The sequence below is a fragment of the Klebsiella sp. WOUb02 genome (assembly GCF_050058015.1).
In the GTDB taxonomy this organism is placed as follows: Bacteria; Pseudomonadota; Gammaproteobacteria; order Enterobacterales; family Enterobacteriaceae; genus Klebsiella.
Genome location: NZ_CP170110.1, coordinates 1,441,790 through 1,498,918 on the forward strand (window position 1 = coordinate 1,441,790; position 57,129 = coordinate 1,498,918).

Here is a 57,129-nt window from a genome sequence, read left to right on the forward strand (position 1 = left end):
ACCACCTTCGATCCCGGCGCCAGCGACGCCTTGACCCACGGCTTCGGCTGCAGGCCGAGCTCGACCGCTCTTTTCGCCAACAGGCCGGCGGCCATCAGTACGCTGGGGTTGGAGGTATTGGTACAGGAGGTAATCGCGGCGATGGCCACCGCGCCGTCCGGCAGCGAATATTGCTGTCCGTTCAGCGTATAGTCGACCGGGCGTTTGTCTTTCTGCGCGTGATTGACCTCCAGCTCGGTGCTTGCCGCAAACGCTTTCGGCACGTCACCAAGCGCTACGCGGTCCTGCGGGCGCTTCGGCCCGGCGAGGCTGGCTTCTACCGAGCCCATATCCAGCGCCAGGGTGCTGGTAAATACCGGCTCATCGCCGGTCATGCGCCACATTCCCTGCGCTTTGGCATAGGTTTCCACTAACGCCACCTGCTCTTCACTGCGGCCGCTCAGGCGCATATAGCTGAGGGTCACCGCATCGATCGGGAAGAAACCGCAGGTTGCACCGTACTCCGGCGCCATATTGGCGATGGTTGCCCTGTCCGCCAGCGGCAGGGAATCCAGGCCATCGCCGTAAAATTCGACAAACTTACCCACCACGCCGTGCTGGCGCAGCATCTGGGTGACGGTCAGCACCAGGTCCGTCGCGGTGATGCCTTCGCTAAGTTTACCGGTCAGCTTAAAGCCGACAACGTCGGGGATCAGCATCGATACCGGCTGGCCTAACATCGCCGCCTCGGCCTCAATGCCGCCGACGCCCCAGCCGAGCACGCCGAGGCCGTTAATCATCGTGGTATGCGAGTCGGTGCCGACCAGGGTGTCGGGCCAGGCAAACCATTCACCATTATGCTCTTCGCTCCACACGGCTTTGCCGAGATACTCCAGGTTGACCTGGTGACAAATGCCGGTACCCGGCGGCACCACGCTAAAGCGACTGAACGCCTGCTGCCCCCAGCGCAGGAACGCGTAGCGTTCGTGGTTACGCTCCATTTCCAGACGAACGTTCTCTTCAAACGCATTATCGTTACCAAAGCGATCTACCGTTACCGAGTGGTCAATCACCAGATCGACGGGGGAAAGCGGGTTAACCTTAGCGGTATCGCCGCCCAGGCGCTTCACCGCTTCGCGCATGGCGGCCAGGTCCACCACCGCCGGCACGCCGGTGAAGTCCTGCATCAGTACGCGCGCCGGGCGATAGGCAATCTCCCGATCCGCATGGGCCTGCTTGAGCCAGCCGGCCAGCGCGTGGATATCCTCCGCGGTGACCGAGTCACCGTCCTGCCAGCGCAGCAGGTTTTCCAGTAGTACTTTGAGCGATTTCGGTAACCGGGTCAGATCGCCCAGTTCTTTAGCGGCCAGCGCGAGGCTGTAATAGTGGTAGGTTTTATCATTGACCTGTAGCGCGTCCTTACTGGCTGCTCGTAGGGTTGACGACATAGCTCCTCCTTTATCTCAGGGATGGCATACCCTGATGCTCCTCAGGGTTAATATTAAAGATAACACATCCCAGGCATAACACTTTGATAACAACCCGAATTGCTAAAATCGGCAAAACCGCATCAAAGATATTGCACCAAAATAGACAGCAGATTTTTTGTGGTTATAAAGAGATGAGATCGCGAGGGATATTATTATTAGCTGAAGGAGTACTAAGTAGCAAAACGCGAAAAAGAACTAATCGCCGGTTCACTGACGATTAGTTCAAAGGAATGGATTGTTGATTAAAAACCATCGTGGCGAAATATATCCTCCTTAATGCCGTTAGCTTATTAAACTGGAATAAACACCGAGGTTCTTACTGTCATAAAAGTGACATTTTCAGCGAGACGAAAAAGCGCCGCTTAGCTCACGATCCAGACGTTACAGATGACTAGTGCAACGATACTCCAGAACATTGCCAGCCCGATGAACACAGCGCCCCAGGCCCGACTTCTCAACACAGGATCCACTTCCGTCTTGTCACCGGCCTGTGACATCGCCAACTTCATATAATCGATATCACTTATCATATCTTCACCACCAATCGTTAAATTTATCAGGTACAGTTAAATCTTAATTATGGACCTGGTATTAATCCAGTGAATTTTGCTCAGAAGTATTATCTTTAACCGTTAATTTGATCGGGGTGGGTATAATTGCAACCGTGTTAAAAAGAATAATGAAATTTGTGAGTTATACGAGGTTTACAATGTTAAATACGGGCCATTATAAGTATTGGCATCCCGGGGATGGGATGCCGAATATTTCGCCGAATCATTTCTCAGGCAGTTTAATATCCTTAAACATCGCCTCAATATCTTCATTCGAACGCAGCGCCACCGCAGTATCCACCACGTCACGCGTCAGGTGCGGCGCAAAACGCTGAATAAAATCATACATATAGCTACGCAGGAAGGTACTACGACGGAAGCCTATTTTCGTCGTGCTGTGGCTGAAAATGCCGTTGGCGTCGAGTTTGACGAGGTCCGGATCGGAGACGGGATCGACCGCCATGCTCGCAATAACCCCCACCCCCAGCCCCAGGCGAACGTAGGTTTTGATAACGTCAGCATCGGTCGCGGTGAAAACGATGCGCGGCGTGAGGCCGGCGCGGTTGAACGCGGTATCGAGTTCGGAGCGCCCGGTAAAGCCAAAGGTGTAGGTCACCAGAGGATACTGGGCCAGCTCTTCAATCGTCACCGAGCCTCTGGAGGCAAGCGGATGTTCAGGGGTCACGACAATCGAACGATTCCAGTGGTAGCAAGGGAGCATCACCAGGTCGTCATAGAGATGCAGCGCCTCGGTAGCGATGGCAAAATCGGCATTCCCCTTCGATACCGCCTCGGCAATCTGCGTTGGCGAGCCCTGATGCATATGCAGCGAGACGCGCGGATAGCGTTCAATAAAGCCCTTAATCACGCCAGGCAACGCATAGCGAGCCTGGGTATGAGTGGTCGCCACGTACAGCGACCCCTTATCCGGCCACGTGTGCTCGCCCGCCACTGATTTGATGGCGTCAACTTTCGACAGCACTTCGCGGGCAATACGGATAATCTCCTGACCGGCAGGCGTCACCTGAGTTAAATGCTTGCCGCTGCGGGCAAAAATCTGAATACCCAGCTCATCTTCCAGCATGCGCACCTGCTTGCTGATGCCGGGCTGCGAGGTATACAGACCTTCGGCGGTAGAGGAGACATTCAGATTATGGTTAACAACCTCAACGATGTAGCGGAGTTGCTGTAGTTTCATGGCTGATATCCGTTAACGCGTAAAAATGAATTCGCTTGATACAGTTGACGTTCAGGCCGCCTGCGGCAAACAGGCTGCGCGCCGCGGCGTTTCGCCGCACTGGCGTCCTGAAACGAAAATGTAGTAAGACGATTTAATAATAAAAAAGGGATTAACTATAACCACTATATCATTTATATCTACAGTGTATAGACGCTAACGGAAAATAATAAGGCGGTTATAAGACCGGAGAAACGCAGCAAAACTTCAAGGATTTCAGCAGAGAACGGAAAAGAAAAGGGCCGCAGTGCGGCCCTTTTTAGGGGGAAGGCGCTTACTTTTTCGCTTCAGTCCATTTGCCGTCGATGTAGAAGGCTGACCAGCCGGTGGCTTTGCCCTCTTTTTCAGACGCAACGTACTGCTGCTTGGTTTTACGGCTAAAACGCACCAGCGTTTTGTTGCCTTCCGGATCCTGCTGCGGCGCATCGGCAAGATAACGCAGCTTCTCGGCGAGGCGGTCGCGGAAGCGGAACAGCTCCTCAACCAGCGGCGCGCGAGTTTCGCGGGATTTCGGGAAGGTGTTTGCCGCGAGGAAAACACCTGCCGCACCATCACGCAGGACGAAATAGGCGTCCGATTTCTCACACGGCAGCTCCGGCAGCGGAACCGGATCTTCCTTCGGCGGAGCCACTTCGCCGTTACGCAGAATTTTGCGCGTATTCTTACATTCGTCGTTGGTGCAGGCCATGTACTTACCGAAGCGCCCCATTCTCAGGTGCATCTCGGAGCCACATTTTTCACACTCAACTATCGGGCCATCGTAACCCTTAATGCGGAACTCGCCCTCTTCAATCTCATAGCCGTCGCAGGTCGGGTTGTTACCGCAGACATGCAGCTTACGCTTAGGATCGATAAGGTAGCTGTCCATCGCCGTGCCGCACTTCTGACAGCGGCGCTTCGCGCGCAGCGCGTTGGTTTCGGCGTCGTCGCCTTCCAGCACGTTGAGCACTTCGTTTTCCGGCACCAAGTTAATGGTGGTTTTACAGCGCTCCTTCGGCGACAGCGCGTAGCCGGAGCAGCCGAGGAATACGCCGGTGCTGGCGGTACGAATGCCCATCTTGCGGCCGCAGGTCGGACAGTCGATGCTGGTCAGCACCATCGGGTTAGGCTGCATGCCGCCCTCTTCCGGATCCTTCTCCGCCGTTTCGAGCTGCCCGGTAAAGTCGCCGAAGAAGCTATCCAGCACCTGCCGCCACTCGGCCTGATGATTTGCCACCTGGTCGAGGCGGTCCTCCATTTGCGCGGTAAAGTCGTAGTTCATCAGATCGCGGAAGTTCTCTTCCAGACGATCGGTGACGATCTCACCCATTTTTTCCGCATAGAAGCGACGGTTCTCTACCCGAACGTAGCCGCGATCCTGAATGGTCGAAATGATCGACGCATAGGTTGACGGCCGGCCAATACCGCGTTTTTCCAGCTCTTTAACCAGCGATGCTTCGCTAAAGCGCGCAGGCGGTTTGGTAAAGTGCTGCGCCGGGCTAAGTTCGATCAGGCTTAAGCTGTCGCCCTGATTGACCACCGGCAGGACGCGATCTTCATCGCCCTTACGCAGCGCAGGCATAACTTTCGTCCAGCCGTCAAAACGCAGGGTACGGCCACGCGCCTTGAGCTTGAAGTCGCCGGCTTTCACCGTCAGTGTGGTGGAGTCGTACTGCGCTGGCGTCATCTGACAGGCAACAAACTGGCGCCAGATCAGCTGATAGAGCTTCAGCGCGTCAGACTCCATGCCTTTTAAATCTTCCGCCATCACGTTCACATCAGAAGGACGAATCGCTTCGTGCGCTTCCTGCGAGTTTTCTTTGCTGGCGTACTGGTTGGCGCTCTCCGGCAGATACTTTTTACCAAAGTTATCGCCGATGTAGCCGCGCACCATGCTCAGCGCATCCTGGCTCAGGTTCGTGGAGTCGGTACGCATATAGGTGATGTAGCCAGCCTCATACAGACGCTGCGCCATCATCATGGTTTTCTTCACCCCGAAGCCCAGGCGCGTACTGGCCGCCTGCTGCAGAGTCGAGGTGATGAACGGCGCGCCCGGTTTACTGCTGGTCGGCTTATCTTCGCGTTCCAGCACGCTGTAGCCGGCTTTCTCCAGCAGCGCGACGGCAGCCATGGTCTCATCGCGGTTAACCGGACGGAACGGCTTGTCGTTCTTGTGGGTGACCTGCAGCGCTAAAGCGTCTCCGCCTGGCGTCGTGGTGCTGGCGTCAATTTCCCAGAACTCTTCCGGTACGAAGGCTTTAATTTCGCGTTCACGTTCGACCACAAGGCGCACGGCAACGGACTGAACGCGGCCTGCGGAGAGGCCGCGGGCGATTTTTTTCCACAGCAGCGGAGAGACCATATAGCCCACGACGCGGTCCATAAAGCGGCGCGCCTGCTGGGCATTAACGCGATCGATATTCAGCTCGCCCGGCTTGTCAAACGCCTGACGGATCGCGTTTTTGGTGATTTCGTTAAATACAACGCGGCTATAGCGTTTTTCATCACCACCGATAACTTCCCGCAGGTGCCATGCGATGGCTTCCCCTTCGCGGTCAAGGTCGGTTGCGAGATAGATGTGGTCGGCTTTTTCCGCCAGCTGCTTGAGTTCTGAAACTACCTTTTCTTTACCCGGGAGTACTTCATACTGCGCATCCCAGTCATGCCACGGGTCAACGCCCATGCGATTGACCAGAGCGCTACGTTCGTCCTTTTTAGGCTTTTTGGCCCCTTTGGTGGCGGTAGAGTCGGCGCTCTTTTTGGAAGCTGAGCCACTGGTCGGCAAATCGCGGATATGACCGACGCTGGACTTAACCACGTAGTCATTACCCAGATACTTATTGATCGTTTTGGCTTTTGCCGGGGACTCAACGATAACGAGAGCTTTACCCATATTCACCTTTACCTAATTTGATTCATCCAGGAATACATCGCACATTGATTCACCATCCGCTGGCGACGTCCGTCATATGTTGCGTCGTCGTTGAAGGATATCAACCCTCTGCACGTCCGGTCTCACGTCCATAAAACCAGATAGCCGGGCTTACTGACTTGTCTGGTCAGGTGACATAGCACGAATAATTTTTGGCCGAATGTCAAGCAAATCTGCTGCCAGATCGCCGAAAGCGTCACACTGTACCTGATAAAATTCGTTACGCAACTTTATTAGCATGCAAAAGCGAATCCTGCCAGTAAAGTCATGTTTCTCATGCCGTTGTCAGTATCCCTACAGAGTAAGTGGAAAATTTGCCCCTGCCCGCCGTGCGGCGTAGACTATTGCGCAAAGTATCACAGGAGGCCGTTATGCAAGGTACAACCCAACCAATCGATCGCCAGACTCTGCTTGAAAAAGCCAATAAACTTATTCGCGAACATGAAGATACGCTAGCCGGGATCGAAGCCACCGACGTCGTTCAGCGTAACGGTATTCTGGTATTTAGCGGCGAGTTTTATCTTGATGAGCAGGGTCTGCCTACGGCGAAGAGCACGGCGGTATTTAACATGTTTAAATACCTGGCGCATGCGCTGTCTGAAAAATATCACCTGGTCGATTAAGCCCATGCGTTTAGCGCCCGACTAAACGATAACGCGAGGCCTGAGCCTCGCGTTATTTTGTCTACATCAGCGGTTTTTGTCCCCGCTGCCACCAGCGCAGCAGCAGGCGGTCGGCGCTCTCTGCGGCGCTGCCGGTGAAGCGATCAAGCATCTTTTTCTTCCGCTGGTAACGCACGCTAATCACGTCGTGGCTATCGATCAGCCCCAGCAGCAGCTCATCGCTGGTTTCTACGGCATCGACCAGCCCTTTCTCCAGCGCCTGCACGCCGTACCAGTGCTCGCCGGTTGCCACCTGTTCAATATCCAGCGTCGGCCGCATTTTGTGGACGAAATCTTTAAACAGCTGATGGGTATCGTTCAGGTCCTCCCGGAACTTGCGCCGCCCCTCGTCGGTGTTTTCACCGAGCATCGTCAGGGTGCGCTTGTACTGTCCGGCGGTATGCAGCTCGATATCGATATCCTTGTTTTTAAGGAAACGATTAATGTTAGGGATCTGCGCAACCACGCCGATGGAGCCGAGAATGGCAAACGGCGCCGAGACGATTTTATTGGCGACGCAGGCCATCATGTAGCCGCCGCTGGCGGCGACTTTATCTACCGCCACCGTCAGCGGAATTTGCTTGTCGCGAAGGCGCTGCAGCTGCGAGGCGGCAAGGCCGTAGCCGTGCACCACGCCGCCGGGGCTCTCCAGGCGGATAATGACCTGATCGCGCGCTTTCGCCGTTGCCAGCACGGCGGTGATCTCTTCGCGCAGGCTGCTCACCTCGTGGGCGTCCATGCTGCCTTTAAAGTCGAGCACCCAGGCGCGCGGCTTGCCGTTTGGCTCCGTAGCGCCGAGCTTCGCCCGCGCTTTCGCGGCTTTGGCCTCCTGCTTGAGCTTTTTCTTTTGCGCTTTATGCCAAAGCTTCTGCTGCGGGCCGTCGAGCAACGCTACCGCCAGCTCCTCCCGCATCTCTTTATACTGTTCGCTAAGGTTGGTGACCCGCAACTCCCCGCGCTGTTTCTTGCGCTGGGCGAGGTTAACGATAATTGCGGCGATAACCGCAATAGCGACGACAACGGTCGCTATTTTGGCCAAAAACAAGCCATATTGAGCAAGTAATTCCACGTTTTCACCTTGTGTAAGCCACTGACGTTGAAGCACAGTGTACATCAGCCTTTGCCGGGAAGTCTCTGCGCTTTGTGTCGTGTGCGTGGCGCCTTCCCGTTTTTTTCAGCGACGATGAAATCGTTGCAAGATATTAATTCCGCAAAGAGTTTCCGCTTCGCCGATTGCATTACCCGGCCGTTTCAGGCATAAAACGCAAAAGTGAACGACCGCAGAGAAAGCGTGACCCGTCAGCAGGTCACCCAAGGAGTCACCGTGCACTATCAGCCGCAGAATCATTTATTGAAAGATCGCATCATCCTGGTAACCGGCGCCAGCGACGGGATCGGGCGCGAAGCCGCGCTGACCTACTCCCGCTACAGCGCCAGCGTCATCCTGATTGGCCGTAACGAAGAGAAGCTGCGCCGCGTGGCGCAGGAAATTGAGCAGGACGGCGGCATCCCGGCGCCCTGGTTTACCCTCGATCTGCTCACCTGCACCCCGCAGGAGTGCCAGCAGCTGGCACAGCAGATAAGCGTCCACTACCCGCGCCTCGACGGCGTATTACACAACGCCGGTCTGCTCGGCGACGTCTGCCCGATGGACCAGCAGAAACCGGAAGTCTGGCAGCAGGTTATGCAGGTCAACGTCAACGGCACCTTTATGCTGACCCAGGCGCTGCTTCCTTTATTACTCAAATCCGAGTCCGGTTCGCTGGTTTTCACCTCATCAAGCGTAGGCCGTCAGGGTCGCGCCAACTGGGGCGCCTACGCGGCGTCAAAATTCGCTACCGAAGGGATGATGCAGGTGCTGGCGGAGGAGTATCAGAGCCGCCACCTGCGGGTCAACTGCATTAATCCGGGCGGCACGCGCACGCAAATGCGCGCCAGCGCCTTCCCGACGGAAGATCCGCAAAAGCTTAAAACCCCCGCCGATATCATGCCGGTTTACCTGTGGTTGATGGGCGACGATAGCCGGCGCAAAACGGGAATGACCTTCGATGCCCAGCCGGGGCGCAAACCAGGAATGGCCCAATGAGTGAAGAACGCCACCGCGAACGCCAGCAGCGGGTAAAAGAGAAGGTTGACGCCCGAATCGCGGCAGCCCAGGAAGAACGCGGGATCGTCATCGTCTTTACCGGCAACGGCAAAGGTAAAACCACCGCCGGATTTGGTACCGTTACCCGCGCAATCGGGCACGGTAAAAAGGCCGGGGTGATCCAGTTTATTAAAGGCACCTGGCCGAACGGCGAACGCAATCTGCTGGAGCCGCACGGCGTCGAGTTTCAGGTGATGGCGACCGGTTTCACCTGGAATACGCAGGATCGCGAAAGCGATACCGTCGCCTGCCTTGCCGTGTGGCAGCACGCTCTTCGCATGCTGTCCGACGAGAGCCTCGACATGGTTCTGCTCGATGAGCTGACCTATATGGTGGCCTACGACTATCTGCCGCTTGAAGAGGTGCTTAGCGCGCTGCGCAATCGCCCGGCCCGGCAAACGGTAATTATCACCGGCCGCGGCTGCCACCGCGACATCGTCGAGCTTGCCGATACCGTCAGCGAATTACGTCCGGTTAAGCACGCCTTTGACGCCGGTATCAAGGCGCAGATGGGCATTGATTACTAAGCGCCAGCCTTCCCAGCAGCGCGCCGTTTAGCGGCAGGCGCAGGCAATCTTCGCCCGCACTATTTTTTGAAAGCGGCAATCCGTTCCGCCAAAATGTGGCGTTCGCCGGCGTTTCACTTTGCGTTATTTGTCCGGGTATTTCCTGCTTTTGTCTTTATAGGCAAGTGTGAAAGGAGTCACAATGGGGAGGGGAAAATAGGCGTCCGGCGAGAGCCGCCGGACGTCACGGCATCAATCTTTACTACGACCCGCAGAGCGGCGGTTATTGCCGCTCCCCACCTGGCTATGGCGTTTAACCGCGCGGCGGATCTGGTTCGCCTTCACGCGGCGGCGATCTTTCTCTACCGCCACTTTAGAGGCGGTTTCCGCCGGCAGCTCCACCAGCTCGCGCAGGTAGTTCGTCTGAGCCAGATCCAGCTCGGTATAGCCGCCGCGAGGCAGGCCTTTCGGCAGCAGAATATCGCCGTAGCGCACGCGGATCAGGCGGCTAACCTGAACGCCAACCGCTTCCCACAGGCGACGAACCTCGCGGTTACGCCCTTCGGTCAACGTAACGTTGTACCACTGGTTAATCCCTTCGCCACCGGTGAATTTGATGGTTTTGAAGGCCGCAGGGCCATCTTCCAGCTGCACGCCGCGCGACAGCTGGCGCAGCTTGTCTTCATCGACCTGGCCAAACACGCGTACGGCATATTCACGCTCAACTTCACGGCTCGGGTGCATCAGTCGGTTCGCCAGCTCACCGTCGGTAGTGAACAGCAGCAGACCGCAGGTATTCACATCCAGACGACCAACCGCGATCCAGCGCGCGCCGCGCAGCTTCGGCAGGCGGTCGAAGACCGTCGGGCGGCCTTCCGGATCGTTGCGGGTACAGAGCTCGCCTTCCGGTTTGTAGTAGGCGAGAACGCGGCAAATTTGCTCAGCGGACTCTTTCACCGAAATCAGGTGACCATCGATACGAATTTTTAAACCAGGAACAATTTCTACGCGATCGCCGAGGGTAGCGATTTTGCCATCGACGCTGACGCGGCCAGCTTCGATTTTGGATTCAATTTCACGGCGGGAGCCGTGGCCGGCGCGGGCCAGCACTTTCTGTAGTTTCTCGCTCATTGAGCTTCCTTAAGGTGTCGCCTTCCCAGGCGTCTGATATACTTTATGAAACAGCAAGTTAATAAAGCCATGACCTGCTGTTGGGTAAATACTTTTGTCCCGAAGGGGTACCGCAGCCGGAGTCTGATAACCGTCACGACTGAGGCACGCCTGCAAACGTGGCCGCACATATTACACTAACTTCAAAATGAATGCTTCTTCAGCTTATCTTCGCCGCACTCCGGCAACGGCGTCCGGAGGCGGGCTGCATTGATTATGAACCAGCCGCGGTCATTTATCCCTGCCCCGGCGCGAAATCCTGCTCCAGGCAGCAATAACATGGCGCTTCTCCCCAGAGGCGGCGGCGCTCAGTCGCCGCCCCCAGCGCCTCCGCTCTGCCGGTAATAATGCTGCGCGAGGATTTTCCTGATCCTCTCCGGCGCAAGCCCCTGCTGCATCAATGTCAACAGCGTCTGCATAATCGGTAAAACGTGGCGCAGATGCAGCCTGTAGCCGTCGCAGAAGTAATTCTTATTGGGTCGTCCATCGTCGGACAGCATGAAGCGGTGCTTTGGGCAGCCGCCGTTACAGAGCGGGCGGAGCGAACAGTTAAGGCATTCGCGGCCGATGTTGGTCAGCTTACGCCGGGCAAAGGCGATATTCTGCGCCGAGTTAACCAGCGCCGGGAGGCTATCGCGGTTGATGTTGCCCAGCCTATGCTCGGGATAAACGAAATGATCGCAGGAATAGATATCGCCGTTGGACTCGACGATCGGATTGTCGCCGCAGGTTTCGCTCATCACGCAGGAGCCGGTTCTGCCGGCTATTTTTGCCAACGTCTGCTCAAAGTTCATCACGAATGCGCTCCCCATATCGTTTTGCACCCAGCTATCGAAGATAGCGTTGAGAAAGCGCCCGTACGCTTTGGCCGGTACCGACCATTCGGTCACCCGGCACTGGGCGGAAAAATCAGGAGCAATCAGCGTCAATCCGTTGGTATCGGGCTGCGCGGCTCGCCGCTCCACCAGCGGAATAAACTGCATGTAGCGGCTGCCGATATGCTTAAGGAAGCGGTAGATCTCCAGCGGCCGTTTGACGTTTTGCGCATTCACCACCGTCAAGGTGTTGAAGTCCACGTTGTGCCGCTTCAGCGCCTCCAGGCCGCGAATAACGGCGTCGAAGGTACTTTTCCCCCCGCGCGTCAGGCGATACGCATCGTTGCTGAGGCGATCGCCATCGAGGGAGAGACCAACGAGAAAACCGTGCTGTTCCAGGAAACGGGCCCAATCATCATCGAGCTTTATCCCGTTGGTCTGAAAAACATTGTCGATGCGTTTCCCGCCGCGGTAGCGCTCCTGCAGCCGCAGCGCCTCGCGGAAAAAGTCAATTCCGAGCAGGGTCGGCTCGCCGCCCTGCCAGTGAAAATGAACCGTTTGCCCCGGCTGGCTGGCGATGTTTTTCCGCACGTAGTTTTCCAGCGTCGCGCGGTCCATTTTCCAGCGGGCCTGCTGCTGCGGATAGAGCCGCTGCTTTTCCAGATAGTAGCAGTAGGCGCAATCGATATTGCACACCGAGCCCGACGGCTTGGCCATCAGCTGGAACGGATTAATATGATGACTCATAGCCCGAGATCGCGAATAACCGCGGGTTTTGCCGGTTCGCCGCCGCTGAGATAGACCGGCCAGAAGCGCGTGTTCATGGCGCGCGGCTCCAGGCCGATGAACGCGATCCGCCGCTGACGATCCACCGCGCGCGCCGCCAGCGCCAGCCGGGTCATGCGTTTCATTTTCATTATGATTCCTGATGTTTCACGGGGGAAGGATAGCGGGCGAACGCCTCTTGCTCATCCAGGGTTTGATGGTTACGGATATAGCGCGTTGATGCGCGCTGAAACGGCTGATAGTCCCAGTTCGGAATGGCATCCCGTCCGGCGACACGGGTTAAAAACAGCCGCTTTTGCTGACTGGCGAGCACCTGTTGGTTGAGGGCATCGAGATCCCAGCGCGCGCGGATTTCATCGGCGAACGCCTGCACGACCGTTTGATAATGTTCATTCGCCGCCAGATTTACCCGCTCGTGGGGATCGTCGCGTAAATTGAACAGCTGCGGCGCCTCGCTGGCGGAATGAATATATTTCCACTCGCCCCGGCGAAACATCAGCATCGGCCCGAGCGCGCCTTCGGCGAGATATTCGCTCACCGCGCCGTCCGGCCCAGGCTGCCCCTGTAGATGCGGCACCAGGCTGTTGCCGTCCAGCGGGGCAATGGCCTGCGCTTTGCGATCCTCGCCGCTGGCCAGCTCGACGAGCGTGGGTAAAAGGTCCACCAGCGATACGCTTTCGCTGACCCGACGGGCCGCGAAGCGCGCGGGGTTATGCACGATTAACGGCACCCGTACGGCGTTCTCGAAGAAGTTCATCTTGTACCACAGGTCGCGCTCGCCGAGCATTTCCCCATGATCGGCAATCACCACCACCACGGTATTTTCGGCCAGCCCCGTCTCTTCGAGGGTGCGCACCATTTCACCGAAGCAATCATCAACGTAGGCCAGAGCGCCGTAGTAGGCGTGGCGGGCGCGCCGAATATGCTCATCGTCGATCAAGCCCGGTTCCAGCTGATACATGACGCGCATCCGCGCCGAATGCGCATCGTCTGCAATATCTTTGCCGCGCGTGACGGGCATATCGATATCTTCTTGCGCAAAGCGATCGAGGTAGCGTTTGGGTATTGCGAAGGGATCGTGGGGATGCGTTAGCGAAAGGAGCAGCATAAACGGCTGCTCTTCGCGGCGACGGGCGGCGTCATACAGGCGCTGGCGGGCGAGGAATAATGCCTCATCATCAAAATCGAGCTGGTTGGTGCGCACGCACTCGCCGGCTTCCAGCACCGAACTCATGTTGTGATACCAGTCGAGACGGCGTTCCGGGTGTTGCCAGTCCGGCGTCCAGCCGAAATCGGCGGGGTAGATATCCGTTGTCAGCCGTTCGTCAAAGCCGTGCAGCTGATCGGGGCCGCAGAAGTGCATTTTCCCCGACAGCCAGGTGCGGTAGCCCTGTTCGCGCAGATAATGGCAAAAGGTCGGCGAGTCGGCGTGAAACTCGGCGGCGTTGTCATAAACCTGGTTACGGGAAATGTACTGCCCGGTCATCAACGATGCCCGCGATGGCGCGCACAGCGGGCTGTTGCAATAGGCGGAATCAAATACCACCCCTTCACGGGCTAATTTATCTATATTTGGCGTCAGACTGACGTTATTTCCGTACGCTCTTAAGGCGCTGGCAGTTAACTGATCGGCCATCAGAATAACGATATTCGGTTTATTTATAAGCATAACCTACCTGCAAAGTAAAATAATGAATAAAACGTGTTAGCCTTATCTCATGTATCGCCAGGCCCTGTGAAGAGGCTATTTTTTTATCATGACATAAGGTGGATTTATGGCAGGGAAATTACAGCTTCCGCCTTTACAGGCGCTGGTGGTATTTGAAGCGGCGGCGCGCTTAGGTAATTTTACCGCGGCTGGCAATGAGCTCGGGCTATCGCAGCCGGCGGTCAGTCAGCGTATTCAGATGCTGGAGAATCTGGTCAATTCACCGCTATTTGAACGCCGTCATCGCGGCGTGCAGTTGACCGAGTCCGGCAATAGTCTGTATCTGATCGTCCGCAGCAGCCTGCTGGAAATCAGCGAGCAGCTCGAACGCACGCGCCTGCGGCGTAATGTCCTGCGCATCGATACCGATATGGGTTTTGCCAGCTACTGGCTCTTACCCCGTATGGAGAGGCTGCAGGCGCTAATTCCGGGGGTGGAGGTACAGATAACCACCTCACCCAACGACTATAACCTTCGCGACAGCAGCGCGGATCTGGCTATCTATTTTGGTCAGGGCAGCTGGGCCGGAACGCAGAACCAGCGGCTGTTCCCTGAGATTGTCATTCCCGTTTGCAATCAAAAGATTAAGCAGGAAATGGCGCCAGCCGCCGCCCCCGAGTCGCTGCTGAATTATCCCCTGCTGAAGCTGCCGGAATCCCGGCCCCAGCGCTGGATGACGTGGGACGACTGGTTCCGCCAGCATCAGGTGCGCGGGCCGCACCAGGCCGCTTCCCGGACCTTCAACGCCTATTCCCTGGTGATCCAGGCCGCTCTGGAAGGCCAGGGGATCGCCCTCGGCTGGCAGCCTCTGATCGCGCCGTTCCTGGTCAGTAAACAGCTGGTGCAGTGCGGCCCGATGCATCGTACCGAACGCGGCTATTACCTGATTTCCGCCAATGCGAAACCCGCCTCGGCGCAGCAGGAAAAGGTCAAGGCGTGGTTATTGGATGAAGCCTGGAGTTTTCACTCTTCCGGCCATCTAATCGCAGAAAGCAAATAAGCTAATGCAGAAAACGCATATTGATTTAATAAAACACATTCGCGCCGCCGACGGGTTTATATATTGGTTTTCTAAGACCAGCCAAAATAAATGCACCACCATGTGACAATCTATATTTGAGCTGCAAGCCGTTAATAAAAATTATTATTCAGCCGAGAATAAACTTTTTTCTCAACGATGTTCAAAAGCGCGGCGATTATATCATGCGCCGATGGGGCAAGCCTGTCGCGATCCCGGCAGCCTGGATCGCGATGCTGCCGGGGAGGAGGGATTCCGTTACTGGAACGGCTTCACGTCGCCAACGCCTTCACGTACCACGACCGGCGAATCTTCGGTCAGATCGATAACCGTGGTCGGCTGCTGGCCGAGATAGCCGCCGTGGATAACCAGATCGACCAGCTTCTCCAGCCGATCCTTAATCTCTTCCGGATCGGACTCGGTGAATTCGCTGCCCGGCAGCATCAGCGAGGTGGAGAGCATCGGCTCGCCCAGGGTCTCGAGCAGCGCCTGGGCAATCGGGTTCGACGGCACGCGCATGCCGATGGTTTTACGTTTTTCCTGCAGCAGACGACGCGGCACCTCTTTGGTCCCTTTGAGGATAAACGTGTAGTTGCCCGGCGTATTGTTTTTAATCAGGCGAAACGCCACGTTGTCGACAAACGCGTAGGTCGACAGCTCGGAGAGATCGCGGCACATCAGGGTGAAGTTGTGGCCGTCCGGCAGCTGACGAATGCGGCAGATCCGCTCCATCGCGCCCTTATCTTCAATCTTACACCCCAATGCGTAGCCTGAATCCGTGGGATAGACAATCACCCCGCCTTTACGCACGATCTCCACCGCCTGGTTAATCAACCGCGCCTGCGGGTTGTCCGGATGGATGTAAAAAAACTGGCTCATACTTCCCTCTCAATTTTATTCTGCGGCCGTTTCCCAGCTGTGCCAGATCCCTTCAACACCTGCGGGTAGCCAAAGTTTCCGCCCCAGCTCAATCCACGGGCAGGGCTGATGGAAATCAGCCCCCTGTGAACCCAGCAGACCAAACTGGACGGCGTACGCGGCAAGCTGCGTGCGCTCATGCGGCGCCTGCTGACACTGGGCCAGCTCCATCGCGTCGCCGCCCTGCTCGCTAAAGTGGGCCAACAGCCTTTTCAGCCACTTGGCGGAGAGATCGTAGCGCCCGGGATGGGCGACAACCGCTTTGCCGCCAGAATGATGAATGACATCAATCGCTTGTTTTATTGTACACCACTGCGGCGGAACGTAACCGGTTTTCCCACGGGCGAGATATTTTTTAAAAACATCGGCCATATTGCTGGCGTGGCCGGCTTCCACGAGGAAACGGGCAAAATGCCCGCGGGTCACCGCCCCGCCGTCGGCAAGCTTCATCGCCCCTTCCCACGCCCCGGGAATTCTGGCCTTATCCAGCCGCTCGGCAATCATCTGCGCCCGCAGCTGGCGACGCGCCTTCTGCTCATCAAGCAGAGCCAGCAGCGCCGGATGCTCAATATCTATATTCAGGCCCACGATATGAATTTCATGGTTTTCCCACAGGGTTGAAATCTCCACCCCGCTCACCAGCGTCAGCGGCAGGCCGGCGCGGGCAATTTCCGCCCGCGCCGCGGGAATAGCCGCAACGGTATCGTGATCGGTAATCGCCAGCGTCCCGACCCGCATCTGATGGGCGCGATGGACAAGTTCTTCCGGAGTCAGCCGCCCGTCAGAGGCGGTGGTATGGCTATGCAGATCGTAAATCACTGCGTAAAGGGTATCGCTCAAGATGACTCCTGCTGGACATGGACTTAAATAAGCGCATTATCATACCGACTCGCGGAGAAAATCTGCAAACAGGGGTTGACATTATTCCTCTGGACTAGTTAACTAGTACGCAAGTTCACATGAAGGGGTATCACGATGAAAACGCAAATTATCACTCTGCACGGCTGGTGGCGCACCTCCTGATAACGGGCGGCGTGATCGCGTTTTGCACTCAGCATACAGATACCCGGCCCGCCAATGAGCGGGCTTTTTATTGGACAAATTATTATACCGAACAGGCGAGAACAATAATGCAAACATCAAAACCGGCACTCGAGCTTCTCACCAGCGACGCCATCTATCGCGAAAACCCGACGGCGCTGTTCCACCAGCTGTGCGGCGCGCGTCCGGCAACCCTGCTGCTGGAATCTGCCGATATCGACAGTAAGGATGATTTAAAGAGCCTGCTGCTGGTGGACAGCGCGCTGCGTATCACCGCATTAGGTGACACCGTCACTATTCAGGCACTTTCCAGCAACGGCGCATCGCTGCTGGATTTACTCGACAAGGCTCTGCCCTCCGGCATCGAAAATCTGCGTCAGCCGAACGGCCGGACCTTAACTTTCCCGCCGGTCAGCGCCCTGCTGGATGAAGACGCCCGCCTGTGCTCTTTGTCGGTCTTTGACGCCTTCCGCCTGCTGCAGGAGCTGGTGACCGTTCCGCACGACGAGCGCGAAGCGATGTTCTTCGGCGGCCTGTTTGCCTATGACCTGGTGGCCGGTTTCGAAGATCTGCCGCCTCTGGAAAGCGACACCGCCTGCCCGGACTACTGCTTCTACCTGGCGGAAACGCTTCTGGTTATCGATCACCAGAGCAAAAGCACCCGCATCCAGTCGAGCCTGTTCACGCCGCTGGCGAGCGAAAAGCAACGTCTGACGCAGCGTATCGCCCAGCTTCGCCAGCAGCTCAATGAACCGCCGGCGCCGCTGCCGGTCACCGCGGTAGAACAGATGACCTGCGACTGCGACCAGAGCGACGACGAGTACGGCGCCGTGGTCCGCAAAATGCAGCGAGCAATTCGCGCCGGCGAAATTTTCCAGGTGGTGCCATCGCGCCGCTTCTCTCTGCCCTGCCCGTCGCCGCTGGCGGCCTACGACGTGCTGAAGAAGAGCAACCCGAGCCCGTACATGTTCTTTATGCAGGATAACGACTTCACCCTGTTCGGCGCATCGCCGGAAAGTTCGCTGAAGTACGATGCCGTCAGCCGCCAGATTGAGATCTACCCGATTGCCGGTACCCGCCCGCGCGGTCGTCGCGCCGACGGTTCGCTGGATCGCGATCTCGACAGCCGAATCGAACTCGAAATGCGCACCGACCATAAAGAGCTCTCCGAGCACCTGATGCTGGTGGATCTGGCGCGTAACGACCTCGCCCGCATCTGTACCCCGGGCAGCCGCTACGTCGCCGACCTGACCAAAGTCGACCGCTACTCTTTCGTCATGCACCTGGTCTCCCGGGTGGTCGGCGAGCTGCGCCATGACCTCGACGTTCTGCATGCCTATCGCGCCTGTATGAATATGGGCACCCTGAGCGGAGCGCCGAAGGTGCGCGCGATGCAGCTGATCGCCGCCGCCGAGGGCAAGCGTCGCGGCAGCTACGGCGGCGCCGTCGGCTATTTCACCGCCCACGGCGACCTGGATACCTGCATCGTGATTCGCTCTGCCTACGTGCAGGACGGCGTGGCCACCGTTCAGGCCGGCGCCGGTATTGTCCTCGATTCGGTGCCTCAGTCCGAAGCAGATGAAACCCGAAATAAAGCTCGTGCGGTGCTGCGCGCAATTGCCCAGGCCCACCACGCTAAGGAGACTTTCTAATGGCCGACATTCTGCTGCTCGATAATATCGATTCCTTTACCTATAACCTGGCAGACCAGCTGCGCGCCAATGGCCATAACGTGGTGATTTACCGGAACTCGGTTCCGGCACAGACCTTAATTGAGCGTATCGGCACGATGGACAATCCAGTTCTGATGCTCTCCCCGGGCCCGGGCACGCCGAGCGAAGCCGGCTGCATGCCGGAGCTGCTGACCCGGCTGCGCGGCAAGCTGCCGATCATCGGCATCTGCCTTGGCCATCAGGCGATTGTGGAAGCCTACGGCGGCTACGTGGGCCAGGCGGGCGAAATCCTGCACGGTAAAGCCTCCAGCATCGAGCACGACGGCCAGGCGATGTTTGCCGGCCTGACTAACCCGCTGCCGGTTGCCCGCTACCATTCGCTGGTCGGCAGCAATATTCCGGCCGGGCTGACCATCAACGCCAACTATAACGGGATGGTGATGGCGGTACGTCATGATGCCGATCGCGTTTGCGGCTTCCAGTTCCACCCGGAGTCGATTCTTACCACCCAGGGCGCGCGTCTGCTGGAGCAAACCCTGGCCTGGGCGCTGCAGAAGCTGGAGCAAACCAATACCATCCAGCCGATTCTGGAAAAACTGTATCAGGCGGAAACCCTCAGCCAGCAGGAGAGCCACCAGCTGTTCTCGGCGGTGGTGCGCGGCGAAGTGAAGCCCGAGCAGCTGGCCGCCGCCCTGGTCAGCATGAAGGTGCGCGGCGAGCAGCCGCAGGAGATTGCCGGAGCGGCCACCGCCCTGCTGGAAAACGCCGCGCCGTTCCCGCGTCCTGACTACCTGTTTGCCGATATCGTCGGCACCGGCGGCGACGGCAGCAACAGCATCAATATTTCTACAGCCAGCGCGTTTGTCGCCGCCGCCTGCGGGCTGAAGGTCGCGAAGCACGGCAACCGCAGCGTCTCCAGCAAATCCGGCTCTTCCGACCTGCTGGCCGCATTCTGCATCAACCTCGATATGAACGCCGATAAATCCCGCGCCGCGCTGGATGAGCTGGGCGTCTGCTTCCTGTTTGCGCCGAAATATCACACCGGTTTCCGCCACGCGATGCCGGTCCGTCAGCAGCTGAAAACCCGGACGCTGTTCAACGTGCTGGGGCCGCTGATTAACCCGGCGCATCCGCCGCTGGCGCTGATTGGCGTCTACAGCCCGGAGCTGGTGCTGCCTATCGCGGAAACCCTGCGCGTGTTGGGCTACCAGCGGGCGGCGGTGGTCCACAGCGGCGGCATGGATGAGGTGTCGCTCCACGCGCCGACGGTGGTCGCCGAGCTGAATAACGGCGAGATCAAAAGCTATCAGCTGACCGCGGATGATTTTGGCCTGACGCCTTATCACCAGGAGCAGCTGGCCGGCGGCACGCCGGAAGAAAACCGTGACATTCTGACGCGCTTACTACAAGGTAAAGGTGAAGCCGCCCACGAAGCCGCAGTCGCCGCCAACGTCGCGATGCTGATGCGTTTACACGGGCATGAAGACCTGAAAGCCAACGCCCGGCAGGTGATTGACGTGCTGCGCAGCGGAGCGGCCTATGACAGAGTGACCGCATTAGCGGCAAGAGGGTAAATAATGCAGACCGTTTTAGCAAAAATCGTTGCCGACAAAGCGATTTGGGTAGAAGCCCGCAAGCAGCAGCAGCCGTTAGCCAGTTTTCAAAACGAGGTCGTCCCGACGCAGCGTAACTTTTACGATGCCCTCGCGGGGACGCGCAGCGTGTTTATTCTCGAGTGCAAAAAAGCCTCGCCGTCGAAGGGCCTGATTCGTCAGGATTTTGACCCGGCGGCCATCGCCGGAGTGTATAAAAACTACGCCTCGGCGATCTCGGTGCTGTGCGATGAGAAATATTTCCAGGGCAGCTTTGATTTTCTGCCCATCGTCAGCGCCATCGCGCCGCAGCCGATACTGTGCAAGGATTTCACCATCGATCCTTACCAGATCTATCTGGCGCGCTACTATCAGGCCGACGCCTGCCTGCTGATGCTGTCGGTGCTTAACGACGAACAGTATCGCCAGCTCGCCGCCGTCGCCCACAGCCTGAACATGGGCGTGCTGACCGAAGTCAGTACCGAAGAAGAGCTGGAGCGCGCCATCGCGCTGAAGGCGAAGGTGGTCGGGATCAACAACCGCGATCTGCGCGATATGTCGATTGACCTCAACCGCACCCGCCAGCTGGCGCCGCGTCTGGGCCATGACGTCACCGTGATCTGCGAATCCGGGATTCATACCTACGCCGAAGTTCGCGATCTCAGCCACTTTGCCAACGGCTTCCTGATTGGCTCAGCGCTGATGGAGCACGATGACCTCGACGCGGCCGTTAAGCGCGTGCTGCTCGGTGAAAACAAAGTCTGCGGCCTGACCCGTGCTCAGGACGCGCAGGTGGCCTACGAATCCGGCGCTATCTACGGCGGGCTGATTTTCGTCCCCGGCTCGCCGCGCGTCGTCAACGAGGCGCAGGCGAAAGAGATTATCCAGGCCGCCGGGCTGCGCTACGTCGGGGTGTTCCGCGATGCGCCGCTCCAGGAGGTGGCTGACCGCGCAGAGAGCCTGCGGCTGGCCGCGGTTCAGCTGCACGGCAGCGAAGACCAGGCCTATATCGACGCGCTGCGCGCGCGGCTGCCGGACCAAATTCAGATCTGGAAAGCGCTCAGCGTGGGCGACACGCTGCCGGAACGCAACCTGCAGCAGGTCGATAAATATCTCTTCGATAACGGCCAGGGCGGCAGCGGCCAGCGTTTTGACTGGACGCTTCTGCAAGGCCAGGATCTGCGTAACGTCCTGCTGGCAGGCGGACTCGGCGCCGATAACTGCGTAGAAGCCGCCAAAAGCGGCTGTGCCGGACTCGATTTTAATTCAGGCGTTGAGTCGCAGCCGGGTATTAAAGACGCCAGCAAGCTGGCCTCGGTTTTCCAGACGCTGCGCGCATATTAAGGAGCAATGCAATAATGAGTACTTTACTGAACCCCTATTTTGGCGAATTTGGCGGTATGTACGTCCCGCAGATCCTGATGCCCGCCCTGCGCCAGCTGGAAGAAGCTTTCGTCAGCGCGCAAAAAGATCCCGAGTTCCAGGCTGAATTTAGCGACCTGCTGAAAAACTACGCCGGTCGCCCTACGGCCCTGACCAAATGTCGTAATCTGACCGCAGGCACCCGCACCACGCTGTACCTCAAGCGTGAAGATCTGCTGCACGGCGGCGCGCATAAAACCAACCAGGTGCTGGGCCAGGCGCTGCTGGCGAAGCGCATGGGCAAAACCGAAATCATTGCCGAAACCGGCGCCGGACAGCACGGCGTGGCCTCGGCGCTCGCCAGCGCGCTGCTCGGCCTGAAATGCCGTATCTATATGGGCGCGAAAGACGTTGAGCGCCAGTCGCCAAACGTCTTCCGCATGCGTCTGATGGGCGCGGAAGTGATCCCGGTGCACAGCGGCTCCTCCACGCTAAAAGACGCCTGTAACGAAGCGCTGCGCGACTGGTCCGGCAGCTACGATACCGCGCACTATATGCTCGGCACCGCCGCCGGCCCGCACCCGTTCCCGACCATCGTCCGCGAATTCCAGCGCATGATCGGCGAAGAGACCAAAGCGCAGATCCTTGAGCGCGAAGGCCGTCTGCCGGATGCGGTCATCGCCTGCGTCGGCGGCGGCTCCAACGCAATCGGCATGTTTGCCGACTTTATCGAGGAAACCAACGTCGGCCTGATCGGCGTGGAACCGGCGGGCCACGGCATTGAAACCGGCGAGCACGGCGCGCCGCTGAAGCACGGTCGCGTTGGCATCTACTTCGGCATGAAATCGCCGATGATGCAGACCGCTGACGGCCAGATTGAAGAGTCTTACTCTATCTCCGCCGGGCTGGACTTCCCGTCGGTGGGGCCGCAGCATGCGTTCCTCAACAGCACCGGCCGCGCCGACTACGTGTCGATAACCGACAACGAAGCGCTGGAAGCTTTCAAAGAGCTCTCCCGCCATGAGGGGATTATTCCGGCCCTGGAGTCCTCCCACGCCCTGGCCCATGCGCTGAAAATGATGCGTGAAAACCCGGAAAAAGAGCAGCTGCTGGTGGTTAACCTGTCCGGTCGCGGCGATAAAGACATCTTCACCGTACACGATATTCTGAAAGCGCGAGGGGAAATCTGATGGAACGTTATGAGACGCTGTTTGCACAACTGAAATCCCGCCAGGAAGGCGCGTTTGTTCCCTTCGTGACGCTTGGCGATCCAAATCCGGCGCTGTCGCTGCAAATCATCGACACGCTGATCGAGGCGGGCGCCGACGCCCTCGAGCTGGGTATTCCCTTCTCCGACCCGCTGGCCGATGGCCCGACCATCCAGGGCGCAGCCCTGCGCGCGTTCGCCGCCGGGGTCACGCCGGCGCAGTGCTTCGAGATGCTGGCGGCAATCCGTCACAAGCACCCGACGATCCCCATCGGCCTGCTGATGTACGCTAATCTGGTATTCAGCCCCGGCATTGACGCGTTCTATGCCGAATGCTCGCGGGTCGGCGTGGATTCCGTGCTGGTTGCCGATGTGCCTGTCGAAGAGTCGGCGCCGTTCCGCCAGGCGGCGATGCGGCACAATATTGCGCCCATTTTCATCTGTCCGCCGAATGCCGATGACGATCTGCTGCGCCAGATCGCCTCCTTTGGTCGCGGCTATACCTATCTGCTGTCGCGCGCCGGGGTCACCGGGGCGGAAAACCGCGCCGCCCTGCCGCTGCATCATCTTATTGAGAAGCTGCGCGAGTATAACGCCGCGCCGCCGCTGCAGGGCTTCGGTATTTCCGCCGCCGATCAGGTTACCGCCGCGATTGACGCCGGCGCCGCCGGAGCGATTTCCGGCTCCGCCATCGTCAAAATCATCGAACGTAACCTCAGCGATCCGCAAACGATGCTGGCCGAGCTGAAGGCTTTTGTGCAGAGCCTTAAAGCCGCCACTAAAGCGGCGTAACGCCTCTACCGCCTGGCGGCTCGTCAGGCGGTTGTTTTTTGCTGCAGGCTGTCCGCGTATTTGCGCGTCAGGCGAAACAGCGCCAGCACATCCTCCCGCGTCCAGTCCATCAGCACCTGATTCATCAGCCGCGTTCTGGCTACCGCAATGCGTTCAATCAGCGCCTTACCCTGCTCGCTCAAGGTCACTTCACTAATCCGTCGATCGCTGACGTTAGGCTGCTTCAGCGCCAGGTTCTGCGCCTCCAGCTTTTTCACCTGCCGACTAACGGTGGTGTAATCCCGTCCCAGGCTATCCGCCAGTCCAACCACGCCAACCGGCCCATAGCGCCCTATCGCCACCAGCAGCGGAAAGAGAATCTGATCGAGCTGCACCTCGGCGGCCTGCAGTATCTGCTCATCGCGCACCGGCAGATTCATCACGCGGATGATATCCAGCAGCGCGCCGTGAAAGTCGGTGATGTCGTAATTATTATGTGCATATTGCATATATTATTTAACCCGGTGTATAGTGCCGCCATCTAATATGTGCATTTTACACGTAATTCATCCCGGAGGTAACACCATGAAAGCAGCCGTCGTATTCGAACTCCAGCAGGGCCCGGTGTGGGCGGACTTTGCCGATCCGCAGGCCGATGAACATCACCTCCTGGTTGACGTACGCGCCGCCGCCATCAGCCATGTCGTCAAGGGCCGGGCGAGCGGCAAACACTATAGCTTTGACGGTCGTCTGCCCTTTGTCGTCGGCATCGACGGCGTGGGAACATTGCCGAACGGGCAGCGCGTTTACTTCGCCTTCCCTCGCTCGCCCTGGGGCAGCATGGCGCAACGGGCGCCGGTGGCTGCGGCGAACTGCCTACCGCTGCCGGATGCGCTGGACGATGTTACCGCCGCCGCTATGGCCAACCCCGGGATGTCGGCCTGGGCCGCGCTGGTGCAACGCGCGGGCTTTATCGCCGGCGAGACGGTGCTGATCAACGGCGCCACCGGCAGCGCCGGCCAGCTGGCAATCCAGATCGCCCGCTATCTGGGAGCGAAAAAAGTGATCGCCACCGGGCGCAACGCGCGGACGCTGGCGACGCTCGACGCGGACGTCCGCATCAACCTGACCGCAGACGATCCCACTTTGCGGGCTCAGTTCGCCGAACTTGCCGCGGGGCAGATCGACGTCGTCGTCGACTATTTGTGGGGCCCCAGCGCCGAACTGCTGCTACCGGCGCTGGCAAAAAGCAGTCCCGGCCATGCGCCGGTACGCTACGTCCAGGTCGGCTCTCTCTCCGGGGCAGATATCTCACTCAACGGCGCGGTACTGCGTTCGGCGCCGCTGCAGCTGCTGGGCAGCGGGATCGGCAGCCTGTCGATGCCCCAGCTGCTGGCAGCGACCGGGGAGATGCTGCAGGCCGCCGCGGCCGGCGGGTTTACTATCGCCACCACGCCGCTGCCGCTGCGCGAAGTGGCGGCGGCCTGGCCTCACGACAACAGCCAGAAGCGCAGCGTTTTTGTGATCGAGTAAAAAAAATCGCTTCCGCACAAAAGATGGGGTTGATATCTTAAATGAGAAACATTATCTTTCTCATTACCGAATAGTTGAGCAAAACACTCAGGTATTCGGTACGACATTGCTCACATTGCTTCCAGTATTTTTCGCCCGCATCCGTTGCGGGCTTTTTTTTGCTCTTATGACGCCCGACGACACACGTGAAGCACCTGCTGACGCAACCAGCGGTGGCCCGGCTCCTGCTCCTGTCGGGGATGCCACATCTGCGAAACGGTAATTTCCGGCGTCGGCACCGGAAGCTCAAAAACCGCGACATCGGCCGCAGGGATATCGCCAATGTAGGATGCCGGGACCAGCGCAATCAGCCGTGAACGACGGGCAACCGCCAGCGCGGCGGCGAAGCTGGGCACCACGGCGGCAATCTTACGCTGCAGGCCAAAGCCGGCCAACGCCTCATCAACCGGCCCCCGCACCAGGCCATGCCGGGAGGTAATCACGTGGCCGCAGGAGATATACGCTTCCCGGGTGAGGTTTGCCGATTGCGCCAACGGATGGTCCTTCGCCAGCACGCCGACGAAGCGATCGCGAAACAGCGCCTGCAGGCGGATTTCCGGCCCCATATTCTTGAGCACGCCAATTTCGAGGTCCACGCGCCCCTCGCGTAAAAACTGCGGGTCCTTCTCGGTCTTAGCCACAAATGTCAGCGTCACCCCCGGCGCATCCCGCGCGCAGGCGGCAATCAGCGCCGGAGCAAAGGTTTCGACGAAGCCTTCGTTGGTGCGCAACGTAAAGGTTTGCTCCAGGGTCGGGAGATGGAGCGGCGAAAGCGACGAGTTCAGCACCGAGCGCATCTCGAACAGCACATTTTGGGCGCGCGCTTTGATATTTTGCGCATGCGGGGTTAACACCATTTTCCGTCCCGCCCTGACCAGCAGCGGGTCGCCGGTGGCCTCACGCAGCCGGGTTAGCGTCCGGCTCATTGCCGAGGCGCTGAGCCCCAGCCGTCGCGCCGCCCCAGCCACGCTCTCTTCGGCCAGCAGCGCGTCTAGCGCAACGAGTAGATTAAAATCGGGGTCGGTCATAAGGTATCCTGCCGTAAGATATGGCGCGCGGCGCATGTTAACAGTGCATATGCTGCGCCTTCCGCCTGATATAACCTATGACTATAGTCAGATCCTCACTCTTTGTTGCGGATTTCTCCTATGACCCCTCTTACTCATCACAGCGTTTTAATCGTCGGCGCCTCTCGCGGGCTGGGCCACGCCATGGCCGCCGAATTTTTGCAGCACGGCTGGAACGTGATCGGCACCGTACGCGATATTCAGCGCCCTACGCCGCTTCATCAGCTCGCCCAGGACAACCCCGGTCGGGTGCGTCTCGAGACGCTGGATATCTGCGACGACGACCAGTTGGCCGCGCTGGATCACAGGCTCTCGGGAAGCCGCCTGCAGATGCTCTTTGTCAATGCCGGAACCACCAACCGCGATCCTTCGCAGACCATCGGCGAAGTCTCCACAGAGGAGTTTATGCAGGTGATGCACACCAATGCCCTGGCGCCAATGCGGGTCATAGAGCGCCTGCAGCGGCACGTTACCCCGTCGGGATTGCTCGGCGTGATGTCTTCCGGACAGGGGAGCCTCGGCAATAACCTTAGCGGACAGCGCGAACTGTACAGAGGTAGCAAAGCCGCGCTGAATATGTTTATGCGCAGTTTTGCCGCCCGGGCGGCTTCGGCGACGCATCCGATGGTAGCGATGGCGCCGGGTTGGATCCGCACCGCGCTGGGCGGCGACGCCGCGCCGCTGACCATCGAGGAGACCATCCCCAGCCTGGTCAAAGTGCTGCTGGAAAAACGCCAGCGGCCGGGGCTGGAGTATCTGGATTATCAAGGACGTACTGTCCCGTGGTGATTGGCACATGACGATCTCCAACCAGATACTCTATAGAACCCTTACCCGTGGAGAATACAAGCATTCACGTGTGAAGGGCTTTAGTTCATTCTGTAGGCTATGGCTTGGTGTTCAGCATCATTTAAATAAAAAATTCACAGAACAGAAAACGGTACAGCACTCGAGGGTGCGCTATCTCTGCTGGCCGAAAAAGACAGTACGCGCTATCAATAACAACCTGATTTAATTAATAAATCAGGTTCTTTTTAATGCAATGCGATTTTTGAATAAATCAGCCGTCATCACGGCTACTCGTAGGAAACTGTAATTACATCTGAAGGCATATCCATTATATTTTATTCTGAGAAAATCATACGCCTCCATATAACCGTCAAAAAATAATCTCACTTTGTTAGCCCTCTCACACAAAAAATTCAAAAACGGCATATGTTTATACAAACACAAAACGTGCTTCATCCCTAACACAGTCTGGGTTTCAGAGGTGATGACTTAAATGTTAAAAGGAGATAATGAAAAAATCGCATACCGTCTGAAAGAAGCTCGAGAGATGAGAGGCATTTCGCAAAAAACACTTGCGGAGATGTGTGGCTGGACTCAATCCCGCATTGGAAATTATGAGTCAGGGATAAGAAGCATAGGTGCAAAAGACGCAATAACTTTATCAGAGCATTTAGGACTGCCGCCAGCTGAACTAATTTTCGGAAAAGACGAAAATACAACAAACGTATTAGCTGACAATGAAAAAGAGCTTCTTTGGCTATTCAGGCAACTGCCAATAGCAGAGCAAAAAAAGATTCTAAAAGACTGTAACCTAAGATTGAAAGAACTTGATAAATATGTCGAAAAGTATCTTCAGGGCCGCCATAAACGGCACTCGCCCTCTTAAATGACACACACACAAAGGTAATTTAACGTAATGGAAAACTTCAAATTAAGGCTTAAAAATCATATTGAGCATGTCAAAAATGTAGGAATCCATTGCACGACAGAAGAGACGACTAAGCAAGCGCTAGTTCTACCTTTTTTGGATATGCTTGGTTTCAACTCATATGACCCGCAGAAAGTAAAAGCTGAGTATGGCGCTGATTTTCCAGGCGCGAAAATTGGCGAACGAGTTGATTACGCGTTGTTTTGCCAGGGCGTCCCGGTCATGTTTATCGAAGCAAAGTGTTTTAAAGAAAAGATTGATAATCATTGCCCACAGCTTTCAAGGTACTTCAACTGTACCCCTGAGGTAACAATTTCAGCTATAACAAATGGTCAGGAGTGGCGTTTTTTCACCGATCTTCAGGAAAAAAACATCATGGATCCGACGCCATTTTTAAGAATTCAAATGGATAGCATTACTGATGCCGACGCTGAACAGCTATTCAGATTCAGGCATGATAAATTTAAACCAGAAGCGCTTAGGACGCTTGCTGAAGAGAGTGTATACATATCAGCATTCTCCAAAGTAATAAGTTCCAGCCTTAAAGATATTGATTCTGAATTTGTCAGATATGTTGCATCTCGGGCAAATATTGGACGTCAATTAAATCAACGATTCATTGATTCAATCACTCCCTTAGTCAGAGAGGCTGTACAACGGTCGGTTAGTGCTATGGTGGTTTCCGGACTTTCAGCCAATCCTCAGATAATTGATGAAGCTGCTCTACCTGAAATTAGTGATACGGTAACGATCAGTGCAACTGCAGACCAGATCGACCCTGACAATCCTAATATTGTGACAACCCACAATGAACGTTCACTTTTTGATAAGGTAGTTTCAATTATTGGCACAGATAAAGATATACAGGCTAAAGATACAGAATCTTACTTTGGTGTTCTTTATCAAGGAAAAACAAATAGATGGATCGTTCGATACTATGATAAAAAAAACCGGTCGTCTATACAACTACCTGTAGAGCTGACACCTATAGCCGTTAATGAAATATCAAGGGCAAGGCTCGAACATGATGGCTCAAGGATCTATCTTGAAAAGCCAGAGGATATATTAAGGATATCGGGATTAATACTGGACTCCTTCCAATACGTAACCAACGACGAAAACTTTAAAAAGAAAAGAAGTGACACCATATAACTTTTTACAGCACTCTTTACAATCTCTTGTTTTCTACGCCGATAAAGTAAAATGCTGGCCAGACACTGGCCAGCATTATGTTGAATCAGAACCGGTATCCCGCAGAGAACATAAACACCCACGGGTCGATGCGGGTACTGACCTTCTGGTCCACGCCGCCAGCTTTGAATTTCACGTCGGTGTCGATATCCATGTACCAGACCGACATATTGAGCAGCCAGTCGCGGTTAATCAGATAATCCAGCCCTACCTGCCCGGCGGCGCCCCACGAATCCTTGAGGCTCAGATCGGAGAGCCCGGCGTCTTTGCCGGTGTCGTTAAAGTCTTCGTTAAAGAAGGTGGTGTAGTTAATACCGGCGCCGATATAGGGACGCACTTTGCTCTGCGCATCGCCAAAATACCACTGCGCCATCAGGGTTGGCGGCAGCTGGTGTACCGTGGCGATGGTGCCCGTCGGGCCGGTGCCGACCTTATGGCGAAACGGCGTGGCCGCCAGCAGCTCGACGCCGATATTATCCGTGGCCATATAGGTAAAGGTTAACCCCAGACTGCGTGTTGTTGCTGACGTTAAAGCTGCCCAGGCTATTTAACACGTTATCAGAACCTTCCGTTGGACGAACAGTGGCCGAACCTGCGCGAATGAAAAACTCTCCGGCTTCGTGCGCCCAGACGCTCCCGGAAAGCGTACTCAAAATTAATCCTACCGCTGCTAACTTCTTCATACCCACTTCCTCATTATGGTTATTAAGCGCGAAGAATATACCCATAATGAGTTATGTTTGATCCAACCTGGATCACACAAAATCATTAGTTTTAACATTTGTTGATCCAGATTAATTTTTGCAGCTTAATGCAATAAGCAAATGATTAAGCAGATCAATTTTTAGCATTTCCTGGCCCAGGCGAACCATCGCCCCGCTTTTACGGCGACAGCGCCTGCGTCAAAAGCCATACTCGACGGGATACGGCGCTCACTCCTCTTTACAAAGATATACTTAGCCTGGCACGAGCAGAGGCTGCTACGCTGAAGCAATTTGCGGTACAATCGCCGGCTAGCTAACACCTGCAATACTCAAGGAGAGTGCATGTCTATCACGGCGAAGTCCGTCTACCGTGACACGGGAAATTTTTTTCGTAATCAGTTCATTACCATTTTGCTGGTTGCGCTGTTGTGCGCGCTAATAACGGTAGTCCTTGGCCACGCGTTTTCACCCAGCGAAGAGCAGCTCTCGATTCTGAGTGAAGGCGATAATCTGGCGGGTAGCGCAGGCCTGTTCGATCTGGTACAGAACATGACGCCGGAGCAACAGCAGGTTCTGCTGCGCGCCTCCGCGGCCTCAACCTTCTCCGGTCTGGTGGGCAACGCCATCCTTGCCGGCGGAGTGCTGCTGATGATTCAGCTGGTCTCCGCCGGGCAGCGCGTCAGCGCTCTGCGCGCGATTGGCGCCTCGGCGCCGGTTCTGCCAAAGCTGCTGCTGCTGATCCTGCTCACTACCTTCGTAGTACAGATTGGGATGATGCTGGTGCTGGTGCCGGGCGTGCTGTTGGCCATCGTGCTGGCCTTTGCCCCGATTATGCTGGTGCAGGATAAACTGGGAGTTTTCAGCGCATTGCGCGGCAGCATCCGCCTGGCGTGGGCGAATATGCGGCTGGTCGCGCCGGCGGTTCTCGGCTGGCTACTGGCCAAAACCGCCCTGCTGCTGCTGGCTTCCAGCTTTGCGGTGCTGACGCCAAACGTCGGCGCGGTGGTGATTAATACCATCAGCAACCTGATTTCCGCGCTGTTGCTGATCTATTTATTCCGCCTGTATATGCTTATTCGCAACTAAATTTAACCCGGGTCGGGAAACCTCCCGCCCCGCTCTGAACTACGGAACCTATGCATGAAGCAGTTTCTGGATTTTTTACCGCTGGTCGTCTTCTTCGCATTCTATAAGCTCTACGATATCTACGCCGCCACCACGGCGCTGATTATCGCCACCGCGATCGTGCTGATCTACACCTGGGTGCGCTATCGCAAAATTGAAAAAATGGCGCTGATCACCTTTGTGCTGGTCGCCGTTTTTGGCGGCCTGACGATTTTCTTCCATAACGACGAGTTTATTAAATGGAAGGTGACCGTCATCTATGTGCTGTTCGCCGGCGCCCTGCTGTTCAGCCAGTGGGTCATGAAAAAGCCGCTGATTCAGCGCATGCTCGGCAAAGAACTGACGCTGCCGCAGCACGTGTGGTCACGTTTGAACCTGGCCTGGGCGGTGTTTTTCATCCTCTGCGGGCTGGCGAACATCTACATTGCGTTCTGGCTGCCGCAGAACATTTGGGTCAACTTCAAGGTCTTTGGTCTGACCGCGCTGACCCTGGTTTTCACCCTGCTGAGCGGCGTCTATATCTATCGCCATATGCCGCAGGATGATAAGTAATATATAAGGGTTGAAAACTAAAGGGCACGCTTGCGGATTATAATAACGCGCAGCGTGCTTTTTTTATCTCTGGGGTTTGTGTCGATTGAGGGCGGCAAACCAATCATACTTCCCTCGCGTGCCGATCTCTTTTTCTCCCTCATCTAATTTGATGAGAAATCTGCGCTTATTGATGTCATCCAGGTTAAAGAAGTAAGACGCCAGGCGCTGCGCTAAGGCCTCGTACATCGCCTGCGCGATCCCTTCCCCGGCCTCTCCCTCGTGCTTCCCGAACTCATCTTTTATCGCCTGGAAATCGTCGTTCATGCCCGCTACCTCAGCCTATACGCAAAGAGTGAGTATGATTTAGCCGTCATACATTTTCCATATCCCTTAATTCTTAGCCGGCCCGCCGCCGCTGGGGCGCCGGCTATTCTCACGCGGCGATTTTCATAGTAGCATCGCGCCAGATCTTCATTGACCATACAGAGTACAGAATGACAACAACAGACCTCGCCCCGAAGGGCGAAATGGTTTTACGCACCCTGGCGATGCCGGCAGATACCAACGCGAATGGCGATATTTTTGGCGGCTGGCTGATGTCGCAGATGGATATCGGCGGCGCGATTATGGCCAAAGAGATTGCCCACGGCCGCGTCGTCACCGTACGCGTGGACGGCATGACCTTTCTGCGCCCGGTCGCCGTCGGCGACGTGGTGTGCTGCTACGCCCGCTGCGTAAAACGCGGCAATACCTCTATCACCATTAATATTGAAGTGTGGGTGAAAAAGGTCTCATCGGAACCCATCGGCCAGCGCTACAAGGCAACGGAAGCGCTGTTTATTTACGTGGCGGTGGATAGTCAGGGCAAGCCGCGCGCCATCCCCGGCGAGTGAAACATTGCCCGGCAGGCCGGGCAATTTCTCTCTCTCTCTTTACAGTAAGCCGAGCAGCGAAAAGAAGACGTAGCCGAGAATAATAATGACGACCGGCAGAACGTACAGCGGGAAATACTGCACGAGGATGGTGTGGCGCGGCACCACGATACGTTCGGCGATTTGCGCGCGCGTTAGCCCTTCCGCGCCTTTGGCCTGCTCCAGAATCAGCTGATCCTCAATCCCTTCGCGGATAAACTTCGCCTGGCGGCTCATGCGCGCGCCGGACGCCTGCAGCGCCATCCCGACAAAGACCAGAATATAGATGATCCAGAAGCCAATATTGAGGCCGTGCTTAAAGTCCGGCAGCGGCGAGTTGTACCAGAAAAAGTTAAGAAACGGCGTATTGAAACGCATCATTTCAATCATGACGTGCGCAAAATCCATCATCACCGCATCAATACCCGGCTTCTTCTCGCTGTGCTCATACATAAACTTCAGCACGGAAATCAGCGTCGATACGATCGCCGGAATAAAGATGACCCACCCCAAAATACGTTTAAGTACTGCAATGCGTCCAGCTTGTTGATACGTCATGGGTTCCCCTTATTTAAGACGCCTTCACTGCCAAGAACCAACCGGTCAGGTTCTAAGTCTACCTGCATCGGCGAATTTCGCCCAATAAAGCGCGGTATGATATACCATGAACGCAAATTGGTTATCGACTTACGCTACAGGAGAGGGACATATGTCAGCCAGGCGCCAAATTCATGCCGCAATCTTCGATATGGATGGATTACTGATTGATTCTGAGCCGCTATGGGATCGAGCGGAGCTGGAGGTGATAGCAAGCCTCGGCGTGGATATCAGCCGTCGCGACGAACTGCCCGATATTCTCGGGTTACGCATCGATTTAGTGGTAGACCTGTGGTTTGCGCAGCAGCCGTGGACGGGGGTGGATCGCGCCGACGTCACGGCACGGATCATCAGCCGGGCCATTGAGCTGGTGGAAGCCTCGCGGCCGCTGCTGCCCGGCGTGCGCGAAGCCGTTGCGCTGTGCAAGGCGCAGGGGCTGAAGATCGGCCTCGCCTCCGCCTCGCCGCTGCGGATGCTGGAAAAAGTGCTCACCATGTTTGAACTGCGCGACCAGTTCGACGCCCTCGCTTCCGCCGAACTGCTGGCCTACAGCAAACCGCATCCGCAGGTCTACCTCGACTGCGCGGCAAAGCTCGGCGTTGACCCGATGAGCCTGCGTGGCGCTGGAGGACTCGGTTAACGGCATGATCGCCAGCAAGGCAGCGCGCATGCGCTCAATCGTGATCCCCGCCGAAGAGCATAGTCACGACCGCCGGTTTGCGCTCGCCGACGTTAAGCTGTCAACGCTGGCGACGCTTAGCGTCAGCGACCTGCGCGGCTAAGTGGTCGGCGTGATGGGGCCGCAGCCGCTGCCTCATCACAAAATAAAAATAAAACATCGTTTCATTTTTATTTGTCTTTTCCCGCAGCTCCCTCTATGCTGGGCTATAGCGGCGTGTATTCACGCATACATCAGCATACGGAGGGAGATATGGTACTTAACGCCTTCGATGCTTACGGGTAAGGTCGCAATCGTGACGGGATGCGACACGGGTCTGGGTCAGGGAATGGCCGTGGGGCTCGCCGAGGCCGGGTGCGATATCGTCAGCGTCAACCGTAAGATCCCGCACGAAACCGCAGAAAAAGTCCGGGCGCTGGGCCGCCGCTTCAGCGCCGTTCAGGCGGATCTCAGCCGCCAGGACCAGATAAGCCAAATCGTGGCGACGGCCGTTGCCGATATGGGTCGGGTAGATATTCTGGTCAATAACGCCGGGACGATTCGTCGCGCCGATGCGCTCGATTTTAGCGAGCGCGACTGGGACGACGTCATGAACCTTAACCTGAAGTCGGTGTTCTTTTTATCGCAGGCGGTCGCCAGGCAGTTTATTCGGCAGGGCGGCGGCGGCAAGATCGTTAATATCGCCTCGATGCTCTCCTTCCAGGGCGGGATCCGCGTCCCGTCCTACACCGCCTCCAAGAGCGGCGTCCTCGGCTTAACCCGCCTGCTGGCCAACGAATGGGCGGCACACAATATTAACGTTAACGCCATCGCGCCTGGGTATATGGCGACTAATAATACCCAACAGCTGCGCGACGATAGCGAGCGTAGCAAAGAGATCCTCGACCGCATCCCCGCCGGGCGCTGGGGGCTGCCGGACGATTTGCAGGGGCCGGTGGTGTTCCTCGCCTCGTCCGCGGCGGATTACGTGAACGGCTACACCCTGGCGGTGGACGGCGGGTGGCTGGCGCGCTGATAATTTTGTGACAAAGAGTTACACCGTCACCTCTTCCGCACACTGTATAAAAACCCTATACTGTATGAATCGACAGTTTAGGGCTTTTATCATGACGGCGGAAGGCCATCTCCTCTTTTCTATCGCCTGTGCGGTATTTGCGAAAAATGCGGAACTCACGCCGGTGCTGGCCCAGGGCGACTGGTGGCATATCGTCCCCTCCGCGGTGCTGACCTGCCTGCTGCCCGATATCGATCATCCTAAATCCTTCCTGGGCCAGCGGCTGAGCTGGATCTCCAGACCGGTAGCGCGCGCATTTGGCCATCGGGGATTCACCCACAGCCTGCTGGCAGTATTCGCGGCGATCACCCTTTTCTATCTGAAAGTCCCGGAGAGCTGGTTTGTCCCCGCCGACGCGCTGCAGGGGCTGGTGCTCGGCTATCTCAGCCATATTCTGGCCGATATGCTGACCCCCGCCGGCGTGCCGCTGCTGTGGCCCTGCCGCTGGCGTTTTCGCCTGCCCATCCTCGCGCCGCGCAAGGGCAACCAGCTCGAGCGCGCGCTGTGCATGGCGCTATTTGTCTACGCGGTATGGATGCCGCAGACTTTTGCCGATAATAGCGCCGTGCGCTGGTCGTCGGGCATGATTAATACGCTGCAGACCACCTTTAATCGCTTTATTAGTCAGCAGAGCGGACGATAAATAAACGAAATATCAAATAAGTTATAATCAATTCCATTTGAATATAAGTAATGAATCCCTCTTCTGCTAACCTTGCGCCACAAGAGCTGGTAAACAGGCCAGCCCGGGTAATAAAAGATATCAGGAGAATGGGAATGAACTTTCCACTTATAGCGAACGTTATCGTGTTCGCGCTTTTGCTGTTTGCGCTGGGCCAAACCCGCAACAAACAGTGGAGCCTCGCCAAAAAAGTGCTGGTCGGTCTGGTCATTGGCGTGGTGTTCGGTCTTGCGCTGCAGCTTATTTACGGTTCCGACAGCCAGATACTGAAAGATTCCATTCAATGGTTCAATATCGTCGGCAACGGCTACGTACAGTCTGCTGCAGATGATCGTCATGCCGCTGGTGTTCGCGTCTATTCTGAGCGCCGTCGCGCGCCTGCACAACGCTTCCCAGGCTGGGTAAAATCAGCTTCCTGAGCATTGGCACCCTGCTGTTCACCACCCTTATCGCTGCCCTGGTTGGCGTACTGGTGACCAACCTGTTCGGCCTGACCGCCGAAGGGCTGGTGCAGGGAAGCGCGGAGACCGCGCGCCTGAATGCCATTCAGAGCAACTACGTCGGTAAAGTCGCGGACCTCAGCGTTCCGCAGCTGATCCTCTCCTTTGTGCCGAAGAATCCGTTTGCTGACCTGACCGGCGCTAACCCGACCGCTATCATCAGCATCGTTATCTTCGCCGCCTTCCTCGGCGTCGCTTCCCTGAAGCTGCTGAAAGACGACGTCGCCAAAGGCCAGCGCGTGCTGACCGCCATCGATACCCTGCAGGCCTGGGTGATGAAGCTGGTACGCCTGGTGATGCAGCTGACGCCGTACGGCGTGCTGGCGCTGATGACTAAAGTCGTAGCGGGCTCCAACCTGCAGGACATCATCAAGCTCGGTAGTTTCGTCGTCGCCTCCTACCTCGGCCTCGGCATCATGTTCGTGGTCCACGGGCTGCTGCTGGCGGTTAACGGCGTGAGCCCGCTGAAATACTTCCGCAAGGTGTGGCCGGTGCTGACCTTTGCCTTCACCAGCCGCTCCAGCGCCGCGTCCATTCCGCTGAACGTAGAAGCGCAAACCCGTCGTCTGGGCGTGCCTGAATCGATCGCCAGCTTCTCCGCCTCCTTTGGCGCCACGATTGGCCAAAACGGCTGCGCCGGCCTCTATCCGGCCATGCTGGCGGTGATGGTTGCTCCTACCGTCGGTATCAACCCGCTCGATCCGCTGTGGATTGCCACTCTGGTCGGCATTGTGACCGTGAGCTCCGCCGGGGTTGCCGGCGTGGGCGGCGGCGCCACCTTCGCCGCGCTGATCGTCCTGCCGGCGATGGGCCTGCCAGTGACGCTGGTCGCGCTGTTAATCTCCGTTGAGCCGCTGATCGATATGGGCCGCACCGCGTTGAACGTCAACGGTTCGATGACCGCCGGGACCCTGACCAGCCAGTGGCTGCGCCAGACCGATAAAACCATTCTTGAGAGCGAAGACGACGCCGAACTGGCGCATCGCTAGCCTCAGGCCGGGATAAAAAAAACCGTAGATAGCGCGCTATCTGCGGTTTTTTTATTGCTCAATTCTGCATTCAGGGCGCCAGACTCGTTTTCCTGACGGGTTTGCGTCGCCCAGCGCTGCGCCGCTTCCGGCACGCTAAACGCAGGAGAGCGACGAAAGCGTTCCCCGAGCAAAATAAAGGCCACGTACTTACCCCGCAGCAGCCACACGTCGCGAAAACCGTCCATTTTGACGGCGTGTTCCGGCGGCGCAGGTTCCGCTCGAGGCACGTAGCTAATGACAGGGCGATTTTGTTGGCGAAGCGTTTTCATGGCTAATGGATTCACTAAACAAAGCGGGAACAGAACCGTCATCATAGCTGAAAATCCCCCTTTGCGTCGCCCCCTGCTTGCCGCTCGTTTTATCCGCCGAGGCGCGACAGCCGTAACGTTCCATCTTCATAGGGGTTTCGACCGTTTGCCGTAATGGCGCGACGGCTAATATGCGAGCCCTGATGGCGGCGCTCCCGGCATAGCAAAAGGCCCGGCAGCGTCCCCCTGCCGGGCCTTTATCGCGGGCCAACCGGCGCCTTAAACGTCGCGGTAGGTCCCGAGACGATAGCCGCGTTCGGCAACCGCATATTTCAGCGCCTCGGAGGTCAGTACCTCCAGCTCCGCCAGCCGCGGGTGGCAATAGGCGCTGCTCATAATGGCGTGGTCAATAAACGCCGGGTGGCACATCACCTCCAGCGACGCCTCCTGCCGCTGGATTGAATCATCCAGGATCTGCAGGAACAGCGCGGCAGAAATCGCCTCACCGTAGAACTCGCTGGCAAAGCCATCGCTGCTGCGCGCCGCATCCTGCGCCAGGCCGTCGCGCTGCGCCTGCTGACGGTCAATACGCAGCGCCACGCCCTTCTCGCGGGCAAAGGCCGCCACGATGGGATAGATCGGCGCGATCATATGCACATGGTGGTGGCTGTCGATATGCGTCGGTTCATAGCCAAACAGCTCGATAAACCGCTGATACTGACACTCCAGCTCGTGCGCGATCTCATCCAGCGGCAGGCTGCCCTCTTCAGCCATCTGCCAGATCCACTTGCCCAGGCGCCCTTCGCGGGTGAGGCCCGGCATCGCGGAGAGCGGCTCGCCCAGCGTCAGGACAAAATGCATTCCGACGCCCAGCTCCGGCACGCAGCGGCTGAGCTGGGCCGCGTGGCCGATCGCCGCGCCGTTAACCAGCGCGGTAGTGGAAGTCACCAGCCCGTTTTTGCAAGCTTCAATAATGCCGTAGTTCTGCCCTTTGCTGAGACCAAAGTCGTCGGCATTCACGATTAACACGCGTTCCATCAGCCGCTCCCGTTACTGTTTCAGTTTCGCAATCGTTGCCGCAAAGTTAGGCAGCCATTTTTCGTGGGCGAGGATCATTTCACGCGCCAGCGTTTCGGCATCGCGGTCGGAGTGAATCAGCGGGCTCAGATTGAGCGCCAGCAGGACATCGTCCAGCTCACCGCTTATCGCCGCCTGGCTCGCCGCCACTTCAAAGCCCTTGATGGTGTAAATCAGTCCCTGGACTTTTTCATCGAAATGGGTGATGCGCGGCGTCGGCTTCGCCCCGTCGCGGCCGAGCGTACAGGTCATTTCCACCGCCCAGTCGGCCGGGATATTATCAACGTGGCCAGAGTGCGGGATATTGACGTAGTGCTCGGCCTGCTTATCGTTATAGATGGCGTTGATCACTTCGCAGGCGGCGTCGGAGTAATAGGCCCCGCCGCGCAACTCCAGCTCCTTCGGCTTAACGTTAAGATCCGGATTTTTATATAGCTCGAACAGCTGTTTTTCCACCTTCTGCACCACCTGAGCGCGGGCGCCGCCCTTATAGTACTCGCCCATTTCAATCGCCAGCATCTCTTTCGGCTTGAAGTAGTACAGCAGATAGGAGCACGGAATAAGGCGCAGGGAGCGAATCAGCCCTTCGCTGAACGGTAGATCGAAGATGTTTTTCACCGAGTTGGCGCTCAGGCTGCCGGAGGCGACGCCCTCCAGCAGCTCGTCGAAGCGCGATACGCCGTTCACCAGTACGTCGCGAACAAACACGAGGTGGTTGAGGCCAAACAGGTCGATATTCAGCTCATCGCTCGGGCTCAGCTGCAGCACGTCGGTAATAAACATTTTCATGCCGATCGGAATATTGCAAACGCCGATAAAACGTCTGAAGCTCGTGTGGCGATATACGGCCTCGGTCACCATTCCCGCCGGGTTGGTAAAGTTAATTACCCATGCGTCCGGGCAGATCTCCTGCACGTCTTTGACGATATCAAAAATCACCGGAATGGTGCGCAGGCCTTTGAACAGGCCGCCGGCGCCGTTAGTTTCCTGGCCGAGATAGCCGTGGCTCAGCGGGATGCGCTCGTCTTTCTCACGCGCCTTAAGCTGGCCGACGCGCAGGCTGGGTGGTGACGAAGTCCGCGCCTTCCAGCGCCGCGCGGCGATCCAGCGTTTTATAGACCTTCAGCGGGACGCCGGCTTTTTCCACCATCCGCTCGCAGAGGGCGTGGATAATATCGAGCTTATCCTGCCCTTCCGCCACGTCCACCAGCCACAGCTCGGTAACCGGCAGTTCGTGATAACGCTTGAGGAATCCTTCAAGGAGTTCAGGGGTATAGCTGCTGCCGCCGCCGATAGTAACGATCTTTAATTTCTGGCTCATTATGTTCTCCCTTGTGGCGCCACGAACTGCGCGTAGCCCACTCTCCGTATCAATACGGACAGTTAACTTGAATATTTTCCAGCGCGGAAGGTTCCGCTCCGGTTAGTAAGTATCCTCCGGCAGAGCCGGAGGCTTTAGGGTGAGCGCCTCAAAGGCGCCGACAAACCATGAGCCGCCCAGGGCGGCTGCTATACGTTCAGTTTCATTTGATCGTATCGTTCGTCTTCTCTCTCCTGGTTGCGTATGTACGCCCTGACCGTGGCTTCATCCAAACCAACGGTTGAAACGAAATAACCTCGAGCCCAGAAAACTTCACCGGTGAAGTTTTTACCTCTGCCGAAGTGTCGTGCTATCGCTATCGCACTTTTTCCCTTCAGATAGCCGACTACTGTCGATACCGAGTACTTTGGCGGTATGCTGATGCACATGTGGACATGATCGCGCATCAGATGCCCCTCCAGAATCTGACAGCCCTTCTGGCTCGCAAGCTCGTGGAATATTTTTCCCAACTCATGCCGCAGCGCACCATATAACCGCTGCTTCCGGCGTTTAGGGATATAAACCACGTGATATTTACAGTCCCATTTCGTATGGCTTAAGCTCTGATAGTCTCTCATCACGAATCCTCATCTCTTGGCGGAGATTTCAGATTCGCGCGACTGACTTAAAGGTCAAACCTTTCGGAGTCCCCCGGCAAAGCCGGGGGTTTACCGGATTTAATTAAGGATGGTAAGCTTCTTACGATAATTGCTTGGCGTAAATGAGGTCAGCTTTTTGAATGTCTTAATAAACAAACTGGGGCTGCTGTATCCTGATTCGTAGGCAATATCGGTTACCGAGTAGTTGGTTATTTCCAGCTGTTTCTTGGCGAAGTTGATGCGAATATCATTAATAATCTGCATCGGCGTTTTACCATAATAGCGCTGGGCCGCCCGGGTTAAATATTCCTGCGTTTTCCCGGAGAGCTCGACCATCTGCTCAAGCGCCCCTTCGCCAAATTTATGTTTATCGTGCATCTCCTCGACGGTATTTTTTAGCCACTGCGGAATGACATCCTGCACCGGCTCCTCGCGGTAGTGCCGTAAACGATTAATGGTGTAAAACGAGACCAGCTCAATAAATTCGTCAAATTCAGTTTCGCGAAAATTCAGCGAGGCAATCACCGATTCGATGTAGCTGAGAAAGGTGCTTTTGACCGCGTAGACCTGAGAAGCGACCAGACCAAACGGCAGCAGCGGCAGATAGTGTTTCTCAAAGAAACTGCGGCTGATGCCGACGTTAAGAATACGCGTCGCGCCAAACTCGTAAAAGCTTTGGTGGTGCGACCCCATTGGGATGAAGACAAAATCCCCGCGCTCCAGCAGCACCCGCTTGCCGTTAATTTCCTGATAATAGCGGCCGGTTAAAACGATGGTGTATTCGTAATAATCATGCTGGTGAAGCCCGCTCACGCTCTCGGTCTTGTTGTAGATGACCACATGAAAGTTTTTCCCGTTGAAAAGCTGCTGTTCGCGGGCGGTGCTAATTTCTGTGGTCATCATCTTTGGCTGCCTCATCGTGTCGATGGCCTATTGTACCTTCTCATGTAGCTCAATCAATTCGGCGACCAGCTCGCGGGCCAGCATCGAGGTCATCAGATGATCCTGCGCGTGAACCAGCACCAGGCTGACCTTCATTTTCCCTTCGCCTTCATCGCTTTCAATCAGCTGAGTCTGCACGCGGTGGGCTTCGCTCAGCGCCGCCCGCGACTGCTCCATCATCGCCTTAGCGGCGGCGAAGTCGCCCTGTTTCGCCTGCTTCAGCGCGGCATAGGCCAGGCTGCGGGCCTGTCCGGAGTTGATAATCAGCCCCATCACCACCTCTTCGAGGTCATTCTCAGGCATCTCTGTGGCGTCAATATGGTCCAGATCAAACATAGTATTCCCTCATTTCTCAGGCGGTACGGGAAGCCTCCCGTACCGCTCGACATCAGAATTTCAGTGCGTTAGCGATATCTTCTTCACTCTCTTCCTGCTCGATGGTGCTTTGCGCTTTATTGGAAATCGCGACAAACGGCAGGTAGACCAGGGTCGAGACGCCAAGGTTGAACAGCGCCACCAGCAGAGCGGCTACGCTGCCGTTACTGTTGAAGAAGGCGCCGAGGCCGGTCGGCATGGTCCACGGAGCCAGGTTGGTCACCGGTGGAATAATCCCCATGCTGTAGGCGGCCAGAGTGATGGCTGCCAGAATCGGCTGCACCAGCACGAACGGGATAAACATCACCGGGTTCATGATAATCGGCAGGCCGAACAGAATCGGTTCGTTAATCTGGAAGATGCCTGAAGGCAGCGCCAGCTTAGCAACCTGGCGATGGTCAGCGCGGCGTGAGCCGATAAAGATGGCGATAATCAGGCCCAGAGTCGCGCCGGAGCCGCCCAGCAGGATGTAGGAGTCGAGCATCGGCTTGGCCCAGAAGTGGAACTGTTTGCCCGCTTCGATGGCCGCTTCAACGGAGCCATACTGGTTATACAGCGCAATGTTTTCCAACGCCCACGGGGTCATGATGCCGTTATCCAGCGCGGTCAGCGCCAGCGAACCGTGTACGCCAAAGAACCACAGCAGGGAGTTGAAAATGACGTACGCCCAGCCGACAACGCTGCCCATCGCCGCCAGCGGCGTAGAGATGGAGTCCATAATGATCTGGTGGAAGTTGCTGCCGTAGGAGGCCAGCAGCCAGGAGATGATGCCGAAGATAGACAGAATCAGGAAGCCCGGGATCAGCGCCGAGAACGAACGCGATACCGATGACGGCACGCTGTCCGGCAGGGTAATGACCCAGTTGCGGCGAATAACGAAGGTGAACAGCTCCGCCACCACCAGACCAATGATCATCCCCGAAATAATGTTTTGTCCGCCCAGCCAGTTGGCGCCAACGGCGTAGGCATCGCCGACGCTATAGGGCGTGACGGTCATAAATGCCGCAACGGCTAACAGCCCGGCGGCCATCGGGTCGACCTTGCGCTCTTCGGCCAGCGCCGCGCCGATAAAGAACGGCGCCATCAGCGACATAATGCCGAGCGTACCGTTATAAACGTTACCGCCGATGGCTTTAAAGCTATTTAAGGTTTCAATGGTTGAGGCATCCAGGCGGATCCCCATGGAATAGAAGAAAGAGCCTTCACCAAAGCTAAGAAATACGTTGTTAATTAATACGAACATGGCCCCGGCAAGGGTCAACGGCATTAATTTAATAAAGCCGTTTTTAATCGCATTAATATGCGGTTGCTTTCCTATTTTAACAGCAAAAGGAAGGAGTACCTTTTCAAGCGAGTCAATCACTTTACTCATAGTCAATACCCTTTAAAAGCCGTAATAGTACAATTACGGCATAATGATGAAATTACTCTTTGACGGGAAAATAAACTCTTTATTATTCGGGCGGCCGGCAGCGCAGATATTTCATTACCGCGCAATTAGCTTCGCCGGGTGCCCGAAAGATCGAGTTTTAAAATTAAATTATTGTGCAGCAGCTTTCTTAATGGCCGCAACGGCCGCTTTCAGAACACCTAAACCATCAACCTTGCCGTACAGCGCAGAGTCGATTACTTCCACCGGCTTGTTGGACAGCAGCCGCTGAATCTCGGGAAGCATATACGCAATCTGCGGGCCTAATAAAACGACGTCGGCTTCCGGTCCCTTCTCCCCGGCGAGGGTTTCAGGAAATGCTTCAATAATGACCGGCACCTCATATTTTTCAGCCAGGGCACGCATTTTGGATACCAGTAGCGAAGTGGACATTCCAGCCGAGCAGAACAGATAGATATGTTTCTTTTCCATGAATGCTTCCTCAATTTGTAGAACCTGGCGGCCTCCTGGCAGAATATTATGCCGAAGAACCGGGTAAGGCATGTCGCTGTTCAATTGATCTTGTTTATGCATTTAGTATACGGCATCCCTCGGCGCCTGGATAATTCCTGGTTAAACAAAATTGTCTCTCATTGACCTCGCGTTTTGACTACCCTCACATTTCCCTCAAATAATTCGCGCAATTAAATAAGCATCGGTATGCATAAAAAAGCCCGACCAATGGTCGGGCATTCCCGGGACTCAGTATCAAGAACTACTTGCTATTACGCGGGTCCGTATCGTACTCCGAGCAGGTCTGATAGCCAGAGTTCATCACGTGACCGGTGTCGTCGAGAGCGACAAAGTAGGTCTCCATTTTACCATCCCGTTGACCCAGGATGTATGTCTGGCAGGTGCCGCGGGCGTGAATCATTGTCACCTCAGATGACGGTTTGCCCGCCACCTGCAGTACCTGGGAGCGCGACATCCCTTTTTTGACATCTTTAACAACCGGCTGTGTAAACTGGTCTGCAGTACGATCGTAGGCTGTACACCCAGCCAGCATGGTCAGTACTGCCGCTGCGCCCATAAGTCCTGCTAAATTCTTATTCATATTCCGTCCTCTTTTATTTGGCGTGTGAATAAGCCTGGAATAAATATCGTTATTTTTCAAGCCGAAGGTCGATTTAAACGAAATTTCAGTACGATATGCCGGTTTAGCCCGCTGCATAATGCCGCCCGCGGGGCGTCGCGCATACCATAAAAAAATCGTATGTCATTGATTGCCTTATTTTGCAGCACTCAAAGCAACGATCCTTGTCGTTTCAACGGCAAAGAGGTAGCTTTAGGCCATGCTGGTTGCCAAACAGGTTCACTTTCCGGAGGGCGCGATGACGCTACAACAAGAAATTATTCAGGCGCTGGGTGCCAGGCCCCAGATCGATACAGACGGTGAGATTCGCCGCAGCGTAGATTTTTTGAAGTCCTATTTGCAGACCTACCCCTTTATTAAGGCGCTGGTTCTGGGCATCAGCGGCGGTCAGGACTCCACCCTGACCGGCAAGCTGTGCCAGCAGGCAATTAATGAACTGCGGGCAGAAGGCGACGACAGCCGTCAGTTTATCGCCGTGCGCCTGCCTTACGGCGTACAGGCGGATGAGCAGGATTGCCAGGATGCCATCGCCTTCATTCAGCCGGATCGCGTGCTGACGGTCAATATTAAGGGCGCGGTACTGGCCAGCGAACAGGCGCTGCGGGAAGCCGGGATTGAGCTCAGCGACTTTGTTCGCGGCAATGAAAAAGCCCGCGAGCGCATGAAGGCGCAGTACAGCATTGCCGGCATGACCCACGGCGTAGTGGTCGGCACCGACCATGCGGCGGAAGCGATCACCGGATTCTTTACCAAATACGGCGACGGCGGCACCGATATCAACCCTATTTTCCGCCTCAATAAGCGTCAGGGTAAACAGCTGCTGGCGCGGCTGGGCTGTCCGGAGCATCTGTACAAGAAGCTGCCGACCGCCGATCTGGAAGACGATCGCCCGTCCCTGCCGGATGAAGCCGCGCTGGGCGTCACCTACGATAATATCGACGACTATCTGGAAGGGAAAACCCTCGACGAAAAAACGGCCAAAATTATTGAAGGCTGGTACCTGAAAACGGAACACAAGCGGCGGCCGCCGATCACCGTCTTCGACGACTTCTGGAAGAAATAATCCTCTCCGCAGCCCCGGCACCCGCCGGGGTTATTTTTTGCGCTTTTCGCCCTCTCCCCCGGCTGCTATACTGGTTAAATAAGGCTATGTTTGCAGTCTCCGTTGGAAAACTTCACTATACTGTACATAATACTGTATAAAGACGTCCCCTCTCGGAGGTTCCCATGAAAAAGCAAGACGTTATACAGATCAAAAGTCTTCTTTCATCCCTGCCTGCTAATACCCGACTTCATCTCATTACCTGGCTGAATGACAACCTTCAGACGGATACCGCTTCCGTTATTGACACCAGCCCGCCTGAGTTATGTTGCCCTCACTGCCACAGTGAAAAAGCAATCCGCTGGGGACGCGATTCAGACATACAACGATATCGTTGCAAGGATTGCGGAAAAACCTTTAACAGCCTGACCGGAAGCCCGCTGGCCCGGCTCCATTACCATCAAAAATGGTTCGATTATCTGCGCTGTATGCAGGAGGGGCTGACATTACGTGAGTCCGCAAGGCGTACAGGGATTGATCTGACAACAGCATTCAGATGGCGTCATCGCTTTCTGGCTTCAGCCGCAGCAAATAATATAAATCCCCTGTCCGGGATCATTGAGGCCGATGAGACTTTTTTCCCTGAATCCAGCAAAGGCAAACGCAACATCATTCACCGAAAAGCCAGAAAACGCGGCGGGGAGGTGGATAAGCGAAAAAAACAGGAACAGGTGCCAGTCGTCATAGCCTGTGACCGGCAGGGGCGTGTGAGTGACTGCATCCCCCCGGAATTTGATACTGAAAATATTCATCGATTCCTTGAGCCGATAGCAGACAAGGATTCAATTCTGTGTACGGACGGTGCCTGCTGGTACAGGACGTTTGCCAGTGAACACGGGATGAACCACTACCGTCTTATAGCACTGGATAATCAGCGTGTTATCGACAGTGTATTCCATATACAGCATGTGAATGGCTATATCAGTCGTTTAAAAGGCTGGATGAAGCGATTTCATGGTGTAGGGACTGCATATCTGCCGAATTATCTGGCCTGGAGGCGGCTGTTTGAGACCACCGTAATTGATGTGAAAGTCTGGCTACAAATTGCATTACGGCATAACCAACATACTTTGCAAACATAGCCTTAAATAAACAGCATCAGGAGCCATTGTGGTCAGAAGGCAATCCGCCCCGCGTCTGGAGTTTGAAGCGGCGGCAATTTATGCATATCCCGAACATCTGCGCCCCTGGCTGGCGTCTCTGCCCAGCCTGCCGGGCGTCTATCTGTTTCACGGCGAAAGCGACACCCTGCCGCTCTATATCGGTAAAAGCGTCAATATCCGCAGCCGGGTGCTGTCGCATCTGCGCGCGCCGGATGAAGCCGCCATGCTGCGCCAGGCTCGGCGTATTAGCTGGCATCGTACCGCGGGCGAACTCGGCGCGCTGCTACTCGAAGCGCAGCTTATTAAGCAGCAGCAGCCGCTATTCAATAAGCGGCTACGGCGCACTAAGCAGCTCTGCTCGCTGCTGCTGAGCGACTCCCGCCCGCAGGTGGCGTATGCCCGCGAGCTGGACTTTTCCCGTCAGGAGCATCTGTACGGCCTGTTCGCCAACCGCCGCGCGACCCTGCAGGCGCTAGCCAACCTCGCCGATGAACATCGGCTGTGCTACGGGCTGCTGGGGCTGGAACCGCTCAGCCGCGGCCGGGCCTGCTTTCGTTCAGCGCTCGGGCGCTGCGCCGGCGCCTGCTGCGGTAAAGAGAGCGTAGAGGCCCATAACGCCCGGCTGCGCGCCAGCCTGGCGCAGATGCGGCTGGTGTGCTGGCCCTGGCCAGGGCCGGTGGCGCTGGAAGAGAAAGGGCCCGATATGACCCGCTATCATGTGATTCATAACTGGCTGTGGCTGGGGGCGGTCGAGACGCTGGCGCAGGCGCAAACGCTGACGCAGCTGCCGGCGGGCTTCGATCACGACGGCTACAAAATTCTCTGCAAGCCGCTGCTGCGCGGCGATTTTACGCTCCACCCGCTCCAGCCGGCGCCCTGACAAACGAAAAAACCGCCGGTCCTGCCCAAAGCCTGACGGCGTATGTTGGGCAGAACCGGCGGTCTTCATTCCGCGGGCTGAATTACTCAGCAGATGGAGGCATTTTACCTTCCGGCGCTTTACGATCTGTCAGATGCTTCTCAAAATTAGCATTGAACTGTTTTTTCTGTTCCGGCGTCAAAATGTTGTAAATCTTGTTCTGGGTTTCGATACGAGAGAGCGCCATATCTTTATGCTGCGCTTCCATCTTGTCGATTTGCGCTTCCGCCTTCGCCTTATCGAAGGTATCGCTGGCAATCAGACTCATGCATCGCGCGGCGCTCGTCGAGGGAAGGACGTTTCATATTTTGGCGCTGGCTCTTCATGATGTCGCGGATCTGCTGTTTCTGCGCATCGGTCAGGTTCAGACCTTTAAACATCATTTCATGCGGGCCGCCGTGCATTCCCTTATGGTGCATCATGGGTTTGCTGTCGGTCGGGGTCGCGGTGGTATCCGCGGCGTGAGCGAGGTTGGCAGCACCCAGGGCCAGAGTAGAGGCAACAAACAGAGCGGTAATCTTCTTCATATTCAGTCCTTACTTTAAGTTATTCTTACGGCCTGCGCCGCGTTGACGAGATAAACTTTACGACGTTTATCGTCAATTAGTCAGAGCAAGCGTAAAACAATGAAAGTATAAAAAACAGTTTCTCACCAATTGTGGAGAAAATAAGGAAAATAAGAAGATAATTGCAACGATAAATATTCAACAGGCTGTTTTATAAAGAAACTATGGAGATTATAAAACAGAGAAGACTAAAAACAAAGCGGTTAACCAAGAATAATCCGCAAGCAAACGTCAGAGCATGAAAAAATAAGATTATACAATGCGAAGCGCGCGGAAAATTTACGCCGCCGCGGGATGGCGGCGGGCGTATTTATGTTCAGGGCAGCCGCTCCAGCATCAGTCCGGCCCGCAGGCCCAGCGCGACCGAAGGGTTGGGGAACAGCACATACTCCTCGGCCTTTTGCACCACGTAGCGGGTCTCGCCATCTTCCGCCAGCAGCGTCCCGGCGCTAAACGGCGTAAAGTTGAGCGTCTGCGCCGACATATGCAGCTGAAAACGTTCGCTGGCGCGGGTAATCTGCTGAACCACCCGATAGCGCAGCGCTTCGTGCCCCTCTTCGACCGCCAGATCGCCGACCAGTAGTCGCCTCAGCGCGCGCTGGGTGATGGTAAACTGCGCCAGCTCATTTGCGCCAAACGGCAGCGCCTTGCCCAGCTCAAGGGTGCAGGAGAACGCCGCAAAGCGGTCGCTGCTGAAATGGGTAAACGTGCCCGCCGGCTGCTGATGAAAGACCAGCGCCTCCAGCCCCGCCGCCCCCAGCCAGCTCAGGAAAGCGTCATCCCACGGTGCCTGCCGAGCCGGAAGCACCCCAAAGCGCAGGTGATGCGATCCGCGGATCGCGGTATGCAGATCGAGATGCCAGCGTTCGCCGCCGGCATCAGCATAAAACCGCGTCAGCACCCTTTCCAGCAGGCGCGCCCGCCTCGTCTCCTCGCTGACGGGGAAATTCTGCCAGCGTCCGCTAAACATGCGGTTGATATCGCCATCAAGATAGCGCCGGCCGGCCCGCAGCGCCGGCGGATTGCCCAGCACCACCAGCAGCCGCCAGCGCAGCGGCAGCTCGCCGCTGAACAGCTGCCGCAGCAGGATATCGGTCATCTCCACCGGCGCGGTTTCATTACCGTGGATCCCGGATGAGAGCACCAGAGCCCGCTCGCAGCGCGCGTGCGGCGTGAGCTGCAGCACGCCATGGTCCAGCCAGTGCCAGCGGAAGTGCGCCGTTTCGCCGTGAAAATGGTGGGGCAAACGCCCCGTCAGGGTTAATGCCAGAAAGTCGTCCACTGCGTCTCCTTTATTGCTGGAACGGATAAACTGAACCGAGCTGCAAAATCTGCGTCAGCCGGTCGAGGGCCTCGCGGCCTTCGCTCAGCAGCTGCGGGTCCGCCAGGTCCGCCTGCGTCAGACGATCGCGGTAGTAGCGCTCGACCCAATCGTTGAGCGCGATGAACAGGCGATCGTTCATCAGTACCGCCGGGTTAACCGCCCGCAGCTCCTCTTCCGTTAGCACCACCCGCAGGCGCAGGCAGGCCGGGCCGCCGCCGTTGGCCATGCTCTCCCGCAGATCGTAGACCTGCAGCTCGTCGATGGGGTTGTCCTGCTCCAGCAGCCGGTTCAGATAACGCCAGACGCCGGCGTGCTCCTGCGCCTCCTGGGGCAAAATAAGGCGCATCGTCCCGCCGGGCTTGCTCAGCAGCTGGCTGTTAAACAGATAGGTCGCCACCGCCTCTTCGACCGTCACCGTACTCGTCGGTACCACGACCGGCGTAAATCCGGCCACCTGCCCGGCCAGCTGATGCAGCAGCTGCGGCTGGTCGACAAACGCTTCTTCATGGCAGAACAGCACCTGCTGATTGCTCACCGCAATGACATCGTTGTGAAAAACGCCTTTATCGATCACCGCCGGGTTTTGCCGGGCAAAAACAATCTGCCGCGGATTGACCTGATTGAGGCGGGCGACGGCCTGGCTGGCCTCCAGCGCCTGACGCGCCGGATAGCGCGCGGGCAGGCCGTCGCCCCCCTGCTCGCGGCCATAGACAAACAGCTGCAGGCCGGGCGCGCCGTACTCGCCGCCGAGCCGGTTATGGTTCGCGGCCCCTTCGTCGCCAAACTGCGCCACCTGCGGGAGCGCCGGATGCACGGCGAAGCGCCCTTCGTCCGGGAAAATGGCGCGCAATAGAGCCTCGGTGGTCGGCGCCTCGCTGGCGCGGTGGAATTTGTCGTTCAGATTGGCAACGGTCAGATGTACTTTACCATCCAGCGAATCGGCGGAGGGCGACACCGTCGCCGCGTTCGCCACCCACATTGACGAAGCGGAGCTGGCCGCAGAGAGCAGGTCCGGCGCCTGCCGCGCGGCGCGCTCCACCACCTGCGCATTGCTGCCGGTAAAACCGAGGCTGGCGCAGAAGCGCAACGTTCGGCCGCTCCTGCGGCGGGATCACCGCCTGCCGGTAGCCCGCGTCCGCCAGCGCCTTCATTTTTTTTAACCCCTGCTTCGCCGCCAGCTGCGGGTTCGATACCCGATAGCGATGCTTCGTCGAGGCCTCGTTGCCAAAGGAGAGCCCGGCGTAGTGGTGCGTCAGGCCGGGCAGGCCGTCAAAATTCACTTCCCACGCGTTCATCGGGCCGATCCTTGCCGGAAGTCGAGGCCCGGGCTGAGAGTTTCCGGCAGCGTCAGCTCCGGCGACTCCAGGCTGGCCATCGGCCAGGCGCAGTAATCCGCCGCGTACCACGCCCCTGGGCGATGGTTGCCGGAGGCGCCGGTGCCGCCAAACGGCGCGGTGCTGGCGGCGCCGGTCAGCGGTTTGTTCCAGTTGACGATCCCGGCCCGCGCCTCCAGCAGCAGCCGATCAAACTTCTCGCGCTCGGCAGAAATCAGCCCGCACGAGAGCCCAAAACGCGTGGCGTTCGCCAGCGCAATGGCCTGCTCAAATTCGTCATAGCGCCAGACGCCCAGCAGCGGACCGAAGACTTCCTCATCTTTGACCTCGGCGACATCGGTAAGCTCGACGATCCCCGGGGTCAGCAGCGAGGTTCCGGCCTCCAGCAGCCGCGGTTCGAGCAGCGTTCTGCCGCCGTTGGTGACGTGCTGCAGCCAGGCCTGATGGACCTTCTGCGCCGCCTGCGGAGAGATCAATCCGCCGAGGAACGGCTGGGGCTCCGCGTCCCACGCGGCGGGAATAAGCCGCTGCGCGACGACCACCAGACGGGCCAGGAAAGCATCCCCGACCTCGCCGCGCTTCACCAGCAGGCGGCGGGCGCAGGTGCAACGTTGTCCGGCAGTAATAAAGGCCGACTGGATGGTCAGGTGCACCGCGGCATCAATATCCTGCGGCTCGTCGACGATCAGCGGGTTGTTACCGCCCATTTCGAGCGCGAGGATCTTCTCCGGCTGCCCGGCCAGCCTGGCGATGCAGACTGAAAGCCGGTAGCGGAGCTGCCGGTGAACAGCAGACCGTCGATATCGGGCTGGCCGCTCAGCGCTTCGCCGGTTTCGCGCCCGCCCTGCAGCAGGTTCAGCACCCCCGGAGGCAGGCCCGCCTCGGCCCACAGCTTCACCACCGCCTCGCCGCTCTGCGGGGTCAGCTCGCTCGGTTTAAACACCACCGCATTCCCCGCCAGTAGCGCCGGAACGATATGGCCGTTTGGCAGATGGCCGGGGAAGTTATACGGGCCAAATACCGCCAGCACGCCGTGCGGCCGATGGCGCAGCGTCGCCGAACCGTCGCCCATGACGGTTTGCGCCTCGCCGGTACGGCTGTGGTAAGCCTTTAGCGAAATGGCAATTTTATTGATCATCGCGCCAACTTCCGTCGCCGCCTCCCAGCGCGGCTTGCCGGTTTCGGCGGCAATAATCGCCGTCAGCTGCGCTTTGTTGGCCTCCAGCAGGGCGGCAAACTTTTCGGCGATCGCCTGCCGCACGCTAAACCGCTCTTTGGCCCACGCCGGAAACGCGCGCCGGGCGGCCTCCACCGCCTGCGCAACCTGCCCGGCGTCGGCGTCATGACCCTGCCATAGCGGCTCTGCGCTCACCGGGTTGCTTTTACTGCGGGCCGGGCCGCGCCCGGTTTGCCAGTCGCCGTTAATCCATAGACTCATGACTTTTTCTCCTCGGGGATCAGGCGCACCATGCGGATACGGTCGCCGGGGTGACATTTGAGGGCATCCAGCTCGCGGGCGCTCAGCAGCAGACGATCGCTGTCGGGGTCGGCCTGCACCAGCATCGCGCGAAACTGCTGATACTGTTCGTTGGCGACCAGGCACAGCGGCCACTCGCCCGGCGCCGGCTGTCCTTCCGCCACGGCGACCAGCCGGCTTTTGCGAATCGCCCGCACCCGATCGATATCGCACTCGAGGGTCGGGCCGCCGTCGAAAATATCGACATAGTTGCGGTAGCGGAATCCTTCCTTCTCCAGCACCGCCCGCGCAGGGGCGGTTTGCGGATGCACTTCGCCAATAACCGCCCGCGCTTCATCGGATAAAAAGTCGATATAGAGCGGGTGCTTCGGCATCAGCGCGGCGATAAACGCCTTCTGTCCGGTGCCGCACAGATAGTCAGCGCGGGAGAACTCCATCGCGAAGAAGCGTTTGCCCAGGCTTTCCCAGAACGGCGAGTAGCCGCTGTCGTCGATGACGCCGCGCATCTCCGCCACCACTTTTTCGTTAAAGCGTTCGCGGAAGGCGGCCATAAACATAAAGCGCGATTTCGACAGCAGATAGCCGTTGCCTTCTTTACGCCACGCCGGGTCGAGAAACAGCGTGCACAGCTCGCTGCTGCCGGTGTGGTCATTGCTGAGAAACAGGGTCGGCAGGGCATTATAGACGTTCAGCTCTTTCGAAGCGTGCACCTGGGTGCCGACGCGATAGTTGTACCAGGGATCGTTCAGCCCCACCGCCACCTCGACGGCGCAGATGCCCACAACCTTCCCGCTGGCGGTATCCTCCAGCACGAAAACATAGCCCTGCTCGCTTTTCGGCAGCTCGCCGCGCCAGGTCTGTTGCGAACGATCGATGCGCGCCGCCAGCGTCGCTTCATCGGCCGGCAGCGAGGTCAGGCCGCCGCCGGTTTCCCCCGCCAGCGCCAGCAGGCCCGCCAGATCGCCCTGTTCTACCGGACGGATAATCATCATGATGACGCTCCCGCGAGAAAGTGGCGGCAGGCCAGCTCAAAGCGATCCAGCCCGGCGTTCACCTCTTCCTCGCTCACTATCAGCGCTGGCGCAAAGCGCACCACGTTCGCGCCGGCAATCAGGATCATCAGCCCATCCTCCGCCGCCTGGGTGCTGATGGCTTTTGCCTTGCCGGCGTACTCATCCTTCAGCACGCAGCCAATCAGCAGCCCGAGGCCGCGGGTCTCTTTGAACAGACCATAGCGGGCGTTAATCGCCGCCAGCCGCTCCCTAAACCACTGGTGCCGCTGCTTAACGCCGTTCAGCAGCGCCGGGGTATTGATAATAGAGAGCACCTCTCCGGCGACGGCGCAGGCCAGCGGGTTGCCGCCGTAGGTCGTGCCGTGGGTCCCGACGGTCATCACGCTGGCGCATTTTTCGCTGGCCAGCAGCGCGCCAATCGGGAAGCCGCCGCCCAGAGCCTTGGCGGTCGACAGCACGTCCGGCGTCACGCCATAGTGCATGTAGGCATAGAGTTCGCCGGTGCGCCCGACGCCGGTTTGCACCTCATCGAAAATCAGCAGCGCATCGTGGGCGTCGCACAGCTCGCGCAGGCCGCGCAGGAAAGCCGGGTCTGCCGGCACCACGCCACCTTCGCCCTGCATCGGCTCGACGATAACCGCGCAGGTATTGGCGTCAATCAGCGCCCGGGCGGAGTCCAGATCGTTATAGACCGCGTGCTGGATCTGCGGCGGCAGCGGCGCAAAGTCCGCGGAATAGGCCGGCTGGCCGCCGGCGGAAACGGTAAACAGCGTCCGGCCGTGGAACGCATTTTTGAACGCCACGATGCCGCTTTTCTGGCTGCCGTAGCGATCGTGAGCGTATTTGCGCGCCAGCTTCAGCGCCGCTTCGTTGGCCTCAGCGCCGGAGTTGCAGAAAAAGACGCGATCGGCAAAAGTGGCGTCGATAAGCTGCTTTGCCAGCCGCAGAGCCGGCTCGTTGGTATAGCCGTTGCCGGTATGCCAGAACTTCCCGGCCTGCTCCGTCAGAACGTTAACCAGGCGAGGATTGGCGTGCCCCAGCGCGTTCACCGCGATACCGCCGGCAAAATCGATATACTCTTTCCCCTGCTGATCCCACAGGCGTGAGCCCTCGCCGCGTACCGGAATAAACGCCGCCGGCGCGTAAACCGGCATCATCCATTGATCAAAATTGCTGCGCGTAATTGACTGAGACATATCGACCTCTTCCGGTAAATAAAAAGTATGAATAATGTTAAATATTATGAGTGATTACGCTGTTAATGTAGATTGCACGCATCGTGCCAGCCAGAGGAAAAAATGCATAAATTGCAGCGGGGTTCGGAATATCAATAACTTAAAAAAGCCACCCATTCACATTTAATGCATAAATAGTGAATAACAATCCGATAAAGGCCGATGAACAGTGAATAAAATAGATACTTTATTCATCAGTAAGATATAATTCTGTATTTGTGATCCTCAGCGAAATTTATCGTAGATATTCGCTCTTTTTTGGCGCGCGGTGCGCCAAAATGGTGCAGATTTTGGCCATTCACCGCTGCGATCCCGCCGCCGTCGACAATAAAGTGCCTTCCGGCAGCCAGCCCGCCGAATTTCTGCTAACATCCCTGCACTATTCACCTTGCACAGTGGCAGCGACTATGAAATTTGTCTCTTTTAATATCAACGGCCTGCGTGCGCGCCCGCACCAGCTGGCCGCCATCGTCGACAAGCATCAGCCTGACGTCATTGGCCTACAGGAAACCAAAGTTCACGACGACATGTTCCCTCTCGAAGAGGTGGCAAAGCTCGGCTACAACGTCTTCTACCACGGGCAGAAAGGCCACTACGGCGTCGCCCTGCTGACCAAAGAGACGCCGGTTAGCGTGCGGCGCGGCTTCCCGAGCGATGATGAAGAGGCCCAGCGCCGCATTATCATGGCGGAAATCCCCTGCGCATCCGGTAACGTGACGGTAATCAACGGCTACTTCCCGCAGGGCGAAAGCCGCGATCACGCGACTAAATTCCCCGCCAAGGCGGCGTTTTACCAGAACCTGCAAAACTACCTCGATAGCGAGCTGAAAAAGGACAATCCGGTGCTGATTATGGGCGATATGAATATCAGCCCGACGGATCTCGATATCGGCATCGGCGAAGAGAACCGCAAGCGCTGGCTGCGTACCGGTAAGTGCTCGTTCCTGCCGGAAGAGCGCGAGTGGATGGAGCGCCTGCTGGGCTGGGGTCTGGTCGATACCTGGCGTCACGCCAACCCGGAAAACAACGAACAGTTCTCATGGTTCGACTACCGCTCCAAAGGCTTCGATGATAATCGCGGCCTGCGTATCGACCTGCTGCTGGCCAGCACTCCGCTGGCGCAGCGCTGCATAGAAACCGGCATTGATTACGAAATTCGCGCCATGGAAAAACCCTCCGATCACGCGCCGGTTTGGGCCACCTTTAAGCCGTAACCCCCGCAGACCCAACTCTCCGGCCAAGGCTGGCCGGAGAATCTGCTTATCCTGAGCAAAATCAACAAAGCGGCGCCTCCGGCAATCTGTCCGGCGTCGCGTTATTTATTATCGCCACGCGCTACCTGGCCCCGGGCGCCGTTCTGGCGGCGGCGATCCCGGGGCGCTCGGGCACGGCATATCGCCAGCGGGCTAAAGGGTTGTCTGGTCGTCATAAAGGCGGTGATAATGGGCCATTCTTCCGTACAGAACGATGATTCAGATGCTAAAAACCATTGACGTTGTCGCCGCCATTATTGAGCAGGACGGCAATATCCTGCTCGCGCAGCGCCCGCCGCACGCTGACCAGCCGGGAATGTGGGAATTTGCCGGTGGAAAGGTGGAATCCGGCGAGAGCCAGACGCAGGCTCTGGTCCGCGAATTGCAGGAGGAGCTGGGCATCACCGCCCTTCCCACCCGCTACATTGCCAGCCATCGGCGGGAGGTCTCCGGGCGGCTGATCCATCTGCACGCCTGGCGGGTGCCCCACTTTAGCGGTACCCCAACCGCGCACTACCACAGCCAGCTGCGCTGGTGCTCGCCGCAGGAGGCCCTGACCTTCAACCTCGCGCCCGCCGACGTTCCTCTGCTGGAAGCCTATATCGCCCAGCGCGCGTCGCTCCTTTCCCGCTAATATCGCTGCCCCGTTATCATCGCTTTTAGTTATGACCGGCGGCGAATTATAAATTTTGCTGTCAGGATAACTTTTCCTTGCTTGCCTAACGATTGCCGGTGTTATAGTCGGAAAATCGGCTTTTTCAAGGGCCGAAACATAATAAAAATACATAAAATCATTCAGGTTATACCGCGACGGCCAGAGAGCCGGTCTCCGGGCGCTTGCGTCAGCGAGCGCGGCCGGCAAAGAGGCGGACTGAAGGATGATGTGTTCAAACGCAATCACAACCATAAGGGGAACTTATATCTATGGATCAGACGTGCACTCTGGAAAGTTTTCTCGCCCGCGTTCAACAGCGCGATCCCCATCAAACCGAATTTGCTCAGGCCGTCCGCGAGGTGATGACCACCCTGTGGCCTTTCCTTGAGGAAAATCCGCGCTACCGCCAGCTCAATCTGCTGGAACGTTTGGTTGAACCGGAGCGGGCCATCCAGTTCCGCGTCGTATGGGTTGATGACCGCAATCAGGTGCAGGTTAACCGCGCCTGGCGCGTGCAGTTCAACTCCGCCATCGGCCCGTATAAAGGCGGCATGCGCTTCCATCCGTCGGTCAACCTGTCGATCCTGAAATTCCTCGGCTTCGAGCAAACGTTCAAAAATGCCCTGACCACCCTGCCCATGGGCGGCGGTAAAGGCGGCAGCGATTTCGATCCGAAAGGCAAGAGCGACGGCGAAGTGATGCGCTTCTGCCAGTCGCTGATGACCGAACTGTATCGTCATTTAGGCCCGGACACCGACGTACCGGCTGGCGATATCGGCGTTGGCGGTCGCGAAGTCGGCTTTATGGCCGGGATGATGCGCAAGCTCTCCAACAACAGCGCCTGCGTGTTCACCGGCAAAGGGCTCTCCTTCGGCGGCAGCCTGATTCGCCCGGAAGCGACCGGCTATGGCCTGGTCTATTTCACCGAAGCGATGCTTAAACGCCACGGTCTTGGTTTCGAAGGGATGCGCGTGGCGGTTTCCGGCTCCGGCAACGTCGCCCAGTACGCTATCGAAAAAGCCATGGAGCTTGGCGCACGCGTGATTACCGCCTCTGACTCCAGCGGCACCGTGGTCGACGAAGCGGGCTTTACCCCTGAGAAGCTGGCGCGTCTGTGC

General features: G+C 57.2%; 49 protein-coding genes, 9 pseudogenes and 1 other annotated feature (2 of these 59 only partly in view). Of the genes and pseudogenes, 27 read left to right on the plus strand and 31 right to left on the minus strand.

Annotation, left to right across the window (positions count from 1 at the left end):
- The 4 genes from acnA to topA all read right to left on the minus strand — a co-directional run.
- Positions 1–1,427, minus strand: the 5' portion of a protein-coding gene (acnA, locus tag ABOC21_RS13775; protein WP_426814955.1) for an aconitate hydratase AcnA. Its footprint begins 1,246 nt before the window's first position; only the first 1,427 of its 2,673 coding nucleotides appear in the window; it begins with the start codon at positions 1,425–1,427; the stop codon falls past the left edge of the window.
- A 404-nt stretch (positions 1,428–1,831) separates the two neighbouring features.
- The gene (locus ABOC21_RS13780) at positions 1,832–1,999 is read right to left on the minus strand and encodes a YmiA family putative membrane protein (protein ID WP_071844914.1); all 168 of its coding nucleotides are present in this window, start codon (positions 1,997–1,999) and stop codon (positions 1,832–1,834) included.
- 244 nt (positions 2,000–2,243) lie between these two features.
- Complete coding sequence (gene cysB, locus ABOC21_RS13785) at positions 2,244–3,218, minus strand: HTH-type transcriptional regulator CysB (protein ID WP_004861036.1); 975 nt, start codon at positions 3,216–3,218, stop codon at positions 2,244–2,246.
- A gap of 313 nt (positions 3,219–3,531) precedes the next feature.
- The gene (gene topA, locus ABOC21_RS13790) at positions 3,532–6,129 is read right to left on the minus strand and encodes a type I DNA topoisomerase (protein WP_426814956.1); all 2,598 of its coding nucleotides are present in this window, start codon (positions 6,127–6,129) and stop codon (positions 3,532–3,534) included.
- Positions 6,130–6,539: 410 nt separating this feature from the next.
- Here topA and ABOC21_RS13795 point away from each other — a divergent pair, with 410 nt between their 5' ends.
- On the plus strand, positions 6,540–6,791 hold the full coding sequence (locus ABOC21_RS13795; protein WP_041145184.1) for a YciN family protein: 252 nt from the start codon (positions 6,540–6,542) through the stop codon (positions 6,789–6,791).
- A 61-nt stretch (positions 6,792–6,852) separates the two neighbouring features.
- Here ABOC21_RS13795 and sohB read toward each other — a convergent pair whose 3' ends face one another.
- Positions 6,853–7,899 (minus strand): protease SohB, encoded by a 1,047-nt coding sequence (sohB, locus tag ABOC21_RS13800; RefSeq protein ID WP_426814957.1) that lies wholly within the window; start codon positions 7,897–7,899, stop codon positions 6,853–6,855.
- 255 nt (positions 7,900–8,154) lie between these two features.
- On the opposite strand from sohB, the gene ABOC21_RS13805 reads away from it, so the two are divergent.
- Entirely contained in the window at positions 8,155–8,916 is a 762-nt protein-coding gene (locus tag ABOC21_RS13805) for a YciK family oxidoreductase (protein ID WP_426815489.1), read from the plus strand.
- On the plus strand, positions 8,913–9,503 hold the full coding sequence (gene cobO / locus ABOC21_RS13810) for a cob(I)yrinic acid a,c-diamide adenosyltransferase (RefSeq protein ID WP_426814958.1): 591 nt from the start codon (positions 8,913–8,915) through the stop codon (positions 9,501–9,503). The genes ABOC21_RS13805 and cobO overlap by 4 nt, the downstream gene beginning before the upstream one ends.
- A gap of 231 nt (positions 9,504–9,734) precedes the next feature.
- Here the strand turns inward: cobO and rluB are convergent, their stop codons facing one another.
- The 4 genes from rluB to betC all read right to left on the minus strand — a co-directional run bounded on the left by rluB (position 9,735) and on the right by betC (position 13,922).
- On the minus strand, positions 9,735–10,613 hold the full coding sequence (gene rluB / locus ABOC21_RS13815) for a 23S rRNA pseudouridine(2605) synthase RluB (protein WP_426814959.1): 879 nt from the start codon (positions 10,611–10,613) through the stop codon (positions 9,735–9,737).
- A 347-nt stretch (positions 10,614–10,960) separates the two neighbouring features.
- Positions 10,961–12,214 (minus strand): anaerobic sulfatase maturase, encoded by a 1,254-nt coding sequence (locus ABOC21_RS13820; RefSeq protein WP_426814960.1) that lies wholly within the window; start codon positions 12,212–12,214, stop codon positions 10,961–10,963.
- A complete protein-coding gene (locus tag ABOC21_RS13825) occupies positions 12,211–12,384 on the minus strand; it encodes a hypothetical protein (protein ID WP_426814961.1) in 174 nt (57 codons plus the stop codon). The genes ABOC21_RS13820 and ABOC21_RS13825 overlap by 4 nt, the downstream gene beginning before the upstream one ends.
- Positions 12,384–13,922: a choline-sulfatase gene (betC, locus tag ABOC21_RS13830; protein ID WP_426814962.1), complete on the minus strand. Its 1,539-nt coding sequence runs from the start codon at positions 13,920–13,922 to the stop codon at positions 12,384–12,386. Before betC ends, ABOC21_RS13825 begins: the two co-directional genes overlap by 1 nt.
- A gap of 106 nt (positions 13,923–14,028) precedes the next feature.
- Between betC and ABOC21_RS13835 the strand changes: the two genes are divergently transcribed.
- Positions 14,029–14,961 (plus strand): LysR substrate-binding domain-containing protein, encoded by a 933-nt coding sequence (locus ABOC21_RS13835; RefSeq protein ID WP_426814963.1) that lies wholly within the window; start codon positions 14,029–14,031, stop codon positions 14,959–14,961.
- A gap of 276 nt (positions 14,962–15,237) precedes the next feature.
- On the opposite strand, the gene ABOC21_RS13840 is transcribed toward ABOC21_RS13835, so the two are convergent.
- A complete protein-coding gene (locus ABOC21_RS13840; RefSeq protein WP_426814964.1) occupies positions 15,238–15,858 on the minus strand; it encodes an L-threonylcarbamoyladenylate synthase in 621 nt (206 codons plus the stop codon).
- 15 nt (positions 15,859–15,873) lie between these two features.
- A complete protein-coding gene (gene rnm / locus ABOC21_RS13845) occupies positions 15,874–16,737 on the minus strand; it encodes an RNase RNM (RefSeq protein ID WP_426814965.1) in 864 nt (287 codons plus the stop codon).
- Positions 16,738–16,872: 135 nt separating this feature from the next.
- On the opposite strand from rnm, the gene trpL reads away from it, so the two are divergent.
- The 6 genes from trpL to trpA all read left to right on the plus strand — a co-directional run bounded on the left by trpL (position 16,873) and on the right by trpA (position 23,564).
- Positions 16,873–16,920, plus strand: coding sequence for a trp operon leader peptide (trpL, locus tag ABOC21_RS13850; RefSeq protein WP_143350152.1), 48 nt, complete (start codon positions 16,873–16,875; stop codon positions 16,918–16,920).
- Positions 16,897–16,992: a sequence feature (Trp leader region), on the plus strand. It overlaps the preceding gene by 24 nt.
- 35 nt (positions 16,993–17,027) lie before the next feature.
- On the plus strand, positions 17,028–18,590 hold the full coding sequence (locus ABOC21_RS13855; protein ID WP_426814966.1) for an anthranilate synthase component 1: 1,563 nt from the start codon (positions 17,028–17,030) through the stop codon (positions 18,588–18,590).
- Positions 18,590–20,185: a bifunctional anthranilate synthase glutamate amidotransferase component TrpG/anthranilate phosphoribosyltransferase TrpD gene (trpD, locus tag ABOC21_RS13860; protein ID WP_426814967.1), complete on the plus strand. Its 1,596-nt coding sequence runs from the start codon at positions 18,590–18,592 to the stop codon at positions 20,183–20,185. The genes ABOC21_RS13855 and trpD overlap by 1 nt, the downstream gene beginning before the upstream one ends.
- Before the next feature lie 3 nt (positions 20,186–20,188).
- A complete protein-coding gene (gene trpCF, locus ABOC21_RS13865) occupies positions 20,189–21,547 on the plus strand; it encodes a bifunctional indole-3-glycerol-phosphate synthase TrpC/phosphoribosylanthranilate isomerase TrpF (RefSeq protein ID WP_426814968.1) in 1,359 nt (452 codons plus the stop codon).
- Between the two features lie 14 nt (positions 21,548–21,561).
- A complete protein-coding gene (gene trpB, locus ABOC21_RS13870) occupies positions 21,562–22,755 on the plus strand; it encodes a tryptophan synthase subunit beta (protein ID WP_426814969.1) in 1,194 nt (397 codons plus the stop codon).
- Positions 22,755–23,564, plus strand: a complete 810-nt coding sequence (gene trpA / locus ABOC21_RS13875; protein ID WP_426814970.1) for a tryptophan synthase subunit alpha — start codon at positions 22,755–22,757, stop codon at positions 23,562–23,564. The genes trpB and trpA overlap by 1 nt, the downstream gene beginning before the upstream one ends.
- A 23-nt stretch (positions 23,565–23,587) precedes the next feature.
- Here trpA and ABOC21_RS13880 read toward each other — a convergent pair whose 3' ends face one another.
- Positions 23,588–24,052 carry a MarR family winged helix-turn-helix transcriptional regulator gene (locus ABOC21_RS13880; protein WP_426814971.1) on the minus strand — a complete coding sequence of 155 codons (465 nt, stop codon included), beginning with the start codon at positions 24,050–24,052 and terminating at the stop codon, positions 23,588–23,590.
- Between the two features lie 76 nt (positions 24,053–24,128).
- On the opposite strand from ABOC21_RS13880, the gene ABOC21_RS13885 reads away from it, so the two are divergent.
- On the plus strand, positions 24,129–25,076 hold the full coding sequence (locus ABOC21_RS13885; RefSeq protein ID WP_426814972.1) for a quinone oxidoreductase family protein: 948 nt from the start codon (positions 24,129–24,131) through the stop codon (positions 25,074–25,076).
- A gap of 164 nt (positions 25,077–25,240) precedes the next feature.
- On the opposite strand, the gene ABOC21_RS13890 is transcribed toward ABOC21_RS13885, so the two are convergent.
- A complete protein-coding gene (locus tag ABOC21_RS13890) occupies positions 25,241–26,143 on the minus strand; it encodes a LysR family transcriptional regulator (RefSeq protein WP_426814973.1) in 903 nt (300 codons plus the stop codon).
- 120 nt (positions 26,144–26,263) lie between these two features.
- On the opposite strand from ABOC21_RS13890, the gene ABOC21_RS13895 reads away from it, so the two are divergent.
- From ABOC21_RS13895 to ABOC21_RS13905, 3 genes are all read left to right on the plus strand, one after another.
- Positions 26,264–26,971 carry an SDR family NAD(P)-dependent oxidoreductase gene (locus tag ABOC21_RS13895; RefSeq protein WP_426814974.1) on the plus strand — a complete coding sequence of 236 codons (708 nt, stop codon included), beginning with the start codon at positions 26,264–26,266 and terminating at the stop codon, positions 26,969–26,971.
- Positions 26,972–27,464: 493 nt separating this feature from the next.
- The gene (locus ABOC21_RS13900; protein ID WP_426814975.1) at positions 27,465–27,857 is read left to right on the plus strand and encodes a helix-turn-helix domain-containing protein; all 393 of its coding nucleotides are present in this window, start codon (positions 27,465–27,467) and stop codon (positions 27,855–27,857) included.
- 30 nt (positions 27,858–27,887) lie between these two features.
- A complete protein-coding gene (locus ABOC21_RS13905; RefSeq protein ID WP_426814976.1) occupies positions 27,888–29,051 on the plus strand; it encodes a type I restriction endonuclease in 1,164 nt (387 codons plus the stop codon).
- 85 nt (positions 29,052–29,136) lie between these two features.
- Here ABOC21_RS13905 and ompW read toward each other — a convergent pair.
- Positions 29,137–29,773, minus strand: a pseudogene (gene ompW / locus ABOC21_RS13910) (outer membrane protein OmpW).
- 363 nt (positions 29,774–30,136) lie between these two features.
- Between ompW and ABOC21_RS13915 the strand changes: the two are divergent.
- Both ABOC21_RS13915 and ABOC21_RS13920 read left to right on the plus strand, forming a co-directional pair.
- On the plus strand, positions 30,137–30,880 hold the full coding sequence (locus tag ABOC21_RS13915; RefSeq protein WP_426814977.1) for a YciC family protein: 744 nt from the start codon (positions 30,137–30,139) through the stop codon (positions 30,878–30,880).
- 54 nt (positions 30,881–30,934) lie between these two features.
- Positions 30,935–31,471 carry a septation protein A gene (locus ABOC21_RS13920; RefSeq protein WP_426814978.1) on the plus strand — a complete coding sequence of 179 codons (537 nt, stop codon included), beginning with the start codon at positions 30,935–30,937 and terminating at the stop codon, positions 31,469–31,471.
- A gap of 63 nt (positions 31,472–31,534) precedes the next feature.
- On the opposite strand, the gene ABOC21_RS13925 is transcribed toward ABOC21_RS13920, so the two are convergent.
- Complete coding sequence (locus ABOC21_RS13925) at positions 31,535–31,777, minus strand: hypothetical protein (RefSeq protein WP_426814979.1); 243 nt, start codon at positions 31,775–31,777, stop codon at positions 31,535–31,537.
- Positions 31,778–31,947: 170 nt separating this feature from the next.
- Between ABOC21_RS13925 and yciA the strand changes: the two genes are divergently transcribed.
- On the plus strand, positions 31,948–32,346 hold the full coding sequence (yciA, locus tag ABOC21_RS13930) for an acyl-CoA thioester hydrolase YciA (protein ID WP_045855038.1): 399 nt from the start codon (positions 31,948–31,950) through the stop codon (positions 32,344–32,346).
- Between the two features lie 39 nt (positions 32,347–32,385).
- On the opposite strand, the gene ABOC21_RS13935 is transcribed toward yciA, so the two are convergent.
- The gene (locus tag ABOC21_RS13935) at positions 32,386–32,922 is read right to left on the minus strand and encodes a YniB family protein (RefSeq protein ID WP_426814980.1); all 537 of its coding nucleotides are present in this window, start codon (positions 32,920–32,922) and stop codon (positions 32,386–32,388) included.
- Between the two features lie 151 nt (positions 32,923–33,073).
- On the opposite strand from ABOC21_RS13935, the pseudogene hxpB reads away from it, so the two are divergent.
- The 4 genes and pseudogenes from hxpB (at position 33,074) to ABOC21_RS13955 (ending at position 36,865) form a co-directional block, all read left to right on the plus strand.
- A pseudogene (gene hxpB, locus ABOC21_RS13940) lies at positions 33,074–33,743 on the plus strand (hexitol phosphatase HxpB).
- Between the two features lie 149 nt (positions 33,744–33,892).
- A pseudogene (gene kduD, locus ABOC21_RS13945) lies at positions 33,893–34,655 on the plus strand (2-dehydro-3-deoxy-D-gluconate 5-dehydrogenase KduD).
- Between the two features lie 91 nt (positions 34,656–34,746).
- A complete protein-coding gene (locus ABOC21_RS13950; RefSeq protein ID WP_426814981.1) occupies positions 34,747–35,337 on the plus strand; it encodes a metal-dependent hydrolase in 591 nt (196 codons plus the stop codon).
- 134 nt (positions 35,338–35,471) lie between these two features.
- A pseudogene (locus tag ABOC21_RS13955) lies at positions 35,472–36,865 on the plus strand (L-cystine transporter).
- Between the two features lie 83 nt (positions 36,866–36,948).
- On the opposite strand, the pseudogene cedA reads toward ABOC21_RS13955, so the two are convergent.
- From cedA to osmE, 9 genes and pseudogenes are all read right to left on the minus strand, one after another.
- A pseudogene (gene cedA, locus ABOC21_RS13960) lies at positions 36,949–37,176 on the minus strand (cell division activator CedA); the annotation flags it as partial.
- Positions 37,177–37,434: 258 nt separating this feature from the next.
- On the minus strand, positions 37,435–38,193 hold the full coding sequence (gene chbG / locus ABOC21_RS13965; RefSeq protein ID WP_426814982.1) for a chitin disaccharide deacetylase: 759 nt from the start codon (positions 38,191–38,193) through the stop codon (positions 37,435–37,437).
- Positions 38,194–38,205: 12 nt separating this feature from the next.
- Positions 38,206–39,553: pseudogene (locus ABOC21_RS13970) on the minus strand (6-phospho-beta-glucosidase).
- 188 nt (positions 39,554–39,741) lie between these two features.
- Positions 39,742–40,170: an IS200/IS605 family transposase gene (tnpA, locus tag ABOC21_RS13975; protein ID WP_426812394.1), complete on the minus strand. Its 429-nt coding sequence runs from the start codon at positions 40,168–40,170 to the stop codon at positions 39,742–39,744.
- A 99-nt stretch (positions 40,171–40,269) separates the two neighbouring features.
- Positions 40,270–41,094, minus strand: coding sequence for a transcriptional regulator ChbR (gene chbR / locus ABOC21_RS13980; RefSeq protein ID WP_426814983.1), 825 nt, complete (start codon positions 41,092–41,094; stop codon positions 40,270–40,272).
- A gap of 27 nt (positions 41,095–41,121) precedes the next feature.
- Positions 41,122–41,469: a PTS N,N'-diacetylchitobiose transporter subunit IIA gene (chbA, locus tag ABOC21_RS13985; protein WP_426814984.1), complete on the minus strand. Its 348-nt coding sequence runs from the start codon at positions 41,467–41,469 to the stop codon at positions 41,122–41,124.
- Between the two features lie 52 nt (positions 41,470–41,521).
- Positions 41,522–42,880 carry a PTS N,N'-diacetylchitobiose transporter subunit IIC gene (gene chbC / locus ABOC21_RS13990; RefSeq protein ID WP_426814985.1) on the minus strand — a complete coding sequence of 453 codons (1,359 nt, stop codon included), beginning with the start codon at positions 42,878–42,880 and terminating at the stop codon, positions 41,522–41,524.
- A gap of 168 nt (positions 42,881–43,048) precedes the next feature.
- The gene (gene chbB, locus ABOC21_RS13995) at positions 43,049–43,369 is read right to left on the minus strand and encodes a PTS N,N'-diacetylchitobiose transporter subunit IIB (protein ID WP_426814986.1); all 321 of its coding nucleotides are present in this window, start codon (positions 43,367–43,369) and stop codon (positions 43,049–43,051) included.
- Between the two features lie 283 nt (positions 43,370–43,652).
- Positions 43,653–43,991 carry an osmotically-inducible lipoprotein OsmE gene (osmE, locus tag ABOC21_RS14000; RefSeq protein WP_426815490.1) on the minus strand — a complete coding sequence of 113 codons (339 nt, stop codon included), beginning with the start codon at positions 43,989–43,991 and terminating at the stop codon, positions 43,653–43,655.
- Between the two features lie 277 nt (positions 43,992–44,268).
- On the opposite strand from osmE, the gene nadE reads away from it, so the two are divergent.
- The 3 genes from nadE (at position 44,269) to cho (ending at position 47,115) form a co-directional block, all read left to right on the plus strand.
- Positions 44,269–45,093, plus strand: coding sequence for an ammonia-dependent NAD(+) synthetase (gene nadE / locus ABOC21_RS14005; RefSeq protein WP_426814987.1), 825 nt, complete (start codon positions 44,269–44,271; stop codon positions 45,091–45,093).
- A 164-nt stretch (positions 45,094–45,257) separates the two neighbouring features.
- The gene (locus ABOC21_RS14010; RefSeq protein WP_426814825.1) at positions 45,258–46,214 is read left to right on the plus strand and encodes an IS1595 family transposase; all 957 of its coding nucleotides are present in this window, start codon (positions 45,258–45,260) and stop codon (positions 46,212–46,214) included.
- A 28-nt stretch (positions 46,215–46,242) separates the two neighbouring features.
- On the plus strand, positions 46,243–47,115 hold the full coding sequence (gene cho / locus ABOC21_RS14015; protein ID WP_426814988.1) for an excinuclease Cho: 873 nt from the start codon (positions 46,243–46,245) through the stop codon (positions 47,113–47,115).
- A gap of 82 nt (positions 47,116–47,197) precedes the next feature.
- Here the strand turns inward: cho and spy are convergent.
- The 6 genes and pseudogenes from spy to astC form a co-directional block, all read right to left on the minus strand.
- A pseudogene (gene spy, locus ABOC21_RS14020) lies at positions 47,198–47,681 on the minus strand (ATP-independent periplasmic protein-refolding chaperone Spy).
- A gap of 355 nt (positions 47,682–48,036) precedes the next feature.
- The gene (astE, locus tag ABOC21_RS14025) at positions 48,037–49,002 is read right to left on the minus strand and encodes a succinylglutamate desuccinylase (protein WP_426814989.1); all 966 of its coding nucleotides are present in this window, start codon (positions 49,000–49,002) and stop codon (positions 48,037–48,039) included.
- Between the two features lie 10 nt (positions 49,003–49,012).
- Positions 49,013–50,339: pseudogene (astB, locus tag ABOC21_RS14030) on the minus strand (N-succinylarginine dihydrolase).
- A pseudogene (astD, locus tag ABOC21_RS14035) lies at positions 50,336–51,816 on the minus strand (succinylglutamate-semialdehyde dehydrogenase). The pseudogenes astB and astD overlap by 4 nt, the downstream one beginning before the upstream one ends.
- Positions 51,813–52,847 (minus strand): arginine N-succinyltransferase, encoded by a 1,035-nt coding sequence (gene astA, locus ABOC21_RS14040; protein ID WP_426814990.1) that lies wholly within the window; start codon positions 52,845–52,847, stop codon positions 51,813–51,815. The pseudogene astD and the gene astA overlap by 4 nt, the downstream one beginning before the upstream one ends.
- Positions 52,844–54,064 carry a succinylornithine/acetylornithine transaminase gene (gene astC, locus ABOC21_RS14045; RefSeq protein ID WP_426814991.1) on the minus strand — a complete coding sequence of 407 codons (1,221 nt, stop codon included), beginning with the start codon at positions 54,062–54,064 and terminating at the stop codon, positions 52,844–52,846. The genes astA and astC overlap by 4 nt, the downstream gene beginning before the upstream one ends.
- 446 nt (positions 54,065–54,510) lie before the next feature.
- Here astC and xthA point away from each other — a divergent pair, with 446 nt between their 5' ends.
- The 3 genes from xthA to gdhA all read left to right on the plus strand — a co-directional run.
- Positions 54,511–55,317: an exodeoxyribonuclease III gene (xthA, locus tag ABOC21_RS14050; protein ID WP_426814992.1), complete on the plus strand. Its 807-nt coding sequence runs from the start codon at positions 54,511–54,513 to the stop codon at positions 55,315–55,317.
- Positions 55,318–55,579: 262 nt separating this feature from the next.
- Positions 55,580–55,990 carry a pyrimidine (deoxy)nucleoside triphosphate diphosphatase gene (locus tag ABOC21_RS14055; protein WP_426814993.1) on the plus strand — a complete coding sequence of 137 codons (411 nt, stop codon included), beginning with the start codon at positions 55,580–55,582 and terminating at the stop codon, positions 55,988–55,990.
- Positions 55,991–56,280: 290 nt separating this feature from the next.
- Positions 56,281–57,129: the 5' portion of an NADP-specific glutamate dehydrogenase gene (gene gdhA, locus ABOC21_RS14060; RefSeq protein WP_426814994.1), read on the plus strand. The gene runs 495 nt beyond the window's last position; only the first 849 of its 1,344 coding nucleotides appear in the window; it begins with the start codon at positions 56,281–56,283; its stop codon lies beyond the right edge, outside the window.

Excerpts from the sequence above, each read along its gene's own strand:
- rluB (WP_426814959.1), bottom strand. The coding sequence starts at position 10,613 with ATGAGCGAGAAACTACAGAAAGTGCTGGCCCGCGCCGGCCACGGCTCC.
- ABOC21_RS13840 (WP_426814964.1), bottom strand. The coding sequence starts at position 15,858 with ATGAGCCAGTTTTTTTACATCCATCCGGACAACCCGCAGGCGCGGTTG.
- ABOC21_RS13950 (WP_426814981.1), top strand. The coding sequence starts at position 34,747 with ATGACGGCGGAAGGCCATCTCCTCTTTTCTATCGCCTGTGCGGTATTT.
- ABOC21_RS13920 (WP_426814978.1), top strand. The coding sequence starts at position 30,935 with ATGAAGCAGTTTCTGGATTTTTTACCGCTGGTCGTCTTCTTCGCATTC.
- chbR (WP_426814983.1), bottom strand. The coding sequence starts at position 41,094 with ATGATGACCACAGAAATTAGCACCGCCCGCGAACAGCAGCTTTTCAAC.
- ABOC21_RS13825 (WP_426814961.1), bottom strand. The coding sequence starts at position 12,384 with ATGAAAATGAAACGCATGACCCGGCTGGCGCTGGCGGCGCGCGCGGTG.
- ABOC21_RS13925 (WP_426814979.1), bottom strand. The coding sequence starts at position 31,777 with ATGAACGACGATTTCCAGGCGATAAAAGATGAGTTCGGGAAGCACGAG.
- ABOC21_RS13895 (WP_426814974.1), top strand. The coding sequence starts at position 26,264 with ATGACCCCTCTTACTCATCACAGCGTTTTAATCGTCGGCGCCTCTCGC.
- ABOC21_RS13855 (WP_426814966.1), top strand. The coding sequence starts at position 17,028 with ATGCAAACATCAAAACCGGCACTCGAGCTTCTCACCAGCGACGCCATC.
- chbB (WP_426814986.1), bottom strand. The coding sequence starts at position 43,369 with ATGGAAAAGAAACATATCTATCTGTTCTGCTCGGCTGGAATGTCCACT.
- astC (WP_426814991.1), bottom strand. The coding sequence starts at position 54,064 with ATGTCTCAGTCAATTACGCGCAGCAATTTTGATCAATGGATGATGCCG.
- xthA (WP_426814992.1), top strand. The coding sequence starts at position 54,511 with ATGAAATTTGTCTCTTTTAATATCAACGGCCTGCGTGCGCGCCCGCAC.
- ABOC21_RS13915 (WP_426814977.1), top strand. The coding sequence starts at position 30,137 with ATGTCTATCACGGCGAAGTCCGTCTACCGTGACACGGGAAATTTTTTT.
- ABOC21_RS13795 (WP_041145184.1), top strand. The coding sequence starts at position 6,540 with ATGCAAGGTACAACCCAACCAATCGATCGCCAGACTCTGCTTGAAAAA.
- ABOC21_RS13900 (WP_426814975.1), top strand. The coding sequence starts at position 27,465 with ATGTTAAAAGGAGATAATGAAAAAATCGCATACCGTCTGAAAGAAGCT.
- cobO (WP_426814958.1), top strand. The coding sequence starts at position 8,913 with ATGAGTGAAGAACGCCACCGCGAACGCCAGCAGCGGGTAAAAGAGAAG.
- ABOC21_RS13905 (WP_426814976.1), top strand. The coding sequence starts at position 27,888 with ATGGAAAACTTCAAATTAAGGCTTAAAAATCATATTGAGCATGTCAAA.
- ABOC21_RS14010 (WP_426814825.1), top strand. The coding sequence starts at position 45,258 with ATGAAAAAGCAAGACGTTATACAGATCAAAAGTCTTCTTTCATCCCTG.
- cysB (WP_004861036.1), bottom strand. The coding sequence starts at position 3,218 with ATGAAACTACAGCAACTCCGCTACATCGTTGAGGTTGTTAACCATAAT.
- trpB (WP_426814969.1), top strand. The coding sequence starts at position 21,562 with ATGAGTACTTTACTGAACCCCTATTTTGGCGAATTTGGCGGTATGTAC.
- ABOC21_RS13780 (WP_071844914.1), bottom strand. The coding sequence starts at position 1,999 with ATGATAAGTGATATCGATTATATGAAGTTGGCGATGTCACAGGCCGGT.
- osmE (WP_426815490.1), bottom strand. The coding sequence starts at position 43,991 with ATGAATAAGAATTTAGCAGGACTTATGGGCGCAGCGGCAGTACTGACC.
- topA (WP_426814956.1), bottom strand. The coding sequence starts at position 6,129 with ATGGGTAAAGCTCTCGTTATCGTTGAGTCCCCGGCAAAAGCCAAAACG.
- betC (WP_426814962.1), bottom strand. The coding sequence starts at position 13,922 with ATGCTTATAAATAAACCGAATATCGTTATTCTGATGGCCGATCAGTTA.
- ABOC21_RS13835 (WP_426814963.1), top strand. The coding sequence starts at position 14,029 with ATGGCAGGGAAATTACAGCTTCCGCCTTTACAGGCGCTGGTGGTATTT.
- yciA (WP_045855038.1), top strand. The coding sequence starts at position 31,948 with ATGACAACAACAGACCTCGCCCCGAAGGGCGAAATGGTTTTACGCACC.
- trpA (WP_426814970.1), top strand. The coding sequence starts at position 22,755 with ATGGAACGTTATGAGACGCTGTTTGCACAACTGAAATCCCGCCAGGAA.
- astA (WP_426814990.1), bottom strand. The coding sequence starts at position 52,847 with ATGATGATTATCCGTCCGGTAGAACAGGGCGATCTGGCGGGCCTGCTG.
- trpD (WP_426814967.1), top strand. The coding sequence starts at position 18,590 with ATGGCCGACATTCTGCTGCTCGATAATATCGATTCCTTTACCTATAAC.
- ABOC21_RS14055 (WP_426814993.1), top strand. The coding sequence starts at position 55,580 with ATGCTAAAAACCATTGACGTTGTCGCCGCCATTATTGAGCAGGACGGC.
- ABOC21_RS13880 (WP_426814971.1), bottom strand. The coding sequence starts at position 24,052 with ATGCAATATGCACATAATAATTACGACATCACCGACTTTCACGGCGCG.
- nadE (WP_426814987.1), top strand. The coding sequence starts at position 44,269 with ATGACGCTACAACAAGAAATTATTCAGGCGCTGGGTGCCAGGCCCCAG.
- chbC (WP_426814985.1), bottom strand. The coding sequence starts at position 42,880 with ATGAGTAAAGTGATTGACTCGCTTGAAAAGGTACTCCTTCCTTTTGCT.
- ABOC21_RS13935 (WP_426814980.1), bottom strand. The coding sequence starts at position 32,922 with ATGACGTATCAACAAGCTGGACGCATTGCAGTACTTAAACGTATTTTG.
- tnpA (WP_426812394.1), bottom strand. The coding sequence starts at position 40,170 with ATGAGAGACTATCAGAGCTTAAGCCATACGAAATGGGACTGTAAATAT.
- chbG (WP_426814982.1), bottom strand. The coding sequence starts at position 38,193 with ATGGAACGCGTGTTAATCGTGAATGCCGACGACTTTGGTCTCAGCAAA.
- ABOC21_RS13885 (WP_426814972.1), top strand. The coding sequence starts at position 24,129 with ATGAAAGCAGCCGTCGTATTCGAACTCCAGCAGGGCCCGGTGTGGGCG.
- trpCF (WP_426814968.1), top strand. The coding sequence starts at position 20,189 with ATGCAGACCGTTTTAGCAAAAATCGTTGCCGACAAAGCGATTTGGGTA.
- ABOC21_RS13890 (WP_426814973.1), bottom strand. The coding sequence starts at position 26,143 with ATGACCGACCCCGATTTTAATCTACTCGTTGCGCTAGACGCGCTGCTG.
- ABOC21_RS13820 (WP_426814960.1), bottom strand. The coding sequence starts at position 12,214 with ATGAGTCATCATATTAATCCGTTCCAGCTGATGGCCAAGCCGTCGGGC.
- chbA (WP_426814984.1), bottom strand. The coding sequence starts at position 41,469 with ATGTTTGATCTGGACCATATTGACGCCACAGAGATGCCTGAGAATGAC.